57 protein-coding genes (1 of these 57 running past the window's edge) are annotated in these 54,317 nt (G+C 66.2%); 23 read left to right on the top strand and 34 right to left on the bottom strand.

What is annotated here, in order from left to right:
• The 6 genes from ACU5AP_RS08735 to ACU5AP_RS08710 all read left to right on the top strand — a co-directional run.
• Nucleotides 1-288 carry the 3' portion of an RNA polymerase sigma factor gene (locus ACU5AP_RS08735; protein WP_313520834.1) on the top strand. It extends 201 nt beyond the left edge of the window, so the window shows 288 of its 489 coding nt (coding positions 202-489); its start codon lies beyond the left edge, outside the window; it ends in the stop codon at nucleotides 286-288.
• A complete protein-coding gene (locus tag ACU5AP_RS08730) occupies nucleotides 269-1,279 on the top strand; it encodes a FecR family protein (RefSeq protein ID WP_446681087.1) in 1,011 nt (336 codons plus the stop codon). Before ACU5AP_RS08735 ends, ACU5AP_RS08730 begins: the two co-directional genes overlap by 20 nt.
• A 63-nt stretch (nucleotides 1,280-1,342) precedes the next feature.
• Entirely contained in the window at nucleotides 1,343-4,285 is a 2,943-nt protein-coding gene (locus ACU5AP_RS08725) for a TonB-dependent receptor (RefSeq protein ID WP_446681086.1), read from the top strand.
• A 7-nt stretch (nucleotides 4,286-4,292) separates the two neighbouring features.
• Entirely contained in the window at nucleotides 4,293-6,704 is a 2,412-nt protein-coding gene (locus tag ACU5AP_RS08720) for an alpha/beta hydrolase family protein (RefSeq protein WP_446681085.1), read from the top strand.
• Between the two features lie 398 nt (nucleotides 6,705-7,102).
• The gene (locus ACU5AP_RS08715; protein WP_313522135.1) at nucleotides 7,103-7,591 is read left to right on the top strand and encodes a helix-turn-helix domain-containing protein; all 489 of its coding nucleotides are present in this window, start codon (nucleotides 7,103-7,105) and stop codon (nucleotides 7,589-7,591) included.
• Nucleotides 7,592-7,675: 84 nt separating this feature from the next.
• Nucleotides 7,676-8,353, top strand: coding sequence for a hypothetical protein (locus ACU5AP_RS08710; RefSeq protein ID WP_313522136.1), 678 nt, complete (start codon nucleotides 7,676-7,678; stop codon nucleotides 8,351-8,353).
• A 43-nt stretch (nucleotides 8,354-8,396) separates the two neighbouring features.
• On the opposite strand, the gene ACU5AP_RS08705 is transcribed toward ACU5AP_RS08710, so the two are convergent.
• From ACU5AP_RS08705 to ACU5AP_RS08695, 3 genes are all read right to left on the bottom strand, one after another.
• A complete protein-coding gene (locus ACU5AP_RS08705; RefSeq protein WP_313522137.1) occupies nucleotides 8,397-8,861 on the bottom strand; it encodes a MucR family transcriptional regulator in 465 nt (154 codons plus the stop codon).
• Nucleotides 8,862-8,969: 108 nt separating this feature from the next.
• Nucleotides 8,970-10,043, bottom strand: coding sequence for a ParB/RepB/Spo0J family partition protein (locus ACU5AP_RS08700; RefSeq protein ID WP_446681084.1), 1,074 nt, complete (start codon nucleotides 10,041-10,043; stop codon nucleotides 8,970-8,972).
• 274 nt (nucleotides 10,044-10,317) lie between these two features.
• On the bottom strand, nucleotides 10,318-11,601 hold the full coding sequence (locus ACU5AP_RS08695) for an arsenic transporter (protein WP_446681083.1): 1,284 nt from the start codon (nucleotides 11,599-11,601) through the stop codon (nucleotides 10,318-10,320).
• 80 nt (nucleotides 11,602-11,681) lie between these two features.
• On the opposite strand from ACU5AP_RS08695, the gene ACU5AP_RS08690 reads away from it, so the two are divergent.
• The 4 genes from ACU5AP_RS08690 to arsH are packed head-to-tail and all read left to right on the top strand — an operon-like array spanning nucleotide 11,682 to nucleotide 13,645.
• On the top strand, nucleotides 11,682-12,017 hold the full coding sequence (locus tag ACU5AP_RS08690; RefSeq protein WP_446681082.1) for an ArsR/SmtB family transcription factor: 336 nt from the start codon (nucleotides 11,682-11,684) through the stop codon (nucleotides 12,015-12,017).
• Nucleotides 12,018-12,023: 6 nt separating this feature from the next.
• A complete protein-coding gene (gene arsC / locus ACU5AP_RS08685; protein ID WP_446681081.1) occupies nucleotides 12,024-12,446 on the top strand; it encodes an arsenate reductase (glutaredoxin) in 423 nt (140 codons plus the stop codon).
• Nucleotides 12,447-12,462: 16 nt separating this feature from the next.
• Complete coding sequence (locus ACU5AP_RS08680) at nucleotides 12,463-12,948, top strand: GNAT family N-acetyltransferase (RefSeq protein ID WP_446681080.1); 486 nt, start codon at nucleotides 12,463-12,465, stop codon at nucleotides 12,946-12,948.
• Complete coding sequence (gene arsH / locus ACU5AP_RS08675; protein ID WP_446681079.1) at nucleotides 12,899-13,645, top strand: arsenical resistance protein ArsH; 747 nt, start codon at nucleotides 12,899-12,901, stop codon at nucleotides 13,643-13,645. The genes ACU5AP_RS08680 and arsH overlap by 50 nt, the downstream gene beginning before the upstream one ends.
• Before the next feature lie 80 nt (nucleotides 13,646-13,725).
• On the opposite strand, the gene ACU5AP_RS08670 is transcribed toward arsH, so the two are convergent.
• The 8 genes from ACU5AP_RS08670 to ACU5AP_RS08635 form a co-directional block, all read right to left on the bottom strand.
• Complete coding sequence (locus ACU5AP_RS08670) at nucleotides 13,726-13,932, bottom strand: GDCCVxC domain-containing (seleno)protein (RefSeq protein WP_446681121.1); 207 nt, start codon at nucleotides 13,930-13,932, stop codon at nucleotides 13,726-13,728.
• Nucleotides 13,933-13,970: 38 nt separating this feature from the next.
• Nucleotides 13,971-14,747 carry an arsenic resistance protein gene (locus tag ACU5AP_RS08665; protein ID WP_446681078.1) on the bottom strand — a complete coding sequence of 259 codons (777 nt, stop codon included), beginning with the start codon at nucleotides 14,745-14,747 and terminating at the stop codon, nucleotides 13,971-13,973.
• A gap of 67 nt (nucleotides 14,748-14,814) precedes the next feature.
• A complete protein-coding gene (locus ACU5AP_RS08660; RefSeq protein WP_446681077.1) occupies nucleotides 14,815-15,006 on the bottom strand; it encodes a DUF3008 family protein in 192 nt (63 codons plus the stop codon).
• Between the two features lie 454 nt (nucleotides 15,007-15,460).
• A complete protein-coding gene (gene merA / locus ACU5AP_RS08655; RefSeq protein WP_446681076.1) occupies nucleotides 15,461-16,948 on the bottom strand; it encodes a mercury(II) reductase in 1,488 nt (495 codons plus the stop codon).
• 66 nt (nucleotides 16,949-17,014) lie between these two features.
• Entirely contained in the window at nucleotides 17,015-18,370 is a 1,356-nt protein-coding gene (locus ACU5AP_RS08650; RefSeq protein WP_446681075.1) for a dihydrolipoyl dehydrogenase family protein, read from the bottom strand.
• Between the two features lie 67 nt (nucleotides 18,371-18,437).
• Complete coding sequence (gene merF, locus ACU5AP_RS08645; protein WP_446681074.1) at nucleotides 18,438-18,695, bottom strand: mercury resistance system transport protein MerF; 258 nt, start codon at nucleotides 18,693-18,695, stop codon at nucleotides 18,438-18,440.
• Between the two features lie 106 nt (nucleotides 18,696-18,801).
• On the bottom strand, nucleotides 18,802-19,131 hold the full coding sequence (locus ACU5AP_RS08640; protein WP_446681073.1) for a heavy-metal-associated domain-containing protein: 330 nt from the start codon (nucleotides 19,129-19,131) through the stop codon (nucleotides 18,802-18,804).
• A 12-nt stretch (nucleotides 19,132-19,143) separates the two neighbouring features.
• Entirely contained in the window at nucleotides 19,144-19,539 is a 396-nt protein-coding gene (locus ACU5AP_RS08635) for a mercuric transporter MerT family protein (RefSeq protein WP_446681072.1), read from the bottom strand.
• A 77-nt stretch (nucleotides 19,540-19,616) separates the two neighbouring features.
• Here ACU5AP_RS08635 and ACU5AP_RS08630 point away from each other — a divergent pair, with 77 nt between their 5' ends.
• Nucleotides 19,617-20,024 carry a MerR family transcriptional regulator gene (locus ACU5AP_RS08630; protein WP_446681071.1) on the top strand — a complete coding sequence of 136 codons (408 nt, stop codon included), beginning with the start codon at nucleotides 19,617-19,619 and terminating at the stop codon, nucleotides 20,022-20,024.
• A gap of 699 nt (nucleotides 20,025-20,723) precedes the next feature.
• Here ACU5AP_RS08630 and ACU5AP_RS08625 read toward each other — a convergent pair.
• From ACU5AP_RS08625 to ACU5AP_RS08615, 3 genes are read right to left on the bottom strand one after another with little or no spacing between them, the layout of a single operon-like run.
• The gene (locus tag ACU5AP_RS08625) at nucleotides 20,724-21,398 is read right to left on the bottom strand and encodes an ABC transporter ATP-binding protein (RefSeq protein WP_046651774.1); all 675 of its coding nucleotides are present in this window, start codon (nucleotides 21,396-21,398) and stop codon (nucleotides 20,724-20,726) included.
• Complete coding sequence (locus ACU5AP_RS08620) at nucleotides 21,395-22,654, bottom strand: ABC transporter permease (protein ID WP_128719540.1); 1,260 nt, start codon at nucleotides 22,652-22,654, stop codon at nucleotides 21,395-21,397. The genes ACU5AP_RS08625 and ACU5AP_RS08620 overlap by 4 nt, the downstream gene beginning before the upstream one ends.
• Nucleotides 22,651-23,637 (bottom strand): efflux RND transporter periplasmic adaptor subunit, encoded by a 987-nt coding sequence (locus ACU5AP_RS08615; protein ID WP_046651880.1) that lies wholly within the window; start codon nucleotides 23,635-23,637, stop codon nucleotides 22,651-22,653. The genes ACU5AP_RS08620 and ACU5AP_RS08615 overlap by 4 nt, the downstream gene beginning before the upstream one ends.
• A 327-nt stretch (nucleotides 23,638-23,964) precedes the next feature.
• Between ACU5AP_RS08615 and ACU5AP_RS08610 the strand changes: the two genes are divergently transcribed.
• Nucleotides 23,965-24,597 carry a helix-turn-helix domain-containing protein gene (locus tag ACU5AP_RS08610; protein ID WP_446681070.1) on the top strand — a complete coding sequence of 211 codons (633 nt, stop codon included), beginning with the start codon at nucleotides 23,965-23,967 and terminating at the stop codon, nucleotides 24,595-24,597.
• Between the two features lie 91 nt (nucleotides 24,598-24,688).
• Here ACU5AP_RS08610 and ACU5AP_RS08605 read toward each other — a convergent pair whose 3' ends face one another.
• From ACU5AP_RS08605 to ACU5AP_RS08575, 7 genes are all read right to left on the bottom strand, one after another.
• Nucleotides 24,689-25,549, bottom strand: a complete 861-nt coding sequence (locus tag ACU5AP_RS08605) for a universal stress protein (RefSeq protein WP_128719538.1) — start codon at nucleotides 25,547-25,549, stop codon at nucleotides 24,689-24,691.
• 27 nt (nucleotides 25,550-25,576) lie between these two features.
• Entirely contained in the window at nucleotides 25,577-26,176 is a 600-nt protein-coding gene (locus ACU5AP_RS08600) for an NAD(P)H-dependent oxidoreductase (RefSeq protein WP_128719537.1), read from the bottom strand.
• Nucleotides 26,177-26,189: 13 nt separating this feature from the next.
• Nucleotides 26,190-26,492: a hypothetical protein gene (locus tag ACU5AP_RS08595; RefSeq protein ID WP_446681069.1), complete on the bottom strand. Its 303-nt coding sequence runs from the start codon at nucleotides 26,490-26,492 to the stop codon at nucleotides 26,190-26,192.
• 44 nt (nucleotides 26,493-26,536) lie between these two features.
• Nucleotides 26,537-27,823: an MBL fold metallo-hydrolase gene (locus ACU5AP_RS08590; RefSeq protein ID WP_446681068.1), complete on the bottom strand. Its 1,287-nt coding sequence runs from the start codon at nucleotides 27,821-27,823 to the stop codon at nucleotides 26,537-26,539.
• A 282-nt stretch (nucleotides 27,824-28,105) separates the two neighbouring features.
• Nucleotides 28,106-29,068, bottom strand: coding sequence for an ABC transporter ATP-binding protein (locus tag ACU5AP_RS08585; RefSeq protein ID WP_128719535.1), 963 nt, complete (start codon nucleotides 29,066-29,068; stop codon nucleotides 28,106-28,108).
• Nucleotides 29,069-30,109 (bottom strand): FecCD family ABC transporter permease, encoded by a 1,041-nt coding sequence (locus ACU5AP_RS08580; protein ID WP_128719534.1) that lies wholly within the window; start codon nucleotides 30,107-30,109, stop codon nucleotides 29,069-29,071.
• Nucleotides 30,106-31,293: an ABC transporter substrate-binding protein gene (locus ACU5AP_RS08575; protein ID WP_128719533.1), complete on the bottom strand. Its 1,188-nt coding sequence runs from the start codon at nucleotides 31,291-31,293 to the stop codon at nucleotides 30,106-30,108. Before ACU5AP_RS08575 ends, ACU5AP_RS08580 begins: the two co-directional genes overlap by 4 nt.
• Before the next feature lie 121 nt (nucleotides 31,294-31,414).
• Here ACU5AP_RS08575 and ACU5AP_RS08570 point away from each other — a divergent pair, with 121 nt between their 5' ends.
• The 4 genes from ACU5AP_RS08570 (at nucleotide 31,415) to ACU5AP_RS08555 (ending at nucleotide 35,217) form a co-directional block, all read left to right on the top strand.
• Complete coding sequence (locus ACU5AP_RS08570) at nucleotides 31,415-33,490, top strand: TonB-dependent siderophore receptor (RefSeq protein WP_164917994.1); 2,076 nt, start codon at nucleotides 31,415-31,417, stop codon at nucleotides 33,488-33,490.
• A 4-nt stretch (nucleotides 33,491-33,494) separates the two neighbouring features.
• Nucleotides 33,495-34,412, top strand: coding sequence for a DUF5829 family protein (locus tag ACU5AP_RS08565; protein ID WP_446681067.1), 918 nt, complete (start codon nucleotides 33,495-33,497; stop codon nucleotides 34,410-34,412).
• A 70-nt stretch (nucleotides 34,413-34,482) separates the two neighbouring features.
• Nucleotides 34,483-34,704, top strand: a complete 222-nt coding sequence (locus ACU5AP_RS08560; protein ID WP_128116280.1) for a helix-turn-helix domain-containing protein — start codon at nucleotides 34,483-34,485, stop codon at nucleotides 34,702-34,704.
• Nucleotides 34,705-34,713: 9 nt separating this feature from the next.
• Nucleotides 34,714-35,217 (top strand): Clp protease N-terminal domain-containing protein, encoded by a 504-nt coding sequence (locus tag ACU5AP_RS08555; protein ID WP_128719530.1) that lies wholly within the window; start codon nucleotides 34,714-34,716, stop codon nucleotides 35,215-35,217.
• Nucleotides 35,218-35,259: 42 nt separating this feature from the next.
• Here the strand turns inward: ACU5AP_RS08555 and ACU5AP_RS08550 are convergent, their stop codons facing one another.
• Nucleotides 35,260-36,057, bottom strand: coding sequence for a helix-turn-helix domain-containing protein (locus ACU5AP_RS08550; protein WP_446681066.1), 798 nt, complete (start codon nucleotides 36,055-36,057; stop codon nucleotides 35,260-35,262).
• Between the two features lie 257 nt (nucleotides 36,058-36,314).
• On the opposite strand from ACU5AP_RS08550, the gene ACU5AP_RS08545 reads away from it, so the two are divergent.
• Nucleotides 36,315-37,142 (top strand): hypothetical protein, encoded by an 828-nt coding sequence (locus ACU5AP_RS08545; RefSeq protein WP_433942636.1) that lies wholly within the window; start codon nucleotides 36,315-36,317, stop codon nucleotides 37,140-37,142.
• A 93-nt stretch (nucleotides 37,143-37,235) separates the two neighbouring features.
• On the top strand, nucleotides 37,236-37,421 hold the full coding sequence (locus ACU5AP_RS08540; protein ID WP_046651792.1) for a hypothetical protein: 186 nt from the start codon (nucleotides 37,236-37,238) through the stop codon (nucleotides 37,419-37,421).
• Between the two features lie 16 nt (nucleotides 37,422-37,437).
• Here the strand turns inward: ACU5AP_RS08540 and ACU5AP_RS08535 are convergent, their stop codons facing one another.
• From ACU5AP_RS08535 to ACU5AP_RS08525, 3 genes are all read right to left on the bottom strand, one after another.
• Complete coding sequence (locus ACU5AP_RS08535; RefSeq protein WP_128719527.1) at nucleotides 37,438-38,637, bottom strand: aspartate aminotransferase family protein; 1,200 nt, start codon at nucleotides 38,635-38,637, stop codon at nucleotides 37,438-37,440.
• Nucleotides 38,638-38,798: 161 nt separating this feature from the next.
• The gene (locus ACU5AP_RS08530; RefSeq protein ID WP_046651794.1) at nucleotides 38,799-39,548 is read right to left on the bottom strand and encodes an SDR family NAD(P)-dependent oxidoreductase; all 750 of its coding nucleotides are present in this window, start codon (nucleotides 39,546-39,548) and stop codon (nucleotides 38,799-38,801) included.
• A gap of 38 nt (nucleotides 39,549-39,586) precedes the next feature.
• Nucleotides 39,587-40,345 (bottom strand): 3-oxoacyl-ACP reductase, encoded by a 759-nt coding sequence (locus ACU5AP_RS08525; protein WP_128719526.1) that lies wholly within the window; start codon nucleotides 40,343-40,345, stop codon nucleotides 39,587-39,589.
• Between the two features lie 137 nt (nucleotides 40,346-40,482).
• Here ACU5AP_RS08525 and ACU5AP_RS08520 point away from each other — a divergent pair, with 137 nt between their 5' ends.
• Nucleotides 40,483-41,406: an alpha/beta hydrolase gene (locus tag ACU5AP_RS08520; RefSeq protein ID WP_128719525.1), complete on the top strand. Its 924-nt coding sequence runs from the start codon at nucleotides 40,483-40,485 to the stop codon at nucleotides 41,404-41,406.
• 3 nt (nucleotides 41,407-41,409) lie between these two features.
• Here the strand turns inward: ACU5AP_RS08520 and ACU5AP_RS08515 are convergent, their stop codons facing one another.
• From ACU5AP_RS08515 to ACU5AP_RS08505, 3 genes are all read right to left on the bottom strand, one after another.
• Entirely contained in the window at nucleotides 41,410-42,144 is a 735-nt protein-coding gene (locus ACU5AP_RS08515; RefSeq protein ID WP_128719524.1) for a prephenate dehydrogenase/arogenate dehydrogenase family protein, read from the bottom strand.
• Nucleotides 42,141-43,478: a dihydroorotase gene (locus tag ACU5AP_RS08510; RefSeq protein WP_003163843.1), complete on the bottom strand. Its 1,338-nt coding sequence runs from the start codon at nucleotides 43,476-43,478 to the stop codon at nucleotides 42,141-42,143. The genes ACU5AP_RS08515 and ACU5AP_RS08510 overlap by 4 nt, the downstream gene beginning before the upstream one ends.
• A gap of 67 nt (nucleotides 43,479-43,545) precedes the next feature.
• Nucleotides 43,546-44,502 carry a glycosyltransferase family 9 protein gene (locus ACU5AP_RS08505; RefSeq protein WP_446681065.1) on the bottom strand — a complete coding sequence of 319 codons (957 nt, stop codon included), beginning with the start codon at nucleotides 44,500-44,502 and terminating at the stop codon, nucleotides 43,546-43,548.
• Nucleotides 44,503-45,028: 526 nt separating this feature from the next.
• On the opposite strand from ACU5AP_RS08505, the gene ACU5AP_RS08500 reads away from it, so the two are divergent.
• Both ACU5AP_RS08500 and ACU5AP_RS08495 read left to right on the top strand, forming a co-directional pair.
• On the top strand, nucleotides 45,029-46,405 hold the full coding sequence (locus ACU5AP_RS08500) for a flavin-containing monooxygenase (RefSeq protein ID WP_313521186.1): 1,377 nt from the start codon (nucleotides 45,029-45,031) through the stop codon (nucleotides 46,403-46,405).
• A 108-nt stretch (nucleotides 46,406-46,513) separates the two neighbouring features.
• Nucleotides 46,514-47,059, top strand: a complete 546-nt coding sequence (locus tag ACU5AP_RS08495) for a hypothetical protein (RefSeq protein WP_003163846.1) — start codon at nucleotides 46,514-46,516, stop codon at nucleotides 47,057-47,059.
• Here ACU5AP_RS08495 and ACU5AP_RS08490 read toward each other — a convergent pair.
• From ACU5AP_RS08490 to ACU5AP_RS08480, 3 genes are read right to left on the bottom strand one after another with little or no spacing between them, the layout of a single operon-like run.
• On the bottom strand, nucleotides 47,044-47,628 hold the full coding sequence (locus tag ACU5AP_RS08490) for a nucleotidyltransferase family protein (RefSeq protein WP_046651803.1): 585 nt from the start codon (nucleotides 47,626-47,628) through the stop codon (nucleotides 47,044-47,046). The two genes, ACU5AP_RS08495 and ACU5AP_RS08490, sit on opposite strands and share 16 nt — an antisense overlap.
• Nucleotides 47,629-47,669: 41 nt before the next feature.
• The gene (thiD, locus tag ACU5AP_RS08485) at nucleotides 47,670-48,461 is read right to left on the bottom strand and encodes a bifunctional hydroxymethylpyrimidine kinase/phosphomethylpyrimidine kinase (protein WP_128719522.1); all 792 of its coding nucleotides are present in this window, start codon (nucleotides 48,459-48,461) and stop codon (nucleotides 47,670-47,672) included.
• The gene (locus ACU5AP_RS08480) at nucleotides 48,458-48,802 is read right to left on the bottom strand and encodes a DMT family transporter (RefSeq protein ID WP_087140888.1); all 345 of its coding nucleotides are present in this window, start codon (nucleotides 48,800-48,802) and stop codon (nucleotides 48,458-48,460) included. The genes thiD and ACU5AP_RS08480 overlap by 4 nt, the downstream gene beginning before the upstream one ends.
• 267 nt (nucleotides 48,803-49,069) lie before the next feature.
• On the opposite strand from ACU5AP_RS08480, the gene ACU5AP_RS08475 reads away from it, so the two are divergent.
• Nucleotides 49,070-49,537, top strand: a complete 468-nt coding sequence (locus ACU5AP_RS08475; protein WP_446681064.1) for an SRPBCC domain-containing protein — start codon at nucleotides 49,070-49,072, stop codon at nucleotides 49,535-49,537.
• 3 nt (nucleotides 49,538-49,540) lie between these two features.
• Here the strand turns inward: ACU5AP_RS08475 and folP are convergent, their stop codons facing one another.
• Nucleotides 49,541-50,365, bottom strand: a complete 825-nt coding sequence (gene folP / locus ACU5AP_RS08470; protein WP_128719520.1) for a dihydropteroate synthase — start codon at nucleotides 50,363-50,365, stop codon at nucleotides 49,541-49,543.
• A gap of 451 nt (nucleotides 50,366-50,816) precedes the next feature.
• Between folP and rnk the strand changes: the two genes are divergently transcribed.
• Complete coding sequence (rnk, locus tag ACU5AP_RS08465) at nucleotides 50,817-51,227, top strand: nucleoside diphosphate kinase regulator (protein WP_128719519.1); 411 nt, start codon at nucleotides 50,817-50,819, stop codon at nucleotides 51,225-51,227.
• 78 nt (nucleotides 51,228-51,305) lie between these two features.
• Here the strand turns inward: rnk and ftsH are convergent, their stop codons facing one another.
• Both ftsH and ACU5AP_RS08455 read right to left on the bottom strand, forming a co-directional pair.
• Complete coding sequence (gene ftsH / locus ACU5AP_RS08460) at nucleotides 51,306-53,258, bottom strand: ATP-dependent zinc metalloprotease FtsH (protein ID WP_003163855.1); 1,953 nt, start codon at nucleotides 53,256-53,258, stop codon at nucleotides 51,306-51,308.
• Nucleotides 53,259-53,300: 42 nt separating this feature from the next.
• On the bottom strand, nucleotides 53,301-54,317 hold a 1,017-nt coding region (locus ACU5AP_RS08455; RefSeq protein WP_446681063.1), incomplete at its 5' end, for an ATP-binding protein.

Below are 54,317 nucleotides of genomic sequence, written 5' to 3'. Positions count from 1 at the left end.
CGGATCGCCACCAACCTCGTGGCTGAGGAAGGCCGCCGCTCGCAAAGACAACGCCTGCACGCCGAGACGACTCTCGCCTTCAACGATACCGCCTCCCAGACCGAAGCCGTCCTCCTGAAGCAATTGGTCCTCAAGCTTCCGCAACCCGAGCGAGATATTTTCATGCTCAGTCGCTTCGGAAGTTTGACAAACGAGCAGATCGCTTCACGACTAGAGGTGTCGGTGAAGACCGTGGAGCGCCGCATTTCGCGGGCTCTGAAACAGGTCGATGCTCAACTCCGACGCTAGTCCAGGGGCTTCGATGCCGGCTGAGGTACAGACACGAACGGTCGCCGACGACGAGGCGGCCGATTGGATTGCGCGGCTGGGCACGCGCACCATTTCGCTGGACACAATCCAGGCGTTCGCCAAGTGGCGCGAAGACCCGGCAAACGCCGAAGCTTATCGACGTGCGGAACAGCTTTGGTCCCGTACAGGCGAAATGGCGGACGATCCTGACATCCAGGCCGCGCTCGTGCAGGCGCAGCGTCGACGTCCTAGACGCTTCGGCGCCAAACAGATCGGCGCAGTCGGCCTGACTGCGGCTCTGGCCGCCTCGCTCGCGGCAGGCGTCTTCTTCTGGCAGGGCCGCGACACCTACGTAACAGGCATCGGCGAGCAGCGGGTCCTGCAACTGGCCGACGGGTCGCGTGTCCGCCTGGACACCGCGTCAAAGATGCGGGTCCGCTTCACCGCGGGGGAACGTCGCATCGAGCTTGCCGAAGGCCAGGCCCTCTTCGAAGTCGCGCACAACCCGGCCCGCCCGTTCGTGGTTTCGACGACAGACGCGTCCGTGACGGCGGTGGGGACTGTCTTCGAAGTGCGTCGCGTCGGATTGGAGACCCGGGTCGTTCTTGTATCGGGCGCCGTCGATGTGGCGCAGGCTGCCGCGCCGGGAACTCCTCAAAGGCTGCAGCCCAACCAGCAGTCAGCCATCAGAGCAGGCAAAGCCAAGGTCTCAACCGTGAACGCCGAAACGGCGACGAGTTGGACCACCGGAGAACTGACCTTCGTGGACACGCCTCTGGCCGAGGCCGTCGCCGAGGTGAACCGCTACCTGGCCGCCCCCATTGTTCTTGAAGCGCCCGCCGCGGCAAACACGCCGATCAACGGAGTCTTCCGCAGCGGAGACCGGACGGCCTTTGTTTCGGCCACGGCGCACCTGTTCAATCTGAAAGCGATCAGAGAGGCTGACGGGCAGGTTCGTTTGGTCAGCTCAAGGAATGATGAGCAAGGGTGAGGGTCTGACCCCACCTCAACCGTCTCTCCCCCGACGCGCCATTGCGTCGTGGGGGAGAACACAATGACCGCCTACCGTTTCAGCCTATTCGCCGGTGTCGCCGCCCTGGCCATATCGGGCGCCGCGCACGCCCAGCCTCAGACGCCGGCCCAGATCAACTTCTCCATTCCCGCCGGTTCTCTGGCAGCGGCGCTCAACGCCTACGCCAGTCAGGCCGGCCGCCAGCTGATGTTCACCTCGGACCAGGTCGCAGGCCGTCGGACGCCGGGCCTCAGCGGGCGAATGACCGCCGACGCCGCGCTCAGCCAACTTCTCGTCGGCTCCGGTCTCGTCGCTGTTCAGTCGTCCAACGGCGCCTGGGTTCTTCAGCGCGGGTCCAGGGATGAACTCGCGGAGGCCGTGGCCGTAGACGACGTCGTCGTCACCGGCACTCTGCTGCGCGGTCCTGGCGACACCCCCTCCCCGGTCACGGTGATCCGGCGGGACGATCTTGACCGGACCGGCCGCGCCACTGTCGCGGACGCCCTCTCCGCCCTGCCCCAGAACTATGCCGGCAGCGGCACCCCGACGACGGCCCTGGTCGGTTCGGATCCGATGCAGAGCAATTCGGGCTTGGCTACCGGCGTGAACCTGCGCGGTCTCGGGCCGGACTCCACACTGGTGCTGGTCAACGGCCGCCGTATGGCCGGCGCCGGCGGCCGGGGTGACTTTGCGGACGTCTCGGCTGTTCCAACCGCCGCCGTCGAACGCGTGGACGTGCTGCTCGACGGCGCCTCCGCCCTTTATGGCGCCGACGCCGTCGGCGGCGTGGTCAATATCATCCTGCGGCGGGACTTCGACGGCCAGGAAAGCCGCCTGCGTATCGGCGCTTCGAAAGGCGGCGGAGAGTCCGTCATCGCCGCCCACACCATCGGCCGGACATGGTCCACCGGCCAGGCGCTTCTGTCCTACGAGTTCGAGCGTCAGAACGCGCTGAGCACCATGGATCGCCCCTATACCTCGACCGGCGACCTCAGACCCTTCGGCGGCACGGACCACCGGACCTACTACGGAGTCCCCGGCAATATCGTCCGCTTTGACAACGCCAGCAGCAGCTATGTGGTCACGCACGCCATCCGCCCCGGCGCGGACGGCGTAGCCAGATCACCGGCTGATTTCGCTGCCGGCCAGCAGAACTCCGACAATACCCGTGCGGGGGCTGCTCTCATTCCGGAGTTTGATCGCCACGCGGCCTATCTCTTCGCCCGACAGCAGGTCGGCGCACATCTTGAGTTCACAGGTGATCTCCGCCTTAGCCAGCGCGAGTTCGAGACTGAGAGCACCACCCCGACCACCATCGCGACGGTCACGACGGCCAATCCCCACTTCGTGTCTCCGACCGGCGCGACGTCGCACAGCATCGCCTATTCCTTTGGTGAAGACCTGGGGACCTTGCGACGCTCCGGCCGGGCTAGAAGTCTCGGCGCCACCCTCGGCGCGCGGGTCTTCCTCCCCGCCGACTGGGAGGCCGAAGCCTTTCTGACCTATGGCTCCGAGCGGACCGTCGACGGGAGTCGCGGCATGATTCAGTCCACCTTCCTGCAGGAGGCTCTAGGAAACACCGCAGACAATCCGGCGACCGCCTTCTCCGCGCCGCGCGACGGCTATCTCAACCTCTTTGGCTCCGGCGCGGCCAACTCACGTGCGGTCCTGGATTTCATCTCCAGCGGCTCGAACCGCTACACTGACGAAAGCGAGGTCGCCTCCGCCAACCTCATCGCCCAGGGCACCGCGTTCAAGCTGCCCGCGGGCGACTTGAAGGTCGCGGTCGGCGCCCAGTTCCGAACGGAGGCGTTGAAGAACAGCGGCGTCACCTTCACCTCCGGCCTCACCCCGCTCTCCACTCGATCACCCGACAAGGACCGCAAAGTCGCCGCCGCCTTCATCGAGGTTCGCGCGCCGCTCGTCGGTCCAAACAACGCCATCCCCGGCGTGCAAAAACTCGAACTCTCCCTCGCAGGCCGCCTGGAGGACTATGACGACATAGGCTCCACCGCCAATCCCAAGATCGGTCTGATGTGGACCCCGGTCGATGACCTCAAGGTCCGCGCCAACTGGGGGACGTCCTTTCGCGCACCAGCGATGACCGAACTGGCGCAACGCCGCTACATTTCCGCGACCTTCGTCGCCGACACGGTCGGTCAGCAGGTCGCCCTGTTCGAAGGCGGCGGAAATCCGGACCTCAAACCCGAAACGGCGGACACCTTCACTTTCGGCTTCGACTATCGGCCCAAGGACAGCCCCTTCCGGATCGGCGCCACCTGGTTCGACATCGTCTTCTCCGATCAGATCGGAAGCCCCGCACGCGACAATCTCACTCAAGTCCTGCTGGATCCCAATCTCGCGCCCTTTGTGCGCAGAATCGACCGCAACTCGGCCGCCGATCGGGCGGCCGTGGATGCCCTGATCAATAGTCCGGACTTCCTTCTGCCGGGGGTTCTCCCTGCGGACGCCTTTGGCGTCATCGTCGACGCGCGCTGGCTGAACACTTCGTCGGTGGAGGTGCGCGGCCTCGACGGCTACGCCGCCTACGATCTGGACCTGGCCGGCGGCGAACTCACCCTGGAAGCGACGGCCTCCTACATGACCGACTACAAGCGTCGGATCACTTCCACCGCGCCGACCGTCGATGTCGTCGATACCTACGGCTTCCCCGTCGACCTGCGCGGCACTGTCTCCGGGCGATGGATGCGGGACGATGTTTCACTCCGGGTGGCGGTGAACCATGTCGGCGGCTATCGCGACCTCCTGGAGTCCCGGATCGGCTCATGGACGACGACGGACATGCAGGTCGGATGGACGCCCTCTGGTTCATGGGGCGAAGGGCTCAGCCTGACAGCCTCGGTGCGGAACGTCTTCGATGCGGACCCGCCCTTCTATGACGCCATAACCGGCATAGGCTTCGACGCCGGGCAGGCCGATCCCCTGGGCCGGACCTTCGCGCTGCAACTGACCAAGCGCTGGTAGGTCCGTCATGCTTCGCACAGTGCTCGCCGCCGCGAGCGCGGTCCTGATCTGCGGATCGGGACCGGCTCTCGCCGCACCCTTCACCCTTGAAGACATGCTTCGTATCGAACAGTTCGGGCAGGTCTCGCTGTCGCCCCTGGAGACGACGGTCGCTTTCGAGCGTATCGGTCCAACACTCGGCGCCGGCCCTTATGAATATGACGCCCTGGACCTGGTGCTGCGCTCCCAAATTCTGATCGCGCCATCCGACGGTCACACCGCACCACGCCCGCTCTTGCCTGAGGTCGAGGGCAAGGGCCATGTCATCGGCGCCTGGTCGCCCGACGACCGCAGACTGCTGATCTACCGTCTCCGGGACCGGACCTTCACGGCCGGAATCGCCGACACGGTCACCGGCGAGGTCCATTGGCTTTCCGGCACTCCCGAAAGCGCCATGTGGGGGCGGGCGGCCCAATGGCGCGACGGCGACGACCTTGTCATGATCCAGCGCGCCGACAGCGATCTCCCTCCGATGCTACGGCAGGGCTTTCACGTCCAGGATCGAATGAACCAGCTATGGCGGTCGACCCGCGAGGGGCTGGAGCCCGGCCGCACCCTGATCGGCGGCGGCGCATTTCTGGGCCTGAACCCCAAACCGGCGGACTCCCGCTTGGTGCTGGTGTCCGCAAATAACGGACACCAACGGACCCTGGCGTCAGGCCGTTTCCACGATCTGGAAATCGCGCCTGGCGGAGGCTTTGCCGCCGCCGTGAGGTTCTCAGGGGACCGTCCGTTCGATCCAGATATCCCCTTCCTTCAGGGGGACTTCTCGGAGAGGCGTGAACTCACCCTCGCCGATCTTGAAAGCGGCGAGACCTGGGAGCCCCTGCCGGGACAGGACATATCACCCCTGCTCCTGGCCTGGTCGCCCTCCGGCGATCGCCTTCTGGTCTGGGCGAGGCAGGACGGCGAGGCTTGGTCGGACGGCAGATTGATGCAGATCGATCCGAAACGGAAAACCGCCACCCCGACGAGGCTCGGCGGCTTCAAACCCGCGCGGATCGAGACGGGATTACGTACCGAGGTCGTCAGCGCCGACTGGCTTGGCGAAACTCCGATCCTCTACGCTCAGAACGGCGAACGGCGAGACTGGGTCGCCTTTTCCGATGCTGGCCCGCAGGTGCTCACCGCCGATCTGACCTCGCCTTCCGTTTCCCTTGTCGCGGTTTCCGCGCGCCGCCTTGTGGTGCAATCCGGCGCCGAGGCCTGGTCCGTCGATCAAAGTGGTCACGCAGAACGCTTGGGAAGGGCGGTCCGCACCCGGCCGAGCGTCACATCGGCCCTGGTCAGCCAGGGGCAGCGTTTCTCCTTCAATAGCCCGCCACGACGGGACTGGACGCTGACCGGCGATGGCGAAGAGATGTGGCGGGTCGATATGGCCACGGGCGCCATGCTCGGCGTCAAGATGAAGAGGTCTTCCCGGATACTGGCCGCGGCAGAACGGCGCGTCGTCAGCGCGACCCGGGATGAACGCAACGGCTTGGCGCTAGCCCTGGATGGCGAACCGCCGATGATCCAATTAAATAATCGGCTCTCCGAGATCGCCTTCGCGCCTGCGGAGGCGGTGACCCACCAGGCTTCGGACGGCAGCCCCCTCGTGAGTTGGCTTTATCGTCCGCTCAAGACGGGAGAGCACAAGCCCGCCCTGATCGTCATTCCCTATCCTGGCGAGCCCGCATACCGGCCAACCTCGCCGGAAGACGGCTTGACCTCCAATGTTCAACTGATGACGGCGGCCGGCTATGCTGTACTGATCCCAAGTCTTCCCAGACCAGACAGACGAGGCGAACCCGCCATCGGCATGGCGGACGACATCCTCGCCGCTGTTGACGCCGCAGCGTCTCTGGAAGTTTTCGATCCAGACCGGATCGTTCTTTGGGGGCACAGCTTCGGCGCCTTTGCGGCCGTTGCCGCCGCGACCCAGTCGGACCGCTTCTCCGCCGTCATCGCAGCGAACGGCCCCTATAATCTGCTCAGCGCCTGGGGCCAGTTTTCCCTAAAGCCGTCCCTTTCGCCGGAGGACGGACTCCCGGTTCGATCTCGAGCGGGCTGGGTCGAGACGGGCCAAGGCGGGCTCGGGTCTCCGCCCTTCGCGGATGCCGACCGCTATGTGCGCAACAGTCCCGCGCTAGCCGCCGGCCGCATCTCAGCGCCCGTCCTGCTATTCACGGCCGACCGGGACTATGTGCCGCCAGGTCAGGCCGAGGAACTGTTCTCAGCCCTCTACCGACAGCAGAAGGATGTCGTCCTCGTCACCTACAGGGGCGAAGGACACGTCCTTTCCAGTCCGGCCAATATTCGCGACTACTATGAGACTGCGTGGACATGGTTGGACGAGGTTCTGAAGCGGGAGGCTCCACCCGCAGGCTCGTCGAAATGACGGGACCATTGAGAGTTCTGTCTACGACCTGACCGAGGCCGCCCGGACTCTTGCCCCCTTCGCTTGAGCCTGGGCGGTTAGCGGCCAACCTCATCAACCACCCGCTTTTCTCCCCTTCCGCATAACCAGCTGCCGAACCTGAACGCGACAGCAGCCCGAGCCCCGTGACGCCTATGACGACGAGGTAGGTATTTCTGGCACCCTACTGGTCTGGTCTTGCTGTTCCCTACCTGGGTCGCCAGCCTGCCGCTTAAGTAGCGTGACGTTAAGCATCGCATTTGGCGTAATGATCGTAAGCATACCTAGTCAGGTAGGTCATGACGGCACCCCACCCGGCCAACCCGAGAACCTTGTTCGTCAGGCTGCGCATCCATAGGTTGGTCGGGAAGGAGTTCCCCATGACCACGCCCCCGTCACCCACCGTCGTGCCGTTCCCCTCTCTCACCCCTGCCAAGCCCGTCGCTTCACAGGACAAGATTTGGGGCAAGGCTGTCATTGCCAATGGCTACGCTGGCATTCCGTCGATCCTTATCCAGGCGCAATCACGCCTCGGCCTGACCCCAATGCAGTTCAACATCCTGGTCCAACTGCTGGACTACTACCGCGACCCGAGCCGGGCGCCCTTTCCCTCTAGGGCGGAGCTGGGTCGACGCATCGGCGTGAAGCCCAAGACGATCCAAACCAACATGCGTCAGCTGGAACAGGCTGGTCTCGTTCGTCGAGAGATGCGCAAAACTGCGGCCGGCGACTGGGGCTCGAACCTCTATCACCTGGACGGACTGATCGATCGAGTCCGCAAGCTGGAGCCGGAGTTTAGCCAGGCGCGTAAAGAACGGGAAACAGCCCGGCTCCGCGTCACCACCCCGGTGGGGCGTCGGCAGCCGTAGAAACTTGAGGCTGAAATTGATTTACCCCGGGGGCATGCTTTGCAGCAGAGGCGATCCCAGGGTGTACGCGAGTAGAGATAATCCATGACCCAACCCGTTGCAAGGGCGACCGTAGATGCGGTGGAGGCGGCGCTCTCCCTCGAACGCTTCGCCCGTTATGTCACGTGGGCGGAGGGTGACCGCGAACACGCGGTAGCCCTCTACACCCTGAACACCCGGGTTTCCGAAGCTCTCTATGTGCCCCTTCAGGCCCTGGAGGTGGCGCTGCGCAACCGCATCCACACCGTCATGGTCCAGACCCACGGCCCGGGCTGGTTCCAGCCCGAAGCGGGTCATGTCACCGACCGCCAGGCTGAACAGGTGCGCACGGCAATCGCGGAACTGACCGATGGAGGCAAGCCGATCGAAGATGGCCGAGTTGTCGCCGCCCTGACCTTCAGCTTCTGGACCTCCATGTTCGGGCGTGAGCAGGACGATCTATGGAAGCGGAGCCTCCACCGGATCGCGACACGCGATGGGCGTTTTCTGGCGCGCAAGGACTTCACCACCCGGCTGACGCAGGTTCGGCTGCTCAGGAACCGGATCGCCCACCACGAACCCATACTCTACTGGAACCTGCCGAAGCTGCATCGGGCCATGCTCGAGATAACGCGTTGGCTGTCACCTGCGATGGACGACTGGCGCGACACGATCGACCGCTTCCCCGACGTGCATCCATCGGAACGCCTCATCCTGCCCCGCCCGGGAAAGGATGAGGCATGACCGACAAGACATTACCCTGCGTGCAGTCGCGGCCGCGATTTAATTAGCCGGCCTTCGGCTTACGGCCCGACTTGCCCTTGGGAGCCGGCTTGGCCGCCTGACGTCCACCGGCGCCGAGCCCCATCGCCTTGGCGAGGTCGGAACGCGCCTTGGCGTAGTCAGGATGAACCATCGGGAAATCGGCGGGAAGGCCAAATGCCTCGCGATAGGATTGCGGCGTGTGGCCGTGAATCGAGAGGTGGCGCTTCATCGATTTGAACGGCTTCTGCGTGATCAGGCTGATGATGCCGCCAGGCGTGATGAGCTTGCGGGCTTGCGCAGCCGTCAGCCGTTGAACTGGTTCGACCTCTTCCACGGGCTCCGAACCCGTCGAACCCAGGGCGGCATGGATTGAGGTGATCAGGGCGGGAAGCGATGCGGCGTCGATCTTGTTGTTGGTCACAAAGGCCGCGACGATGTCAGCGGTCATGTCGAGAAGATCCCGGTCGGGCGTCATGGCGTCGTCCAAGTTAGCGCTCCACATAAAAGGTCACGCTTTGGATATCCTGTTACGCCGCCGTCTGACAGGCCCACAGGCCAATACTTGAGGCCTGGAACCAGGGCGTTCAATCTGCTCTCAGCGCAGCCAGGCCTTGGTCCAGCTCTCGACCAGAGCCAGCATCATCAGTTCCAGGTAAATGAGCCGGTCGTATTCCTCCGACAGGGCCGTCATCTCTGCGGCCTCGGCCTCTGACCGTTCAATGGCGACCGGATAGACCCGCCCGAAGTCGGCCACGTCCGCGAACTCCGCGCAGGCCTCGGCCCATTTCCAGCCCTCGCGCTGGCGCGCGTCCTCGGCCAGCACCGTCAGCTTCTCGCTGACCAGCCGGTCCAGCAGGGCCGGGTCTTCCAGCCAGCCCCCGCCATCCTCGGTGAAGAGGTCCCGCAGCACGGCCCCGCCCTCGGCCTCATAGGTTACCAGCCCCACAAAACCGACGCGCCGGTCGTCGGCGCGGACCTTGGCCTCGGTCATGGCGCGCCGAATGGCGAAGACGGAGGTGTAGGGCCCCATCTGTTGCAGCACCTGACGTTGCCGATCCTGATCCTCGCTGACGCAGAAAGCGGTCAGGAGGTCCAGGTCGATAGTCCCCTCGCGATAGGCGGACATCAGCTCCGCCGCCGCTGCGCCCAGCCGCAGACGTTGCCGCACCACATGAGCCGACACCCCGAAACGCGCCCCAATCTCCTCCGGGCCGTAGCCCTTCTCGTCCGCCAGCTTGCGGAAGGCCTCGAACTGGTCGGCGGGATGCATGGCCTCGCGGGTGATGTTCTCGTCGAGACTGATCTCATGGGCGTCGTTCAGAGTGTCCACCACCACCTTGACCGGATGGGTCCGCTTGATCGCCTTGCGCTTCACCAGCATCCGCAGCGCCTGCCGCCGCCCCTCCCCGATGGTCACGAGGTAGTTCCCCGTCGCTGCGCCCTCCCGGTCCCGCTCGATCTCCACCACGGGCGCCTGAAGCACGCCCTTGGCCCTGATCGAGGCCGCCAGCGCCTCGATAGCCGCCGCCGAATGCCTGACCTTCCGGGCGTTCCTCGGGGACGCCTTAAGCCGGTTCAGCGGGACCACGATCTCCGCGCCATGCGCGGGCTCGGGAACCGCCCCAATCTGGGGCTCGGTCGCGGCGATCTGAACATCATGAGCAGTCATGTCTGCCTCCTTTGGGCAAGGGTTGCAGGCACGCGAAAGGCGCGCCTGCAACCCTGCCCGTCGGCGAGACCGGGGTAGCAAGGGCCAGGGCGGATCGACCGGAGGGGGATCACCCGGCCTGCACAAGCCTGACGTCCTTGCCCGAAATGCTGGAAATGACCGGCGCGGAAGGCCGGGGAGACCGGTCGATCCGGCGGCGAAGCCGCTCCACCCTGGCCCGCGCGAGGGCGGAGCCCTTAGCCCTTTTCCTGTCCGCCGGTCTCGACAGGCGTCGTCACAGGCTCAGCCTCAGGGCGAGCGCCGCAAGGGTCACGGTCAGAACGGGGATGGTCAGTACGACCCCGACCTTGAAGTAATAGCCCCAGCTGATGCGGACGCCCTTTTTGGCCAGGACGTGCAGCCACAGGAGAGTGGCCAGCGAGCCGATCGGCGTCATCTTCGGCCCCAGGTCGCTGCCGATGACGTTGGCGTAGATCATGGCCTCCTTGACGACCCCGGTCGCAGAAGAGGCTTCGATAGACAGGGCGCCGACAAGCACGGTGGGCATGTTGTTGGCGATGGCTGACAGGAGGGCGATCAGGAAGCCCGTGCCGAAGGACGCCGTCCAGAGGCCGCCGTCAGCAAAACGGTCGAGCAGGCCTGCGAGGTGATCCGTCAGGCCCGCGTTGCTAAGGCCGTAAACCACCAGATACATGCCGAGCGAGAAGATCACGACCTGCCAGGGAGCTTCGCGCAGCACCTTGGTCGTGCTGATCGCCTTTCCGCGTGCCGCGACCGCCAGGAGAAGGACGGCGCCGATCGCTGCGACGGCGGAGACGGGCACACCCATGGGCTCCAGCGCGAAGAAGCCGACTAACAGAAGGGCCAGGACGATCCAGCCGGCGAAGAAGGTCGCCGGGTCCTTGATGGCTGTCGAAGGCGACGCCAACCGATCGACCTCATAGGCTGACGGTATGTCGCGTCCGAAGAAGAGCAGCAGGACGACAAGGGTGGCGGCGATGGCGGCCAGATCCACCGGGATCATGACAGCCGCGTAGTCGGCAAAGCCGATGTCGAAGAAGTCGGCGGAGACGATGTTGACCAGGTTGGACACGATCAGGGGCAGGCTGGCGGTGTCGGCGATAAAGCCCGCCGCCATGACGAAGGCCAGGGTCGCCTTCGGCCCGTATCCCAGAGCCAACAGCATGGCGATGACGATCGGCGTCAGGATCAGGGCCGCGCCGTCGTTGGCGAACAGGGCCGATACAGCCGCGCCCAGAAGGACGAACAGGACAAACAGCCGCCGCCCATGACCGCCGCCCCAGCGGCCGACATGCAGCGCCGCCCATTCGAAAAAGCCCGCCTCGTCGAGAAGCAGGCTGATGATGATGATGGCGACGAAGGTGGCCGTCGCGTTCCAGACGATGTTCCAGACGACCGGAATATCGCCCAGCGACACCACGCCCAGCAGCAGGGCTACGGCCGCCCCGCCCAAGGCGCTCCATCCGATCTGCAGCCCCTTTGGCTGCCAGATCACCAAGGTGATGGTAACGACGAAAATCAACAGGGCGAGGCTCACAGGGCGGCTCCACAGGTCGGACAGGCGTCCGCTTCACCGACATAGCTTGCATCAATCTATAATTCCACTATCTTGGAATAATGGAATCTGAAAACGCCATTCTCGCCTTGGCCGCCCTTGCCCAGCCCACACGTCTGGACGCCTTTCGGCTTCTCGTCCGGCACGAGCCGGACGGGATGGCCGCCGGCGACATCGCCGATACCCTGGCCGTGCCGGCCAATACCATGTCTGCACACCTCGGCGTCCTGTCTCGCGCCGGCCTGATCACGTCGAAGAGAATGAGCCGCTCGATCATCTATCGGGCCGACCTCGACCGGATCAGCACCCTCGTTGTCTTCCTTCTGAAGGACTGCTGCGAAGGCCGCGCTGACCTCTGCCAACCCCTTCTGGCTCAACTGGCCCCCTGCTGCGACTGAGACCCAATGGACGTCATCATCTATCACAACCCTGCCTGCGGGACCTCGCGCAACACCCTGGCTCTGATCCGCCACCTCGGCATCGAACCTCATGTCGTCGAGTATCTGAAGACGCCGCCAAGCCGAGTGAAGATCCTGAACCTGGTCGAGCGCATGGGCGTGCCTTTGCGTAGCCTTCTTCGAGAGAAGGGCACGCCCTTCGCCGAACTGGGCCTCGGCGCGCCCGACCTGACCGATGACCAGCTTCTGGACGCCATCGAGGCGCATCCGGTTCTGCTGAACCGACCGATCGTCGTGTCCCCGCTTGGGGTGAAGCTGTGCCGACCGTCCGAAACCGTTCTCGACCTTCTGCCGTCCGACAACCTCAAGCCCTTCATCAAGGAGGACGGCGAGGTCGTCATCGACGCAGACGGTCGAAGGGTTCGCTAAAGGAGCGCGCCTGCTGATGACCTTCAACGCAGCGGAGTTGTCCGAGCCCACCGCCGACCTGGTCGCTGGATTAGAAGCCGCCGGCCTGCCGACGGACGACCTCCATGAACCCGGCCGCCGCTTCTACCGCTTCGAAGACGACGGCGGGCTGATCGGCTACGGCGGGCTGGAGCAGACCGGCGCAGACACTCTGATCCGTTCCATCGCCGTCGTCGGCGACGGTCGCGGTGAAGGCCACGGCTCAGCGATCCTGTCCTGGCTGGAAACCCGAGCCGCTGCTCAGCAGGCGAGCGCTCTCTACCTGCTCACGACCTCCGCGACAGCCTTCTTTCAGAGGCACGGCTACGCCGTCCTCCCCGTTCGGCCGCCCCGCCCGCCATCGCCGCCTCGCGCCAATTCAGCACCCTGTGCCCGGCGTCTGCGGCGTTCATGTTCAAGGAGTTGCGTACCCAATGACCCGCCTTCGCGTCCTGCCCGATCCCGACCATCTGCCCGCGCTTGACCCGGCCTACCTGCCCAACCGACCGGCGCTGGGCCTCGGCCCGAACGATCATCCTCCGCGTATCCTGCTGCTCTATGGCTCGCTGCGGGATCGGTCCTTTTCCCGCCTGTGCGTCGAGGAGGCCGCGCGCCTTTTGCGCTTCATGGGCTGCGAGACCCGCATCTTCGATCCCTCCGACCTGCCGCTGACCGACCAGGTCGACTACGATGACCATCCCGCCGTCCACGAGTTGCGTGAACACGCCCTGTGGTCGGAAGGCATGGTCTGGAGCAGCCCGGAGCGCCACGGCCAGATTTCCGGGATCATGAAGCTGCAGATCGACCACCTGCCGCTGAACATGGGCGGGATGCGCCCGACCCAAGGGCGCACCCTGGCGGTCATGCAGGTCTCCGGCGGTTCCCAGAGCTTCAACGCCGTCAACACGCTGCGCCTTCTCGGTCGCTGGATGCGGATGATCACCATCCCGAACCAGTCCAGCGTCGCCAAGGCCTTCATGGAGTTCGACGACGACGGCCGCATGAAGCCGTCCAGCTACTACGACCGCATCGTGGACGTGATGGAGGAGCTGGTGCGCTTCACCGTCCTGACCCGCGCCCATGCCGACCAACTGGTGGACCGCTACTCCGAACGGAAGGCCTCAGCCACGCCTATCGATGCGGCCAACGACTTGTCCGCCATTGCGATCAGGTCGGCCTGAGCCTGTTTGAAGACCAGCGAAGAAATAGCGCATCCGCGTGAGTTTGGCGACGCGAATGCTCCAAAAATCCCGCTAGAACGCTAGCCGCAGCAGCACTTGCCATCCTCCTGGATCGGCGGACAGGGCACATCGGCATAGGAACAGAAGACGCAGCAGTCGCCCGGCAGGGGCTTCAGTTTCACGCCGCAGCCGAGACAGTCGTAGAACCAGATGCAGGCGTCCGTGGGCATTGTCTCGGTCGCGACATGGCCGCAATGCGGACAGGTCAGCGTGGACTGGAGCAGGATAGAATCATTTGACGGTCGCCATTCGGGTTCGGAGCAAGCTAGGCCGGTCGCCTTGCGCCGAACCGGGGGATGATCTGGACATAGACAAGCTCCGCAATGAGTTCGACCAAGGTCTGGGCGACGATTATGGCCGGGAGAATGGGCACCGCTCCCGGAACGGCCAGGGCCAGCGGCAAGACCACTAGGGAATTCCGGGTCGCCGCACTGAAAGCGACGGCGCGACCGGCCTCGGGCGTCAAGCGCGCGAGACGCGACACGCTCCATCCGGCGATCGGCGCCAGCACCGCGAAGGCGACGTAGATCGGCAAGACACCCAGCGCCTTGTCCAAGGCCTGCCCCAATTGCGGGACCACGGCCGCGACCACGATGAACAGCACCAGGGCTGTCGCCCGCACCGGAGCCAGCCCAAGCCAGGACGACAACCGCCCTCCTGTCGATGGGCGCGCGGCCCAGGTCTGGACCGCCACCGCCAGCGCGAAGGGAATGGCTATCAGCCAGACGAAGGCATGGATGAACGGGCCGGGTTGCACATAGGCCGCCGCTTCGGCGCCCAGGAACAGGCGCAGATAGATCGGCAACAGGACCATCTGCGCGATCAGCAGGACCGGCGTCGAGGCCAGCAGCAGCCGGGCGTCCGCCCGCCCCAGGTGGGCGAAGGTCACGACATAGTCGATACAGGGGCACAGCAGCACCATCAGGACGCCCAGACGGATCAGAGGGTCGGTCGGCAGGAACTGGACCAGCCCTAGCACCAGCACGGGCACGGCGATGAAGTTGACCGCCAGCAAGGCCCCCATGAACCGGAGTTCGCGCACCCGCAGGGTCCCCTGAAGTGAAGCAGCGACCGACTGCTCGCATGAGAGGGCTGAACGAGGTCGAATTTCAGTGAGGCTTGGCCACGTGTTCCGGCTTACCCTCCCGCTTTGTCGAAGCCATTTTCGAGAGTTCGCTCTCACTCATTGATGACGCCATCGATTTGGATGCGCCCTTGAGTTTCGCCTTGGGCATGTCGCCTCGCTTGGCGGCCAATGCCGCGCCGGCGGCCTTCTGTTGCACTGCGGATTTTGCGGGCATCAAGAACACTCCATTTAGGAACAGCCATTCGATGTATGGCCCTATGGACTTCCTACTCAGGTCGGTTGGATTTCCAGGTCACGAAGGCTGGCTCGGGTCAGACCCATGTCCTTCAACCCAACAAGCGAAACCAGAGTTCCCAATCATCGCCAGCGATGGACGGGCCTTGCGCGCACGCGCCCATTAGGTGCGCCGCCGTGGACGAAGCCGAGATCTACTTCGCTAGCTTCGACTTGGCTGGCTGAAGTCCGAACCGCGCCCGGGAGCGGTCATCGTCTCTTTGTTGGACACACGAAATTACCAACCCACTCGAGGCTGTCGGAACGCCCGTTTCATGGCGAGTGCTGAAGGCTAGAATTCGAATCATCGCGGAAACCAACGAGCTCCGCTGCTCAGCGTTGCTCGATCGTCACCCAATGCCGTGGACATGGAGGGCGGCAGCCCGCTGCTCGCTTCACCCCGCACAGCAGGAGAGCTTCGATACATCCATGTCAAAGGTCTGGGCCGCGAGTTTCAGGCCTTCGACCGTGGTCAGATAGGGGAAGATCGTCGCGCCCAGCTCGGCGACCGTCATGCCGTGTTTGATCGCCAGCACCATCGTTTGAATCGCATCCGCGCCTTCGGGGGCCATGATCTGCCCGCCCACAAGGCGGTCCGTCGCCTTGTCCACGACCAGTTTGATGAGCCCGCGTGTATCGCGCGCCGCCAGCGCCCGGGGCACCTGATCGAGCGGTAGCAGGGACACCTTGATATCCAGCCCCCGGGCTCTTGCCGCCGTTTCGGTAAGACCGACACTTGCGACCTGCGGGTCCGTGAACACCACCGCCGGCATGGTGCTGTTGTCATAGCGATGGTCATTGCCGCCGACAGCATTGCGCGCCGCCAGCTTCGCGCCGTAGGCCGCCATATAGACAAACTGGTCACGCCCGGTGACGTCCCCCGCCGCGTAGACGCCATTGACGGTGGTCTGGAGATAGTCGTCGATGACAATTCCGCCGTTGCGCGAAAGCTCGATGCCCCGTGCCTCCAACCCCATGCCGTCACTGTTCGGCTGGCGGCCCGTCGCGATCAGCACCTGCTCGGCCGCCATGACCTCGATCGTCGCGTCTGGGTCGGGTCCCGCGCCCCCGCCGGCCGGACGGTCGCAGGTAAGTTCGACCCCATGGTCAGCTTGCACAATCTGCTGGTAGCCAACCCCGGCACATACCCGGATGCCCTCCGCCTCCAGATAGGTCTGAAGGGCGGCGCTGAATTCCGGGTCCATTTCGGGCAGCAGTCGGCTGCGGCAACAGATCGTGACCGCCACGCCAAGGCGGGCGAACATCTGTCCCAGCTCAACCCCGATGACCCCCCCGCCGATCACCAGCAGCGACTTGGGCAAGCGTTCAAGCGCCAGTGCCGAAGTGCTGGTGAGATAGGGTACGCAATCCAACCCCCGAATGGGCGGAACGGCGGCGCGCGCACCCATTGCCAGAATGATCTTGCCCACCGGTATCGGCGCATCATCGATGAGCAATTTTCGGTCGACAAAACGCGCCCTGCCTTCGACATAGGTCACGCTCGGATAGGCTGGCAGCAGGTCGACATATTTCTTCTGCCGCAGCCCAGCGACCAGCTCATCTTTCGATGCGGCGAGAGCACTCCAGTCTTCCAGCTTGAGGGCGCCCTCCAGGCCGGGAAACCGACGGGAGGTCTGACCGGCATGAACCGCTTCAGCGGCGCGGATCAGCGTTTTGGACGGAACGCAGCCGACATTGACGCAGGTGCCGCCGATCATCCCGTGGCCAACAAGCGCCACCCGGGCACCCATATCGGCTGCCGTGATTGCGGCGGAGAAACCCGCCGATCCCGCGCCGATGACGGCGATATCGAAATCTCCAAGACCGGATTTTTCTGCGAAACTCGAACAGTAGTCGCGTTCCGTCACTGGCTTGTTCATCATGCAGTCCGTTCTGTGCGGTCATTAGCCCGCGGTTTCATGGGATCATTTGGCCCGGGGTCAGCAGCGTCAGACCATCGATCCGATGTCCGAGGCGAAGCTGGGGTAGGCAAAGATCATGGCCTTGATCTGGTTGGCGGTGAGCCCCGCGCCCATGGCCATGGCGAACAGGTTGATCTGCTCCTCGGCACCCGGTCCGATCAGATGCACCCCAAGGATCAGACCGGTTTCCTGTTCAACGAGCACCTTGAAGCCGCTCCTGACCGCACCGACCCGCATCGATGAAAACCAGCCGGAGGTATTCTCGAAACGGGTGTCGAACTTCAGGCCCTTTTCCGTCGCCGCGGCCTCGGACAGCCCCACGGTCGCGACCTGCGGCAAGGTGAAGACCACACTGGGCACCGGCGGATAGGACACGAACCGTGCGTCTTTTCCGGCCAGCAGGTTCTTGCCCGCGATACGCCCTTCATAGGCCGAGACCGGGGTCAGGTTCAGCCCACTGTCGGCACAATCCCCGGCGGCGAAGATGGTGGGGTTGGTGGTACGCATGGCGTCGTTGACCTTGATCCCGCGCGGTCCAGCTTCGACCCCGGCGACGGGGAGGTTCAGATGGTCGATATTGGGCACGCGACCGGTCGCATGGACCACCAGATCGCAGGTCAAGGTCCTGACGCCAGAGGGCGATTCATAGGAAACGGCGAGTTCGGGGCCGTGCTTCTCGACCTTGAGGACTTTCGCCCCGGTTTGTATATCAATGCCCAGTTCGACCGAGGCCTCCACCAGCATCGCCACCAGATCGGCGTCGAAGGGGCCGAGCGGCCGCCCCGCCATTTCTAGGACTGTGACGGTGCCAGCGCCGGCGCGTCGGGCGACATGGGCGAACTCCATCGCGATGAACCCGCCGCCGACAAAGGCAATCCTGTCCGGCCTCTCGGACAACTCCAAAAAATCCGTGCTTGTGGTCAGCAGGTCCTCGCCGGGTATGTCCAGCGTCATCGGACGTGCGCCGGTGGCGATGTGGAAATGCTTCGCGCGCAGGGTCTTGCCGTTCAGGGTGATCGTGTCGCGCCCGGTGAACCGCGCTTCCCCGTGCAGCGCCGCGATCCCGGCCTTGCGGAAGCCCGCCTCAATGCGCGACGGCATGGCGTCGGTGAAGGTGCGCTTGAACGCCATCATCTCAGGCCAGTTGACCGAGGGCCGAGCCTCCAGGCCCTTGCCTGTCATGTTGTGGGCCCAGTCCACACCTTCGGTGACGGCGATCAGCATCTTCTTGGGATCGCAACCTCGCAGCGCGCAGGTGCCGCCATAGGGCAGGCTGTCGATGCTGGCGACCTTCCATCCCGCCGCCGCCGTCATCCGGGCCACGCCGTTGCCGCCCGTCCCGGCCCCGATCACGATCAGGTCGTAGTCATATACGTCGGTCATCCAAGTCTTCTCCAATACGGGCAGCCTCTGATGATCGGGGCACCCGGCGGGCCCGGTGGACCGTCCATCAGGCGGTCTTCATCCGCCGCCGCCGCCGCCGCCAGACGGCATAGACCGTCAGCCCGACGAACACGGCCAGCGCGGGCAGCAGCAGCACAACATCGAGCCAGCCCGCCAAGGCGGCAAGCCCGACGATGCCGAGCAGCACCACCAGCACCGGGGTAAAGCAGCGCAGTGCCAGAATGACGGTGCCGATCACCCCCATCCGCAACAACAGGCTGTCGGCCCTGCCGGTCTTGTCAGTCATGTCAGTCATGTCAGCCATGATGAAGCTTTCTTCCATTGATCCGGACGCCGCGCAGCCTTCCCCGAGCCCGAGGTCCGGATGGGTGGCGATGCCGCGTCGTTGGCGGTCTTCCTGCCTGTGGGGCCTAGTTTTGTACGACGCGGGCGGGATACCCGGCATTGGTCGAGGCGGCCGCGATCTGCGCGGCCGTGGCGCGCGCCGGGTCATAGGTAGCGCGGGCCGTCTTTGCGGCGAAGTCCACCTGCACCGCGCTGACGCCCGGCACACCTTCCATCGCCCTTCGCACCGTGATCGGGCAGGTGGCGCAGGTCATGTGCTCAATGGCGAAGGTCGTCTGCTGCTGGGCGACGGCGGTCGCCGCCGGACGGTTCTGTGCCGGTCCATCAAACGCGACGGCTGCGCCGACGCCGGCCACGGCCACAACGGCCAAGCCGACCAGAAATGTCTTCTTCATGGATCTTTCCTCTCAGTAAAAATAGGGAGCCCACCAGTTGAGGGTGAGCGCGATGATGACGACGAACAGGCCCAGCCAGAGGGCCAGTTTCGTAGTCCGCGCCGACTGTGGGCGGGCGCAGTAGGTCCCGTCCTCGCAGGGCGGTTTCGGCTTGAAATAGACATGCCAGAATCCGTAACCGAGCAGCGCCAGGGTGACCGCGGCGACATAGGTTTTGTAGGGCTCCAGCGCCGTCAGGTTGGCGATCCACGCCCCTGAAATGCCAAGCATGACCAGAACCAGCGGCACGACGCAGCAGGCTGACGCCAGCACCGCGCCAACCAGCGCGCCGCCCGCGATCCATCGGCCCTGCTTAGCGCCTGCGTCCGGCGTAGATGCCGGTGGCTCCGACTCCGGTGCTGAATACATCGGACAGTTCTCTCCATTTCATTCTGACTGATTTCAGCGTAATCCCTGTAGTTGCTACAGACGCAAGGGGTTTTTTGATGGCGCTTCAGACAGGCTTGTTGCGGGCCCAATTGGCGAAGCTGACCGGGTGCAACCTCGAAACCATCCGCTATTACGAGAAGGTCGGATTGCTGCCCCCGCCGCCTCGTTCGGCCAATGGTTACCGGGTCTATTCGCCGGAGCTGACGCAGCGGTTGCAGTTCATCCTGCGCGCGCGGGATATTGGTTTCTCGATGGAAGAGACTCGCTCGCTGCTGGCGCTGACAGACACCGGGACCCAGACCTGTGCCGAGGTCAAACACAAGACCGAAGTGCATCTGGAGGATGTGCGCGCCAAGATTGCCGATCTTCGGCGGATGGAACGGATCCTCGCGAACGCTTCCGCCAAATGCTCGGGAGGGGAAGTGCCGGAGTGCCCGGTTCTGGGAGCGCTTACGTCAGACTGAGGGCGCAGAGCGGACTTGGTAAAGTCTGAGAAGGTCAGACCCGGTCGTTCGATTGAGCGAGTTTTCGCGCCTTGGCGAGCTCCAGCGTAGGCGCGCCCGGAACGATTCGACACGTATCGCCAAACGCTCAATCTCGCCGCCAGCAACGACACCCGCTTGGCAGGGTGAGCATCAAACAATCTGATCGTTGGATGCGCAGGGCCCCAAGGCTCGCGTCGCCAGGTTGTTTTCTCGGCCCTCCGCTAGTGACAGCGTACGAGGCGCGGCCAGTGAGAACAACCGATGTCGTTGGCGATCCAGAACGCGGCCAAAAGCGGGAACGAAAAGGAAAGAAAAGCAGAACCCGCGTGTGCAAATTTTGCACACGACGAACCACAACCTACTGATTACACACTACAATCATCACCATCCATCATCGGGGCCACGGACAACCTACGATCTTGATTTGTCAGCATTTTCATTAAGATCAAAATGTTGGAAGGCGACGTGTGCACTCGAACTTGCGACGTGTTGCGACGTTTGCCCGAGTCTCGACACCTCACGCACCCAGAGCGTGCACGAAATGGCGACCTACTCGAAACTCCCGTCAGGAACGTGGCGGGCCCAGGTGAGACGGAAGGGGCGCTATATAAGCCAGACCTTCCTCAAACGCGATGAGGGGCGGGCTGAGGGGCTCGCAGACCTCAAGCCGCAGGGGCGTCAGGCCTGAATCCGCCCGTCAAGCATATGGAGACGCCTATGGGCCGCGCTGGCGACGGAGGGATCGTGCGTGACGCAGATGATGGCGCGATCATTGGCCGTGGCCAGCCGTTGAAACTCGTTCACGACGATCTGGGTGTTGGCGCTGTCGAGATTGCCGGTCGGTTCATCGCAAAGCAGCAGGGGCGGATCATTGGCCAGGGCCCGCGCGATCGCCACCCGCTGGCGCTCTCCGCCGGACAGGCGGTCTGGGCGCCGTCCCCCCGCCCGATCCAGCCCCACCAGGGAAAGAAGCTCGTCGGCGCGTCTACGCACCGCCATCGGCGACAGCCGCCCCAGCCGACGCATGGGCAGGGCCACGTTTTCGGCCGCGGTGAATTCCGGAATCAGAAAGTGAAACTGGAACACGAGGCCGATCTGCTCCAGGCGAAGCAGACTCCTTTCCCGCTCGCTCAGACCGGCGGTTTCGCGGCCCTGGATCAGAACCTCCCCCCGGCTCGGCCGGTCGATCAAACCCAGAAGATAGAGCAGCGAGGACTTGCCGCATCCGGAAGGGCCGACGATGGCCAGGAACTCGCCCGGCTGAACCGACATCGTCACCGCATCGACAAGCGTCACGGGGTCGGGGTCCGGCAGACGCCGGGTCACGCCCTTCGTCTCCAGCACACAGGTCATGCCGCGCCTCTCAGGATGACCGCAGGATCGACCATGGCGGCCCGACGCGCCGGCAGCCAGGCCGCCAGGAGGGAGCTCAGAAGGCAAACGCTTCCGGCGAGAACATACTGCAGAAGACTTCGGTCCAACGGCAGGGTCAGAGGCTGACCGCCGAGCCTCAAGGGGATGCGGCCCAGACCTTCGAGCAGACCCGTGCCTAGGACGAAGCCGGCCGCCACGCCGATGACCGCCACCGCCAGGCCCTCGATGAGAAAGACGATCTGAAGGTCTGCGGCCGTGAAGCCGATGGCCCTCAGGATCGCGATATCCTTGCGTTTGTCGGCCACGCTGTTCGAGACGCCCGTATAGACCCCGAACACCGCGACAATGAGTATGGCGGCGCTGACGGCGTACATGATGATGTTGCGCACCGTGATGAGATCGAGAACCTCCCTCGACCTTTCCTGCCAGGACTCCCAGCGATAGTCCCATCTCTGTTCGAACAGGCCGGCCTGACGTTCCGCCAGAGCGGGATCGGCAAGCCTGACATGGATCTGATTGACGATATTGGGTCTGGCGAAAAGCACCTGGGCCGTTCGCAGGAGGCAGTAGGCCGCCGTGTCGCCGGCATAGAGGCCTGCCCGCGCATCGGGATTGACCAGGGCCAGGATCCTCATGCGCTGGAGCCGGCCTCCGGGCGCGGTCACCACCAGGGTGTCGCCGATCCCTGCTCCGATGCGGGCCGCCAGGGGACGCGAGATGATGATGCCGTCCGGCCGTTGCTGCAGCTCCTCCAGCCGGGCGCCGACAAGGGTTTCGGTCAGACGGCTGACCTGGACCTCCGTCGCGGGATCCACGCCGGTCAGCACCACGCCGGCGGTTCGCCCGGCAAAGGTCAGGGATACGGCGCCGCCCAGAGCGGGCGCAGCCGCCGCGCCGGGAAGCGAGCGCACGTCCTCGAGCATGGCCGCCCAGTTCCGCAGGCCGCGCACCTCGTCTCTGGGGGTGGCGTGACGAACGGCGACCGCGCCGTCGGGGAAGGCCGTCGCGGCCGGTTGCCGGGCCGGACGCCTGCGCTCGTCCGTCACGATGATATGAGGCGCGGAATCGACCAGCGTCTTGATGAAGTCCTTCTGGGATCCGCTCATCATGCCCGACACGGCCAGGAAAAAGCCCACGCCGATGGCGACGCCGCCGACCGCCACGACCGTCTGGCGCAGCCGGATGCGCAGATGGGCCGCCGCGATGGCGACCAGAACCGAGAGCGCCGACCTCATGGCGCCTCGCTCGCCTTGACGGCTCGTCCCGCCCGCAGTCCGGGCGGCGGATTGAGAATGACGTTCTCGCCAGGCCGGACGCCCGAAATCACCTCGACCGAATCGGCGGCGCGCGCTCCGGTTCGGAGTTTACGCGGTTCAGCCTGTCGCCCGATCACCACCCAGGCCCGCCCCGCATCCACCGCAGCCTCGGGAATCAAGGTGGCTTGAGGCCTCAGCCCGGTGACGATGTTGACGTCGACCGTCATGCCCGGCCTCAGGAGTGTCTCGCGCGGCAGGGCTATGCGCACCCGAAAGACGCGGGCCTCCGGATCGCCCGCCGGCGTCACCGTCTCCACCCGCCCGCGCACGACCTGACCCGGCAGGCCGTCGGCGCTGACGAAGGCGAGCGCGCCGGTCCGCAGGCCCTCAATGTCTCTTTCGTCGACTTCAGCGGTGACCCGCAAGGTGTCGGGCGAGGCGATGGTGAAGAGAATGGTCGAGGGCGTCGCCAGATTGCCGGGCTCCGCATCGCGACGGATGACGACCCCGGCGAACGGCGCCGTGACGCGGTAGAACCGCAAGGCCGCCGCGCCGCCGCGGGCCGCCGCCTCGGCCGCGCGCAGCTGTGATCGCGCGTCCTGCGCCGCCGCCTGGGGGCCGAAGCCGTGCTGGGCGAGACGTTCCGCTCTCAAGGCGCCGGCGCGGCTGAGGGAGGCCTGAGCCTCCAGCTGAGCGGCGGCGGCGGCCTGCGGCCCGTCCTCCAGCCTCGCCAACAGCTGGCCCTGGCGCACCCGCTCGCCTTCGGTCACGGCCACCGCGACGATGGGCGCGGAAACCACTGCGGCGATATTGGCCTGGCGGGCGTAGTCGACAACGCCCGATGCATAGACGGCATCCATGGCCACGCCTGTGCGCGCGGGCGCGACAACGACGCGCAAAGGACGCACGTTCCAGACGTAGACGCCTGTTCCGACGAGCAGCACGCACAGAACCGTCGCCAAGACGGCCGCCAGACGGCGCGGTCTGCGAACGCCCGGGCCTTGCAGCTCCTCATCTGTCCGGCGCTCGTCCATCTCTCACCCGCAGGGCTGAAATCGCTCGCGCCCGAGACGGCTCTCTTGTTCGGGACGCCCGCTACGGGGCCGCGCCCCCGCACGGCCTCCACTCAAGCATCCCTTCCGCTCGCGCAGCATGATCAAGGTCAATTTCCGGTCGCCGGTTCCAGCTGGCCGACAGTCCCTTGGGTCTACTCATGGCTCGCTGAAACGTGTTCACATCACAAGGTGATATTAAATATAATCGCGCTCCCTGCACTCCCGAGTTTCGACATGACGGCTCGGCTCGACAACGCGTGCGAAACGATCTCCGCCTCCTTCTTTCCGATCAGGGGGCGTCCACAGACGTTGGGCGTCGTCCACCCTTACGCCGGCGGAGATCAGATCTATGCAGAAGGGGATCCGGCCCATTCCTTCTATACGGTGATCTTCGGCGCTGTGCGGACCGTCAGACACTCCCCTGACGGCCGACGGCAGATCGGCGACTTCTACTACGCCGGCGACCTTTTCGGTTTCGAGGCCAACGAAGAACGTCTCTTCACGGCCGAGGCCATGCGCTCCACTCGAGTCAGGGCGATCCGGCTGGAAGCCGCTACGACCAGGGCGATCATCGCGACCGCCCGCCAAGAATTGAGCCGGGCGCATGAGCACCTGGCCATGCTGGGCCGTCGCTCCGCCGAAGAGAAGGTCGCTAGCTTCCTGCTAGAGCTAGCCCGAGAGGGCCCTATAGATCGGGTGGCCCTGCCCATGAGCCGTCAGGACATGGCGGACTATCTGGGTCTGGCGTTGGAAACCGTCTCCCGCGTTCTCAGCCGCTTCCATGAGGAGGACGTCATAGGCTTCGTCTCCTGTCGTGAATTCCGGATTTTGAAACACTCCCGTCTGCTGCGTCTCGCCTCGGCCTGAGACGACAGAGCTTCCGGCGTTTCTAGAACGCATCCCGCCCTTTCGTCCGGGGCCGGCGACGCCGAAAGGCGTCAGGACACCTCAGGCGCGCTCAATGCATCAGAAGAAGGCTGGGCCCGTCTTTCTCCTGCAGGAAGGTTCTGGTCGCCCCGCCGAAAATGGTCTCCTGAACCCTGGAGCGGCCCCAAGCGCCGGCCACGAACAATCCGGCCTGTCGGCTTTGCGCCGCCGCAAGCAGGGCGACGCCTTCGTCGGCTCCTTCGGCCTGGATGACGTCGCCCGCCTTCACGCCGTGAAGCTTGAGATAGGTCTTCAGCCGACCGGGGTCGGGGTCGCAACCTTGGACGTCCAGCCCCGAGACGCACTGAGCGATATGCACCGCGCTCGTCTTCGCCAGCAGCGGCAAGGCCGCGCGGACCGCTCGGCCCGCCTGGGGGCTGCCGTCCCAGGCGATGACGGCCGCGCCTGTGAGACCGTCGGGATCGCCTCGTCCGACCAGCACCGGCGCGCCGTAACCCAACAGCAACTCCCCGAGGTGTCGACGCATGGGACTGGCGCCGGCGTTGTCATGGGCGACAACCACCAGATCGGCCAATGCCGTCTGACGGCAAAGACTCAGCACTGGGCCAGGGCTTCGGCCGAGAACCGCCACACGCGACACGCCCTCCCCCGTCCCAAAAGCCGCGCCCGCCTCGTCGGCGGCCGCCCGCGCGTCCCTCTCGATATGACGCAGCACCTCGCTTTCAGCCGCGAGAAGTTCATCGATCGATGTCTGGGAAAGCGAGACGCCCAACGCCGCGCCCAGCCCAATCATGTCGGCGGCGGCGTTGGCGTAGGTCGGCAGAATTTCAGCCCTGGCCTCATGCTGCACGGCAAGCCGGGCCGCGAACGCCGCCGCGCGCTCGTCCCCGCCGGATCCTGACGCCAGCGCCATGATTAATTTGAGCCCCATCGACACCTCCCGTCGCTCTGTCGTGGATCAACGTCCGCCGTGGGCGATACGCCTGGCCGTCGCGGCCGCCGCTTGCGCGTGTCGCTCCACGGCGTCCTCCCGCATGCCGGACGTCACTCCGCCGATGTTGTGGTGACCGATGAGCTCCACCCCCGTGACGGCCGCCAGATGATCGTCGAAATGCTTGCGCATGGCGTCCCACGCACCGCTGCTTTCCACCCAATGTTGCGGCGCGCCCGAACTCGTGAAGCTGACCAGTCTTCGACCTGAAAGGAGCGGCTCATTGCCCTGGAGCCCGAACCGCGAATAGCCGAACCCCATGCCGAACACGCGCTCGATGTAGCCCTTGAGCATGGCCGGCGGCGCATTGAACCAAAGCGGATAGAACAGGGCGAAGACATCAGCGTCGCCGATGACCGCCCGTTCGGCCACCACGTCCGGACGCGCCTGAGCGCCTTCATCGCTCGGCAGTTCTTCGGCGTGCAGCAGGGGATCGAAACCCTGGCGGTAGAGATCGCGCACGATCACCTCGCCGCCTTCATCCTGCGCCGCGGCGGCGTAGGCCTCCGCCATGGCCATGGTGAAGCTGCGGGCCCTTGGGTGGCTTACGATCAGAACCTGCTTCATCGGAGCCTCCTTTTCAGCCGCCGGGGACGAGAGTCGTCGCCGGTGCGCGAGGGCCGTCAAGATGGGACGGCGCCTCCAGGGCGTCGCGCAATCGCGCCAACAGGGCTTCACGAGCCTCGTCGTCAGGCGCGCCTTGCAGGGCCTCATTGATGTCGCCGAGCAGCGCGGCGCGCCCGTTGCGCCAGTCAGGCCGGCTCGCCGCCCCAGGCCTCAACCGCCCAACGGCCCCCAGAGGCTGCGCCTCTGTCGCCGTGAGGGCGAACGCCGAATCCAGCATCGGCGTGACGATGGCTTCGGCCTCCAAGCCCGCCCGCATGAGACGGGACGCCAGGCCGGAACGCGCGTCAGGCTCGCCGTGGGTCAGGAAGACTTTCCCGTCACCGGCATGCGGCCCTTGAGCCACAGCACCAGGCCGTCGGCGTCGGCATGAGCCGAGTAGGCGTCTATTTCGCGTATGCGCGCATTGACCCGTACGTCATCCCCCTGGATGCGGACCAGTCGACGCCCTTCCAACAACACCCGCCCTAAGGTTCCCACGGCTTGAAAACCGGTGATCAGGACCGTCGTTTCACGGCGCCAGAGCAATCGCTTCAGATGCCGTCTGATGCGGCCCGCGTCGCACATGCCGCTGCCCGCCAGGATGATGTGCCAGTCGCGCAACCGCTCCAGCCCATCGCTTTCCTGAGGCCGCATCAGATAGTGAAGGCGCGTCGCGCCGCGAAGCTCCAGATAGGGGTTCTCCTCCGCCTCGGCATTCCATCCGCGCCTCAGAAAGACATCGGTCGCTTCGATCGCCAGCGGCGAGTCGAGGAAGATCTCGGTCGTCAGCTCCGGCTCGTCGCGCATCACCGCCAGAAGATCCAGGATCAGTTCCTGGGCCCGGCCGACGGCGAAACTCGGCATCAGCAACGGCCCCCCGGCCGCCTTGGCGTCGTGCATCTCCTTGGCCAGCAGAGCCCGACGCGCTTCGGGCGTGACGGCCTGGCGAACGCGGTCGCCATAGGTGGATTCCAGGATCACATGATCGACCCCGACTGGGCCGTCAGGCGTGGGCAGCAAGGGCTGATGGCCGGATCCCAGATCGCCCGAGAACAATAGCCGCACCGGCCCTTTGTCCTCATGGAGCACAACCTCAATGGAGGCGGCGCCCAGCAGGTGCCCGGCAGGCCACCACCGAGCCTGGATTCCCGGCAGCGGGTCGATCATTTCACCGAACTTGACGGTCTGAAACAGTCGCAACGTCGGCGCGACGTCCGCCGTCGTATAGATGGGCTCTACGGCGCGGACGCCCCGCCTCTGGTTGCGGCGGTTCAGATGGGCGACGTCGCCTTCCTGGATCTCGGCCGCGTCCGCCAGCATGACCTCGCAAAGATCGCGCGTGGCCCGTGTAGCGTAGATAGGCCCCCGATAGCCTGCCCTGACCAGCTTGGGCAGCAGGCCGGAGTGATCGATATGCGCATGGGTCAGCAGGACGGCGTCGATCGAATCCGCCTCGAACGGCAAGGGCTCGTAGTTCAGCGCCTTGAGCGACTTGGAGCCCTGGAACATCCCGCAATCCACCAGGAAGCGCGCGCCGCCGCTCTCCACCAGCATGCACGACCCCGTGACGCATTCCGCCGCGCCGTGAAAGGCGAGGTTGACGCTCATGACGCTCGCTCCCTGTCTTCATCAGTCGTCGGGACGCCGCCGCCAGAATATGAAGCGGTAAACCTAGTGTGGCGTCTCGACCCTTCAGAGTCCACATCACCGCCAAGACGCTCGTTTCACTGACCGATGTCTAGGAAGAAAAACTGAATTCCGCATCACCCTTCCACCGAAACGGATAGCGGGTTTTGACTACCGTCAATTCTTGCACGGTGCGCCGTCAATCAAACGGACTAACGACGTCTACGGCCTATGCAGGCGTTTACGATAGGCAGGCTGCGAGGGTCAGCGTTGCGTCAACGCGCGCGCCAGGGATCCGATCGTGGGGTGGAACAGCCCGTTCCACTCATAGCCCTCGTGCAGGCGCTTGATGACGAAGTCCGCCTGCGCCGCGCTTTCGGCCAGGCGATAGCCTAGCCGTTCAAGCGCCCTGCCCAGCCAGAGTCCCGCAGGGCCAGCCGCGTCGATAAAGGCCACGCCTCGCGGCGAGGCGCGGGTTTCAAAGCGCCCGCTCGATAGGGAAAAGACCAGGTTCGACTGGTCGAAGGCCTCGCCGATGGCGCCGGACAGGGCCACGTCCTCAGGCGCGCCGTCGATGAAGCGGCCCTCGCCGGGCAGCAGCCAGATGCGGTCGGCGGCGTTGAGCGACAGCTCCAGATCATGGCTGGAAAGAATGATCGAGACGCCCGTCTCATGCGCGACCTTTCGCAGGGTCGACGTGATCGTCACCCGGCTCGGCAGATCCAGAAAGGCGGTGATCTCGTCCAGCAACATCACCTGCGGTTGTTGGGCCAGGGCGCGCGCGATCATGACCCGCTGCCGTTCGCCGTCGGACAGGCCGTCGACGAACCGATCACGCAGGTGTTCGCCCTCGACCTGCGCCAAGGCCTCGGCGGCGATCGCCCGGTCATCGGCGGACAGGGCGCCGGTCCAGCCGGTGTACGGCTGCCGCCCCATCTCGACCAGCTCCCACACGCGCAGCGCGCCGACCTGCGGTCGATCGGTCAGCACGACCGCGACCTTGCGCGCCCGTTCGGCGGCCGGCCATTCCCCCACGGGCCGACCGTCGAGCCGCGCCTCGCCCGCCACCGGCCGGATGAAGCCGGCGAAGGTCCGCAGCAGCGTGGACTTGCCCTGGCCGTTTCGTCCCAGCAGGCAGATGAACTCGCCCCGCTCCACCGTGACCTGTGAGAGGGTGGACAGAACCCGGCGGCCGTATCCGATCTGAAGATTGTCGATCGCGAACATTCAGCTCTCGCCTCCCCTCAGGCTGCGGGCGCGCAACAGCAGCAGGATCACCAAAGGCGCGCCGATCAGGGCGAGAATGGCGTTCAGATGCAGAAAATGCTGCTCCCACGGCAGATGAACGACCAGGTCGGCGCTCAGGGTCAAAGCGGCCCCGATCAAGGCCGTCGCCGGAATCAGGACGCCGATCCTGGCGCTCCCCGCCAGGCCGCGCGCCAGATGCGGCACGATCAGACCGACGAACGCCACCGGGCCGCAGAAGGCCGTCACCGGGGCGGCGAGAAGAATGGTCGCGCCCAGTACGAGACGCCTGAATCGGGGCACGTTCACGCCCAGGCTTTCCGCATAGACGTCGCCCAGCAGAAGCGCCGTCAACGGCTTGGCCAGAATGACGCAGCCGACCAGGCCCAACCCCAGCAGCGGCGCCAAGGCGACGAAGTCGCTCCACGTCACATTGGCGAAGGTGGCGTCGTTCCAGGCCGCGAAGATTCGGCCCTGGCTGCGGTTGGTGAAATGCAGCAGCACGCTGATCAGGCCCTGGGCGAGAAACCCCAGCATCAGCCCCAGAACCAGCAAGGTCACGGCGCCGACACGACGCGCCATCGCGCTCATGGCGAGCGCCACGGCGAGCATGCCCAATGCGGAACCAGCCACCACGCCCAGGCCCGCGAACCCCGTCAGGATCATCAGGAATCCCGGCCCGACGACGGCTCCGGCGACGATGACCAGGGCGGCGCCCAGTTGGCCGCCCGCCATGAGGCCCAGCGACCAGGCGTCAGCCAGTGGATTTTGGAACAGGGTCTGCATCATCAGGCCGGCCAGCCCCAGGGCGGCGCCGCCGAGGATCGCCGCCAGGACGCGCGGCAGACGCAGATCGACGACGATACGGCTTTCCATCGACCCGGACCCGATGGACCCCAGCCCCGTCAACACCTCGCCGGGACTCAGCATGACCTGACCGACCATCAGGCTGGCGACGGCGACCGCCGCAAGAACGCCGGCGGCCGCCAGACTCACGGCGACCGGACGAAAGGCGGCGCTCATTTATAAGCCCCCTGGGCGACGGGTTTCAGGAAGCGGAAAGGCTCGCTGACCAGATCGGGATGAAGCGCCTTGACGAAGTCGGCCAGCACCCAGTCCGGCCGCACGAAGGCTGTCTGATACCAGTCATAGGCGTTGGCGGCGGGATTGCTGCGACCCGTATTGGCGAACAGGCGGCCGGTGCGGAACGCCGGAGACGCGCGCTCCACGCCCGCACCGCGCGGCGGGGCGGCGTGCAGATCGCCCACGATCCACACCTGGGCCTGATCGACGACCGGCAGCATCTGCTCGGTCGCCAAGGTTTCGGACGACCATTTGCGCGCATCCTCCGGTCGCAGCAGCAGATTCCGACCGCCGGCGTCCGCAAGATAGGCCTGTTCGGCGCCCCGCACGGTGACCACCCATCGATCGCCGCCCGCCGGATAGGCCCACACCATCGGCACAGGCGGCCGTTGCGACGCCGCGCCCTTCAACGCCGTCACCCGCGCCTCGATCTGTTCGAAGAGGCGATCCGCCTCCGCCTCACGTCCGATCAGAAGACCGTGCAGCCGAATCCATTCGGCCCGCCCGAGATAAGTCGGCTCGTCCTCGGCGAAGGTCGGCGCCACGGTCAATCCGAGGCGACGCGCCCGGTCCAGAACCGGCGTATGGGCCAGGTCCGACAGCCGCATCAGGAAGACATCGGGCCGAACCGCCAGCAGGACATCCAGATTGGGCGGCGCGTGCCAATTGTAGCCGATCTGTCCGATCCGCCCCTCCATGACGCCGCGCCGGACGTCATCGTCATAGGATACGCGCCCGCCGACCGCCGCCAATCGCTCCTTGCCCCCCAGCTGCCCCAGGAAGGCCTCATCCGAACTCGCATTGGCGGCGATCCGCGTGACGGGCGTGCGGATCACCGTGGCGTCCTGCAATGGCCCGGTGAGGATCGGGGCCGGTCCGTCCTTCGGCGCCAGCACCAGCACGGCCGCCTGTTCCTGCGCCTGTCCTCCGCTCTGGTCCGCAACCGGCGCGCGCAGCCGGGCCACGACGAACCCTTCATGGCGTTCGAGCCGCAGATAACGGGCGTGGCGCAGTGGGATGGGAACGCCGCCGCCTTCATCGACAGAGGCCGTCTGACGCGCGTCGTCGCCACACCCGGCCAGCGCCGAGGCGGCGCTCGCCAACAAGAAGGACCGTCTCTGCATCGCTTCCCCTCTGCGGCCGCCTGCAACGCCCGGCGCCCGCCGTGACTGCAGATCGCATTTATGGGGTGACTATATGCAACGTTATATCATAACAACCCCAAATCATTTCATCGGGGATCTCATGAAAACGCTGCTCACAACCGTCGGCCTCGCCGCGCTTCTCGCCAGTCCGGCGATCGCCCAGGACGCCCCCATCGTCACAGGGGTCGACGATGTGACCGAGGTGGAAGCCATCACCGTCTTCGGCCGCGCGCTGGGCCGCATTCCCGGCGAGACGGCGACCAAGTCGGGCGCCCCGACGCTGGAAACGCCGTACACGGTCAACATCGTGTCGCGAGAACTGCTGGATCTGCGCAATGTGTCGAACATCGGCGAAGCGGCCGAGACGATCAGCGGCGTTCAGCGCACCATCGGCTTCTCGGGCAATCAGCGCTTCCGCATTCGCGGCTTCCAGAACATCTCCACCCTGCGCGACGGTTTCCGCCAATCGGTGAGCCAGCCGGAAATCGACCTGCAGGGCGTGGAAAGCATCGAGGTTCTGAAGGGCCCCGCCTCGGCCCTCTACGGCCGGTTCGAGCCCGGCGGCGTGATCAATTTCGTGTCCAAACGCCCCTATTCCGAGGTTGGAGGCGAAGCCTTCGTCGTCGCGGGATCGAACGACTACTGGCGCGGCGGACTGGACCTGAACACGCCGCTGACCGCTGACGGCGCGGTCCTGGCCCGGCTCAACATCGGCTATGAGAACGCCGGGAGCTTCCGCGAACTCGTCGACAACGAACAACTCTATATCTCGCCCGTGGTCGAATGGCGCCCCGACGCCGACACCAGCCTGCTGGCGCGGCTGGAATATCTGCAACGCGACGCCGCCTTTGACCGCGGCTTCGGCAACAACGCCGCCTTTCTGAAACAGCCTGTGCGCCGCAACTACGGCGAGGACTTCATGCGGGTCGAGAAGGAGCAATGGGTCGCCGGTCTGGAGTTCAACCGCCGCCTCAACCCGGATTGGCGCCTGCGCCTGGGCGGCTTCATCTCCGCCGTCGACGTGCCCGAGGAACAATTCTTCAACTACGGCTTCCCGGCCCTGTCCGGCACGACGGTCAACCGCAACTTCGTCAGCTATGACGAAACCCAGGACGACCTGACCCTTCAGACGGAACTGTACGGCCGGGTCGTGACCGGGCCCCTGACCCATAGGCTGCTGATCGGGATCGACCACAGCCGCGACCAGCTCTCCTATCTCGACGGCCAGATCACCTTCGGCCGACCGATCGACCTGTTGAACCCGATCCGCACCGGACGCCCGACGACCTATCTGCCCGTGGGCGACAGTCACTACGACTACACCTCCACAGGCCTCTATGTTCAGGACGAAATCGCATGGAGCCGGTGGCGGCTGCTGCTGGGCGGTCGGCTCGAAGAGGTCGAGACCTACGCCTTCGCCGCAGACTTCATCGAGCCCGGCGTGCGCCGCACGGACCGCCCCTTCTCGCCCCGCGCGGGACTGACCTATCTGGCGACGCCCGACTGGTCGATCTACGCCAGCTGGGCGCGCTCATCGCGCAATGAAGGCGACGCCGGCCTTTTGGAGAGCGGCCTGACGCCTAAGCCCACGCGCGGCGAGCAATTCGAGATCGGGACCAAGGCCCTGGCGTTCGACGGCCGCGCCGAACTGACGCTGTCGGCCTTTGAAATCACCAAGACGGATGCGGTCGTGGCCGACCCGATTGACTTCAACCTGGTGATCCAGGCTGGCGAAATCCGGGTGCGAGGCCTGGAAGCCGAGGTGTCAGCCCGGCCGCTGGATCAATGGACGATCATCGCCTCCTACGCCTATAGCGACAGCGAGATATCCAGGGACACCAACGCCTTCATCGTCGGCAATCGCCTGGCGGGCGTGCCGGATCACCAGGCCGCCCTGTGGACTTCCTGGGCTTTCGGCGGCGACCTGGACGGCCTGACCATCGGCGGCGGCCTGTTCCACGCCTCAAGCCAGGCGGCGACGACCGGCAATAACCTGGACCTGCCCGGATACACGCGGCTGGACCTGAACGCGGCCTATCGGTTCGGAGCGGGCTATGAAGTGCGCCTGAACGTCGACAACGCCACTGACGAGACCATCTACATCACCGGCGGCTTCTCCCAGATCCACCCCCAGGCGCCGCGCACGGCGCGCCTGACGCTCAGCAAGCGGTGGTGAGATGATGCGGTTCGCCCTTGCCCTCTCAGTTCTGGGAACGCTGACCACGGCCGACGCAGAAGCTCTGAACGCGCCCCAGCAGCCGCCCGCCTTCGCCGTTGCGTCCAGACCCGCGCCGGCGTTGAACCATGTCTATGTCGTGCTGGACGCCGCCACGTTCGCGGCCGTCCGCGACAGCGCCCCTCTCAGCCGACTGCTCGGGCGCGCCGACGGCGGCCTGCCCGACTACGCCCCGCCGCAGCCCGGCGCCGACCGCGTCTTCTTCCGCGGGCGAGAGACCTATCTAGAGTTCTTCGCGCCTGAGAACCGCTTCGGCGAACCCGTCGGCAAGGTCGGCGTGGCTCTGGGCTATGACGCTCCCGGCGACCTCGACGCCCTGGAGCGGATTTGGCGGCGAACCTGCCCGATCGGCGCCAGGCGCACGCCCGTCCGCTATCGTCGTGTCGACCCGTCCGTGCCCTGGTACGACTCCGTACAGTGCGACGAGACGGCGGGCGGAGATCATCTCGCGGTGTGGGCCATGGCCTACCGCCCGGAATTCCATCGCTGGCAGTCGGGAACCAGCCCGACGGAGGCGCCGCAGACGTCGCGCGCGGACATTCTCGCCCCGCGAAGTGCAGAGGACCAGGGGCGTTTCGACATCAATCACCTGGCCCTTCAGGTCACGCCGCCCATGTTCCGCCTTCTGATCCGGCAGTTGGAAGACGCCGGTCTGCAGCGGCGGGAAACCGCCGACGGAACCCTGCTGACCGGGGATGGCTGGACGCTGTTGCTTCGCGCCTCCGAAGATCCGCCGCGTCTGCTGTCGCTCGACCTTGCGACCGACGGCGCGCCGCCCGACAGGCTGTCGTTGGGCTCAGGCGTCCTGATCCGAATGGACCGGCAGACGGTCGCCTTTCGTCCCACGAAAGGCGTTGACTGACATCGACATGCGTCCAGGCAGGCCGTCAACCCTTGTTGACAAGCGCACGCGCGTCAATCAAAGTTGACGCATGATCGACCTGCACGACATCGCCGTCCCTTCCGATCCCGCCGAGGCGCTGACTGCGGTCGTGGCCTTGCGGCGCCTGGCGGATCGCATCGAACGCGACGCCGTCGGCTCGGCCCTGGGCCAGGGGTGGTCATGGGCGCGGATCGCCCAGGCCCTGGGCGTCACCAAACAGGCCGCCCACAAGCGGCTGTCGGACATCGCGCCGACCCATCATTCCAGATAAGGGGACCGCATGCTTCAAGGCGTCAAGTCGAAGCTCGCCGACATAGGCGTCATCAAATTTCTCAGCGAAACGGCGGAAGCCTACGCCCTGCAGGACCAGCAGCGGGAGCCCGGCGCCGAGCACCTTCTCCTGGCGGCGCTGGACCTGCCGGACGGCGCCGCGCGTCGCGCCTTTGAACAGGCCGGCGCCTCGCCCGACGGCCTCAAGGCCGCGATCCAGAAACAGTATGACGACGGCCTGGGTTCACTGGGCTTGAAAGCGGACAGCCCGCTCAGCACGCCGATGACGGCGAACGCCGGCGTCTATCGCGCCGCCGCTTCGGGTCAGGACGTCATGCAGAAACTGGCGGCGCTCAAGAAGGGGCGAACCCCTCTTAACGGCGCGCATGTCGTCAGCGTCATCGCGGGTATGTCGGAAGGCGTGGCGGCGCGCGCGCTGCGGGTTCTGGACGTCGATCTCTCTCGGTTGAAAGCCGCGGCGGACGACGTCAGCGCGGCGAGCCGCGCCGGCTGATCTCCAGCCGAGACAGGACCGGATGACCACGCGCCGCCGCCCTCACGGCCTCGGTCGTCCTTTCAGAAGTCGGTACAACCAGAAGCCCTCGTCATTCCGGACCGAGGTTTCCAACCTGCGCGGCGACAGTCCCGTCACCAGCCGCACCTCCCGACCAAGATGCGACTGATCGGAGAAGCCCGCGTCGATCGCAGCGGCGGCGAGATCCGGCGCCGTCTCCCGCTCCCCCGCAAGGCCGTGAAGCGCCGCGGCCTCCACACGCTCATAGAGCTGCAGATCGCGTCGGCTCTGGCCCGTCCACCCCTTGATGCGGCGCTGCACCTGGCGCGCGCCCTCCCCATCCGGAGACGACGCCGCGCGCGCGCAGATCATGGACAGCCACGCCCGAATGTCGACGCCGCTCGGCTCGACCGGGCGGCCCGATGGCCAGGACGAGACGATCGACTGCACGCGCGAGAAAGGCTCAGGGCCGCGCTCGATGTTCAGCAAGCATGTGAGCGCCGCCCCCGACATCACCGCCTCAAGCGGCAGGATCACGTCCAGACAACGCTCAAGGGGAATGTCCAGCACGCGGCCGAGGGTTTCAGGATAGAAGCTGACCGTAAGCGCATGGACGGCGCCGGGCGACCAGCTCGCCACAGGCCGTCGATGCGGCCCCGCGAACACCACCCGAAGAAGCGGCCGCCCCAACCTCCCTTGCGCGACAGCCGGGCGGTCTGCGGCCAGGTGCAACTCGCCCTCGAAAATCCATGAGATGCTCGGAAACGGCGTGGCCGGATAGAAGTTGAAGCGCTGTTCGTCGGCGAGCGGCAGGCCGCGCGTATCGCGTTCGATCGCCATATAGATCCAGGCTGACGCCGGGGCGCTGGGCCGGTGCAGGCGGGCCGACATCACGCGCGACGGCCCCCGTGTCGCTTCGGTTCTATACGCAGAACACCCTCCCCAGCATGGATCGCCGGGCGTCGGCCTGAAGCCCCCGCTGACGCGGCGCGCCATCCTCCAAGCGCAGCTCCCATTCGCCTGCACTCCTGCTCAAGAGGCCTGTCATGAAGCCCAAAGACTTCCTGTTTCAACGCTTTCCGTTGGACGGCCGCGTCATGGTCGCGGACGAAGAACTCACCACGCCCTATCATGTCTATGACGGCGTCATGCTGTGCATGAACGGCACGGTCGATGGGAAGAAGGCGGCCGACCTGCTGGCCCAGGAAGGGCTGACGCCCCTGCTCGACACGCAAGGCCGGGCGCTGGCCGCCATCTGGATATGCGACTTCGTCAAGGCCAACCTCGGCGCCCATCACGAGTTGCAGATATCCCTGTTCGCGACCCCCGTCGCGAGAGCGAAACTGCCCGCCCACCCCTTTGCGTTTTTCGGCGCCCTGGCGAACCGGCCGGATCTTCACATGGTCTGCCACGGCCTGTGGAACGATACGCTGCGCGTCGTTCGCTACAATGACGAGCACCTGCGCCTGCCCGCACGCCTGACCCGAAGCGAAATCAAAAAGGAAGGCGAGCTGTGGCGCTTTCGATTTGCGGACACGGCCGGCGATCTGATCGCCGAGGGCTCCATTCTGCACCGCCATGGCTCGTCCATCGCGCCGGCCTGGCGGATTGCCGGACAAACCGGCCTCAAAGGGATGATGACGCTGATGCGCGCCCCCGCCGTCAACATCCCCGTGGTGAACCTAAGACGAGCCGGCGAGACCCATAATCACGTCTGTCAGACCTATACGACCTATGATCGGGCGCATGTGAGAGCCGCCGGCCCCAGTGATGAGGTGACGATCCGTCATCCCGTCTACGCCCCGCTCGATTTCAAACCGGCGGTCATCCAGCAGTTCGACAACGTCGGCTTTACATTTCTGCGCCCGGAACCTCTGTTTGACGACCGCCCCCCCGTTGACGCGCCAACCGGCCTATCGAAATGAAACAGACTGGACCTTTCTAACCACCCGGCAAGCCAGCACCCTCGCCCCTGTCGCCACAGTTCACGCGATTTCGGACAAGCAGGACGACCGGCCATGAACCAAGACTCGCGCATCCATAACCCAGGGCCGCGCAGGCGCTCTTTCGAAGGGGCCGATACGCCGGAAGGCGGCGCCTCGCGCAAGACCGCCCTGATCCAGATACTGGCCCTTCCGATCGCCGTAGTGACGGCGGCGGTGCTCATTGCGACCATCGCCGTCATCACGATCGGATGGAGCTGACTTCGCTTCGCGGCGCTCAAGCCGCCCTGCTTGAGCGCCCGCCTCGCGTCAAAGCCCCGCAGGCGGCTTCGAGGCGGGCGCCGGCGTCGGCGATCTCCTTGGCCGTCACCGTCAGCGGCGGCGCGAAACGCACGACGTTATCGCGCGCCGCCAGGGCGATCAGCCCCTGCTCGCGCAACGCCGCCACGAAATCGCGCGCCTCGACGCCTCGGGCGCAGAAGCCCTGCAGCAAACCCTCGCCGCGCAGTTCTCCGACCAGCCTGCCGTAGACACGCTGCACTCGCTTCAGCTGGCGTCGCAACAGCACCGCCTTGTTCAACACCCGCGCCAGGAAGGCGTCGTCCTGTACGATGTCCAGCACGGCGTTGCCGACCGCCATGGCCAGGGGGTTGCCGCCGAACGTGGTGCCGTGGGTGCCCAGGGTCATCCCTTCCGCCGCATGGCGCGTCGCCAGACAGGCGCCCATGGGAAAGCCGCCGCCGATGCCCTTGGCCACCGTGACGATGTCGGGAACGATCCCGCTCCATTCATGGGCGAAGAACCGGCCGGTGCGGCCCACGCCCGACTGTACTTCGTCGAGGATCAGCAGCATGCCGCGCTCGTCGCACATGCGCCGCAGCCGCTCCAGGGTCTCGGTCGTGACGACGCGCAGTCCGCCTTCGCCCTGGATGGGCTCGATCATCAGGGCGGCGGTCTGATCCGTGACGACCGCCTCCAGCGCGTCCCAGTCGTCCAACTGGACCTGATCGAACCCTTCGACCTTGGGGCCGAAACCTTCGATGTAGGGCGGGTGGCCGGTGGCGGCGATCATGGCCAGGGTGCGCCCGTGAAAGGCCCCCTCGAAGGTGACGATGCGATACCGCTCCGGCCGACCCGCCACGGCGTGGCGACGGCGCGCCATCTTGACCGCCGCCTCATTGGCCTCGCCGCCCGAGTTGGCGAAATAGACCACTTCGGCGAAGGTGCTGTCGACGAGCCGCTGCGCCAGCCGTTCGCCCTCGGGGATGCGCACCGTGTTGGAGGTGTGCCAGATCTTGCCCGCCTGCTTCTTCAGCGCCCGCACCAGGTGCGGGTGGCAATGGCCCAAGGCGTTCACCGCGATCCCCGAGGCGAAGTCCAGATAGGCCTTGCCGTCCTGGTCATAGAGCCAGGCGCCCTTTCCATATTCGAACGCCAGATCCAGACGGGCTGCGACGGGTAGGATGGGGCTGGTCATGAGGCTCTTCGTGAATAGGCCGGACACGGCGAAAACCTGTCGACAGGACAGGCACGCAGTCACGCTAATCCGACGCCGGATGGTTCATCAGGGTCGGTTTCAGGAATTCACCTAGACCGGATGACCGTCCGATCAGCAGAGGCCTGACGGCCTGACCAACCTCAGTCGCGCGCCACCTGGAAGCCGGCGAACGACTGGCTGACCGGCATCAGCTCCAGCGCATTGATGTTCAGATGCGCCGGCAGGGTCGCGACCCAGAACAGGGTCTCGGCGATGTCTTCGCCGGTCATCGGCGCCGCCCCGCCATAGAGGGCGTCGGACGCCGCCTGGTCGCCGCCGGTGCGGACCAGGGTGAACTCCGTCTCGGCCATGCCCGGCTCGATGGAGGTGACGCGCACCCCCGTCCCGTGCAGGTCCGAGCGCAGCCCCAGCGAGAACTGGCGCACGAAGGCCTTGGTCCCGCCATAGGCGTTGCCGCCCTTGTACGGATAGGTCGCCGCCACCGAACTGATGTTCAGGATCGCTCCCTTGCGCGCGATCAGGCGCGGCAGCAGGCGATGCGTCAGCGTCACCAGGCCGGTGATGTTGGTGTCGATCATCTGGCGCCACTGGGCCAGATCGGCCTCTTGCGCGGTCGCCGTGCCCAGCGCCAGCCCGGCGTTGTTGATCAGCACGTCGATGTCGCGGAAGCCCTCGGGCAGGGCGTCCAGCGCCGCGTCGATGGCGGCTTCGTCCCGCATGTCGAACGGCGCGGCGTGGACCCGGTCGGCGCCCAGTTCGGCGACCAGTTCGTCCAGACGCTCCTGACGGCGGCCGGTGGCGATCACCTTCCAGCCCGCGCCGGCGAAGCGACGCGCCGCCGCCCGGCCTATGCCCGAGGTGGCTCCGGTGATCAGAATGACGCCGCTCATGATGTCCGTCCTGGCTGAGGCTTTAATGTCGGCCCGACTTAATCCCGCACCAGCCCGCCGTCGACCACCAGATTCTGCCCCGTCACCGCCCGGCTCCACGGCGATGCGAAGAAGAGGGCGGCATCGGCGAACTCTTCCGGCGTGGTGACGGACCGCAGCGGCGTCATGCCGGCGATCAGGTCGAACACCGCTTCGGGCGTCGCGGCGCTGGCGTCGGTCGTGCGAAGAAGCCCGCCCGAGATCATGTTGACCGTGATCCCTGACGGCCCCAGATCGCCCGCCGCCGTCCGCGTCAGGCTGAGCAGAGCGGCCTTGGCGGCGGTGTAGTCGTGATAGGGCACCACCGGATTCTGGAACAGGTTGGTGCCGATGTTGACCACCCGGCCGAAGCCTTGCGCGCCCATGCCCGGCGCCGTCGCCTGAATGACGTTCAGGGCGCCCCGGATCACGGTCGCGAACTGACGCTCCATGTCTTCCCACGGAATATCGGCCATCTGGGCGCGGGCGTCGCCGTTGAAGCTGTAGTCCAGCGCATTGTTGACCACGGTGCTGACCGGGCCGTCGAAATGGCCCTGAACCTTGGCGACCATAGCCTCCACCGCCGCGCGGTCCGTCACATCAGCCTGAACGGCGAAGGCGCGCTCGCCCAGTTCCGCCGCCAGCGCTTCGGCCCGCTCGCCGCTGCTGCGCCAGTTGATCGCCACTCGCGCGCCCTGCCCCGCAAAGGCTCGCGCCGCCGCCGCGCCCACGCCGCGCGCCCCGCCGGTGATGAGAACGATCTGATCGCGGATTTCCATGAGAACAACTCGCAAATTCTGAACCAACCTCAGCCATAGGCCGCACCTGCCGCCAAGGCCAGCGGCGCCTAAAAGAACAAGGGTTGCCCTTGCGCCTCCCTTGGCCGACTAACTCAGAGGACGCTCAGGAGACATCTATGCTGACCTTCGCCGCCGCCCTGCTGCTCTCGCCGGTTTCGACGCCGGTCGAACTGCCGTCCAGCCCCGCGCCGCTGCACGGAACCCTGCTGACGCCCGAGAGCCAGATCCACGCGGCCGCCGTCATCCTGCCCGGCTCCGGTCCGACGGATCGCAACGGCGACAGCCCGCAAGTCGGCATCCGCGCCGCGACCTATCGCCTGCTGGCCGAAGGTCTGGCCGAGCGCGGCGTCGCTACCGCCCGCATCGACAAGCGCGGCATCGGCGAAAGCGCAGCCGCTGGTCCTTCCGAAGCCGACCTGCGCTTTTCCGCCTATGCGGACGACGCCCGCGCCTGGGCGGCCGAGGCGGCGGCGAAGGCGGGCCGCCCGTGCGCCTGGCTGATCGGCCACAGCGAAGGCGCGCTGGTCGCCCTGGCCGCCGTGGCGGAGGGCGACGACAAGGTGTGCGGCCTGGTGCTGCTGTCCGGCGCCGGACGTCCGGCGGGAACAGTGCTGCGCGAGCAACTGTCCAGCCTGCCCGAGCCGCTGAAGGCCGAGGCCTATGCCGTCGTCGGCGAACTGGAGGGAGGCCGCACGGTCGCCGATCCGCCTGCATCGCTGGCCGCCCTGTTCCGACCGTCGGTCCAACCCTACCTCATCTCCTGGCTGGCGTTGGATCCGGCGAAGATGGCCGCCGCCTATGACGGCCCGATCTTCATCGGCCAGGGGACCACCGACATTCAAATCAGCCTGACCGACGCCGAAGCGATCAAGGCGGCCCAGCCCCGCGCCGAACTCGTCGTCTGGGACGGCGTCAACCACGTCCTGAAGACCGCGCCCGCCGAACGTGCGGCCAATATCGCGACCTATATGGACCCAGCCCTGCCCTTGGCGCCCGGCGTGGTCGAAGCGACAGCGGATTTCATCCTGAAACCGCGCTAGGCCCTAATCGTCCAGTTCCGCCCGCGCCTGTTCGGCCAGGTCGAAGAAGCGGCGGCGGACTTCGGCGGCGAAGGGGTTGTCGTGTTCGATGGCGCGGAACACCGCTGCGCTGTCGTGGCGGACCATGTCGACGCCCTGAATGACGCGCTCGAAGCTGGTCGTCGTCATGCGCGTCGGCAGCGGCTCCATCGCCAGCAGCACCTTGGCGATCAGATGAGTCAGGCCCTGCACCGTCGCCGCCTCGCGGTCGTGATCTTCGGGCGAGACGACGAAGACCTTCAGCCCCAGCGCCTTCCTGCAGAAGGCGGCCACGCGCCACGCCGCCTTGTCGCCGCGCACCGGACAGACGGCGATCCTCAACCCCGCAATGCCGTCCTTGCCGCTCTGGGGGCCGAACAGGGGGTGGGTTCCGACGATGCCGACGCTGTCAGGCAGGCCGTCCAGCATGACCTTGGCCGGCTTCACCTTCACCGAGCCGACGTCGAGAACCAACGCCCCCGGCGTCAGATGCGGCGCGATCGCCGCGACCGTTTCCGCCAACACGCCGACCGGCACGGCCAGCACCACCACCGGACAGGCGGCGGCCTCTTCCAGCGTGGTCAGCCGCGCCAGCCCCTCGTCGTCGCTGGCCGCCGGATCATGGGCGAGGATGTCGAACCACGACGCCAGATGCTTGGCCGTCAGCCGCCCAAAGGCGCCGAAGCCGATCAGGCCGAGTTGGGGCTTTGGGCCGCTCACCCCGCCAGCGTCTCCTGGAACCGCACCGGCTGGCCGTGGGCCTGACCGATCAGTTCGCCGTCCTTCATCACTACGCGGCCGCGCACGATGGTGGCGACCGGCCAGCCCGTCGCCTCGAAGCCATCGAAGGGGGTCCAGCCGCAGCGCGTGGCCTGCTGGTCGTGCGTAATAGTCTTCTTCGCCTTCAGATCGACGATAGTCAGGTCGGCGTCATAGCTGACGGCCATCCGTCCCTTGTTCGCCGTGCCGAACACCCGCTGCGCCCCGCCCGAGGTCAGGTCGATGAAGCGTTCCAGCGACAGCCGACCGTTGGCCACATGGGTCAGCATCAGCGGCACCAGCGTCTGCACCCCCGGCATGCCCGACGGCGAAGCCGGATAGGGCTTGGACTTTTCTTCCTTGGTGTGCGGCGCGTGGTCCGAGCCCAGCACATCGGCCACGCCCTGCTGCATGCCCCACAACCACAGGGCGTCGACATGCTCCTGCGACCGGATCGGCGGGTTCATCTGGGCGTAGGCGCCGAGGCGTTCATAGGCCTCGGGCGCCGCCAGGGTCAGGTGCTGGGGCGTGATCTCGACGGTGGCGACGTCCTTGTGGAAACGCAGGAACTCCATCTCGTCCTTCGTCGTGACGTGCAGGACGTGGATGCGCGCGCCGGTCTCCTTGGCCAGGCCCACCAGCCGGCGGGTGGACATGATGGCGCTTTCGGCGTCGCGGACCTCGGGGTGGCTGGTCCAGTCGCCGGTGCGGGCCAGGTTGCGACGCTCGACCAGGCGGTATTCGTCTTCCGAGTGGAAGGTGGCGCGGCGGCGCACGTTCGACAGCACCTTGCGCACGCCCTCGTCGTCGGCGATCAGCAGATCGCCGGTCGAGGCGCCCATGAAGACCTTGACCCCGCAGCAGCCCGGCAGGCGCTCCAGATCGGCCAGATGCTCGGCGTTCTCATGCGTGCCGCCGACGTAGAAGGCGTGGTCGGTCCACATCCGATCCTTCGCCCGCGCCAGCTTGTCGGCCATGGTGTCGGGGTCGGTCGTGTTGGGGTTGGTGTTCGGCATCTCGAACACGGCGACGACGCCGCCCAGAGCCGCCGCGCGGCTGCCGGTCTCCAGGTCTTCCTTCCACTCCAGCCCCGGCTCGCGGAAGTGGACCTGGGTGTCGATGACGCCCGGCAGGACGGTCAGGCCCGTCGCGTCGAACACCTCTCCGGCCGAAGCCTGCGACAGGTCGCCGATGAAGGCGATGCGGCCGTCGATGACGCCGACGTCGGCCTTGCCGCGTCCGGCGTGGTTGGCCACCTCGCCGCCCCGAACGATCAGGTCATAGGTCTGGGTCATCGCGCGCATCTCCTGAAGTTCCGGCGCTTATGCGCGCCGAAGGCTTGGAGACGCAAGCCGAGGGCGATCAGGCCGTCCGTTCGGCCAGCAGCTTCTTCGCCGCCTTCAGCACCCGCTCATAGGGCAGGTCCATCATGTGCTGGATGTGCTGGTTCAGACGCGGGTCCAGTTCGCGGAACTCATCGAGCGTGCGCGGGCCGCGTACGGCGACGCCGGTCCACGGACGCTTCAGCGTCTCGTCCGAAGGGCCGAACACCGCCACCGCCGGAACGCCCGCCGCTACGGCCAGTTGGGTCCACAGGGAGTCGCCGCCCAGATAGAGATCCGCGTGCGACAGGGCCGCCGCCGTCTGCAGCCGCGTCAGCCGCCCCTGCAGTTCGATCACCCGGTCCCGCTTGACCGCCGAGCGGACGGTCTGGGCCGCGTCGCGGTCCGCCTCCTCGCCCACGATCATCAGCCGTCCGCCCGCCAGCGGCCCGCCCTCGCCCAGAAGGGAGATGGCGACCTTGGCGTAGCGATCGGCGGGCCAGCGTTTGCCGATCCAGTCTGCGCCCGGCCCGACGGCCAGGATCGGACCTTCGCCCGGCGGGATCAGGGAGTCGGCCGCTTCCTGCGCATCGCGTGCGATGAACAGTTTCGGCGGCGGAATCTCGTCCAGTTGCAGGGTCCGCGCCGCCTGCTCCACCAGATGCACGCCCGGCAGGGTCTTGCCCCGAACCGCCCGACGCTGGCGCCGCAGCTTGCCCGACAGGGTCGAGCCGCGCATGTCGACCACCAGCCCCCAGTTGGTCTCGCGCACTTGGTTCCACAGGGCGATCCAGTCCCAGCGCCCGTCGCGGTCAAGGGTGATCAGCCGCTGCAGACGCGGCAGGTCGGCGAACAGCGGCGCGCTGGCCGGCGAGCCGACGACGGTGAAGGTCGCCTGAGGGATGGCCTCGACCAACTGGGCCAACACGCCCGACGACAGGACCGCCTCCTCGGCGTCCGCCTCGGCGATGTAGAGGATCGGAAAACGACCATGCATGGGCTGAGTCTAGCCGGATTCTCTTCGGAATTCAGCGAGAATGCAGGACGGCGGGCCGCCGCTGCACGCCAACCGCCCCGTCGTCCTCGAGTCGGACGAAGCGCACGGCGCGAGCGGCGCGCTCGCACCCCGCCAAACGCCCTGACCGCGGGAAGAAACGACTTTTCGGACGCGCCTTGAAATTGTGCTTACTGGGGCGAAATTTGCGATCGCGTCAACATTGTTTCATAATCGAAGGATTGAAATGACAATATGAGAACGACTTGGCGAATATTTCTTCATACTCGTTGAAAATACATTTGTTCTGATGCTGCCGATAAATCGAAGAATTAGAGAAATAATCGCCCAGTCCGATAAGTATGAACTCTAAAATATTAAGACGATTTTATATTTTCGCGCGCCGATTCCATGACCTCATTCCCTATATTGGGAGTGCTGGCGGCTCGGCCCTTCGTTCGCCCCGTGTGATTTGCGGCCGCAGCGCCGCCCTGCGCCGGGGCCTCTGACCCAACAGCCCAGAGTGAATATGCCCAAGCAAAAACGTATCGCCATCATCGGCGCCGGCCCCTCGGGACTGGCCCTGCTCCGCGCCTTTCAGTCGGCCCGCGACAAGGGCGCGGACATCCCTCAGATCGTCTGTTACGAGAAGCAGAAGGACTGGGGCGGCATGTGGAACTACAGCTGGCGCACCGGCATCGATGAGAACGGCGAGCCCGTTCACGCCAGCATGTACCGCTACCTGTGGTCGAACGGCCCCAAGGAATGCCTTGAGTTCGCCGACTACACCTTCGACGAGCACTTCAAGAAGACGATCTCTTCCTATCCGCCGCGCGAAGTCCTGTGGGACTATATCCAGGGCCGGGTGAACAAGGCGAACATCCGCCCGTACATCCGGTTCAACACCGCGGTGAAGGACGTGGTCTTCGACAAGGCGTCGGGCCGGTTCACCGTGACGGCCAAGGACTATTCGGCCGGCCGCCGCACCACCGAGACGTTCGACCATGTGATCGTCGCCACCGGCCACTTCTCGACGCCGAACGCGCCGTCCTATCCGGGTTTCGACCTGTTCCCCGGCCGCATCCTGCACGCCCACGACTTCCGCGACGCGGCCGAGTTCAAGGGCAAGGACGTGCTGCTGATCGGCTCCAGCTATTCGGCCGAGGACATCGGCTCGCAGTGCTACAAATACGGCGCGAAATCAGTCACGACCAGTTATCGCAGCCGGCCTATGGGCTATGACTGGCCCAAGGGCTGGGAGGAAAAGCCCTGCCTGACGCGCGTGGACGGCAAGACCGCCCACTTCAACGACGGCACGCGCCGCGACGTCGACGCCATCATCCTGTGCACCGGCTACAAGCACCACTTCCCCTTCCTGCCGGACGAACTGCGCCTGAAGACCAGCAACCGTCTGTGGCCGCTGAACCTGTATGAAGGCGTGGCCTTCACGCCCAATCCCAAGCTGTTCTACCTGGGGATGCAGGATCTCTGGTACAGCTTCAACATGTTCGACGCCCAGGCTTGGTTGACGCGCGACATCATCATGGACCGCATCCAGCTGCCGTCGCGCGCGGACATGGAGGCCGCCAACGACCACTGGCGCGAGAAGGAGGTCGAAATCCGCACGGATGCCGAGGCCTTTGAATACCAGGGCGAATACATCAAGCGCCTGATCGCCCAGACCGACTATCCGGATCTCGACATCGACAACATCAACCGGATCTTCCTGCAGTGGAAGAAGGACAAGAAGGCCGACATCATGGGCTATCGCGACAAATGCTATCGCTCGGTCCTGACCGGCACGCTGGCGGCGCGTCACCATGTGCCCTGGATGAAGGCGTTCGACGACTCGCTGGAAGCCTATCTGCGCCTGCCCTCGACCCGCAGCCAGGCCGCGCGCGCCTGATGCATGGCCCCGCCCTGCGGTCCGGCGGGTCGCAGGGCGGGGCGCCCCGTGCGCCAGAGCTCCGTCAAAGCCCGCGCATTTGCGCCCGACCTGCGCTAGAGGGCGGCCATGTCCCTGCCCCTTCTTCCTGAGCGCACCTGCGGCGGCTGCGTCGAATGCTGCCGCGTGATCCCGCTGGACCTGCCCGAACTGGCCAAGCCGACGGGCGAACTGTGCGCCTATTGCGTCGATGGCGCGGGCTGTTCCGTGCATGAGATCCGGCCGCAGACCTGTCGGGTCTGGTTCTGCCTGTGGCGGGCGGTCGAACTATCCGACGACTGGCGTCCCGACCGCAGCGGCGTGATCGTGCGGCCTGACGGGGTCGAGGACGGGATCATCACCCTCTATGTCCTGCGCCGTTCGGACTTTCTGCTCGGGATGGACTTCTTCATCACCGTGGCGGGCTGGATCGCTGAAGGGATCGAGGTCGCCCTGAGCGCGCCTGGCCCGGTCGGAACCTATCCGGCGCGCGCCGTCGTCACCGACTGGCTACGGCCCGCCGTCGAGGAGGGCGACCCCGACGCCTTCGCCGCGCGCGTCCTCGCCTCGCTGGACCGGCTGGCCGCCCACGACTTCCAGCCGGACGGGATCACCGCGCGCTACGCCGTCGGCTGAGCCCCGTCGACGACCGTGATCTCGGGCCAGCGGCCGCGAGCGTTGGCGATCACTCGTTCCCAACCTTTGGCCAGGCCGCGCGTCGGATTGGGGCGGATGGTCATAGCGAACACGTCCTCCAGTCCGAAGGGCGCGACCACGCTGATCGCGTCGTCCGCCTCCAGCCGCACGCCCACGGCGAAGGCCGGAGCCACGAAGCGAGCCGGGGCGTCGTCGGTGCAGGTCAAGGGGTCATAGGGCTCGCCGAACTTGTCTTCGAACCACAGATGGACCCGCGCCTGGTTCCGCACCTCGACCTGATCGCGCAGGGGCGGCTCAAAGGCGGCGGCGACGCGCTTGATGACGACGTCCTCGGCGTCCCATGAGGTGTCGGCGTCGAAATAGCCGATGTCGTAGTCCTTGATCCCATAGCCGACCGGGCGGCCTGTCTGGGCGTTCCACACCGCCTGATAGACGGCGCCGGAGAACAGCCGCCAGTCGGGCAGATTCAGTTCCCGCATCACGGTCAATACGTGCATCAGGCCCGCGTCGGCGCGGACGATCTCGGTCAGGCGAGCTTCCAGGGTCATGCCGTCCTGTGAGGGCGATTCCGGCGCCGCGCCAAGCGGCCTCAGCCCCGCACCGGCCAGGCGTGATCCAGCGGACCGTGCCCCTGACCCAGGCCGGGCGCGCGGCGGATGGCTTCGGCGACATAGGCCCAGGCTTCCGCCACCGCGACCGGCAGGGGCAGCCCCTTGGCGATCCCCGCCGCGCAGGCGCTGGCCAGGGTGCAGCCGGTGCCGTGCGTGTGGCGCGTCTCTATCCGTTCGCTCTCCAGCACCGTCTCGCCGTCGGCTGTCAGCAACAGGTCGACCACCGTCGCGCCCGGCACATGGCCGCCTTTCATCAGAACCGCCCGCGCGCCCATGTTCAACAGCGCCTCGCCCGCGCGGCGCTGGCCGTCCAGATCGGCGACCTCCAGCCCGGTCAGGGCCTCGGCCTCCGGCGCATTGGGGGTCAGCAGGGCCGCCCGCGGAACCATCAGGCGGCGGACGGCCTCCACCGCCGCATCCGCCAGCAAGGGCGAACCGCCCTTGGCGATCATGACGGGATCGACCACGGCCGGAACGCCCCCCGCATAGTCGATCAAACCGGCGACCCTCTCCACCACCTCGACCGAGCCCAGCATTCCGGTCTTCAGCGCGTCGGCGCCGATGTCGTCCAGCACCGCCTTGGCCTGGGTCTCGATCACCTCCAGCGGCACAGGGTGGACGCCGTGAACGCCCAGGGTGTTCTGGATGGTGATAGCGGTGATCGCCGTGGCGGCGAACCCGCCCAGCATGGTCACGGCCTTGATGTCCGCCTGGATGCCTGCGCCGCCGCCGGAATCCGAACCCGCCAGGATCAGCACCCGGCCTTTCATGCCGTCACGCCCGAGAACAGCTTCAGCCCGACGATGCCCGCGACGATCAGCAGGATGCAGACCGCCCGCACCGCCGTCGCCGGCTCGCCATAGACGGCCACCCCGACCACCGCCGCGCCCACGGCGCCGATGCCCGTCCATACGGCATAGGCCGTGCCGACCGGCAGGCGCTGCGTCGCGGCCCACAGCCCGACCATGCTGGCGGCCAAGGCTACGGCCACGCCCAGCGAGATCAGCGGCCGCTGCACGCCGACGTATTTGACGCCGGACGCCCAGCCCACTTCGAACAGCCCCGCCACCACGAGAACCAGCCAGGGATTAAGAGACAGAAGCCAAGACATGACGGCTGAATGGCGGATGGCGCCCATTCAGACAAGAGGCCGTCTGCCCTTGCAACGCAAGCGCCAGCCGATCCCAGCACTCCGCGCCCACAGGACAGCCCATCAGCACAACAACGCGCGCAAACAACGATCACCATAAACATTTACACATGTTAATGTTCGTCGATATTGAGTTATCACTCAGGTTGAATTCTTTTATTCACGTCACAGAAACCAATATTCGACTACAAGCGTTGCCGCCTCGATTCCCAGAAAGAATGGGTCTGCATGTCGACGCCCACAGTTCATACTGGAATACTCATCCGACGCCCCATCGATGAGGTTTATCAAGCCTTTACCGAACCAGGGGTGACGCCGTGGTTCTGGTTCACCCATGGCGATCGCCGCCTGTCCCAGGGAGCGACCGTGACATGGACCTGGGGGATGTACGGCGTCTCGACGCGTATCCTGGTCAAGGATGTTCAGGTTAACCGGCGAATTCTTATCGACTGGAACCTGGATGATCAGCCGACCGAGGTCGAATGGCGCTTCGAAGCGCGCGGCAAGACGACCTGGGTCGAAATCTTCAACCGGAGCTTTCCCGCCACGGACGAAGGGGTGAAGGCCGCGCTGGACGCCATGGAAGGCTTCACCCTGGTCCTAGCCGGCGCCAAGCTGTGGCTGGAGCGGGCGATCGAGCCGACATTCATCGTCGATCGCTTCCCCGATCAGGTGCTGCCTGACTGGAAGGGCTGAGGCTCAACCGGCCGCCGTCACCGCCGCCTGAAGCTTCAGAGCCTGGACCGTTTCGCGCACGTCGTGGACCCGCACCATGCGGGCGCCGCGCCGCCCGCCCTCCAGCGCCAGAGCCAGAGAGCCGCCCAGACGATCACCCGCCTCTATCGCCGCGGCGTCCACGCCCTGAATGAGACGCTTGCGACTGGCGGCGTAAAGGACCGGAAAGCCCAGATCGACCAGGGCGCCCAGTCGCGCCGTCAGCGTCAGATTGTGGGCCGTCGTCTTGGCGAAGCCGATGCCGGGGTCCAGCCAGATCTTCTCGCGCGCGATACCCGCCGCCACGGCCGCCTCGGCCCGCGCCGCCAGAAAGGCGACGACCTCGGCTGTGACGTCGTCATAGCGCGGGTCGTCCTGCATCGTCTTGGGCGCGCCCTTCATATGCATCAGCACCACCTCGCAGCCCAGTTCGGCGGCGGTCGCCAGGCTGTCGGGCGCATGGTTCAGGGCCGTGACGTCGTTCCACATCGTCGCCCCGGCGACGACGGCGGCGCGGGCGACGGCGGGCTTCATGGTGTCGATGCTGATCCGGCCGTCCCAGCGCGCGCGAATCTCGGCGATCAGGGGCGCGACGCGGGCGGTCTCTTCGGCCTCATCGACCGGATCCGAACCGGGGCGCGTGCTTTCTCCGCCCACGTCCAACACGTCGGCGCCCTGTTCGATCAACTTCAGGGCGTGAACCAGCGCCGCCTCGGCCGTGGCGTGCCGCCCGCCGTCGGAAAAGCTGTCCGGCGTGACGTTGACGATGCCCATGACGAGCGGCGGCTTCACGAGGGATTGATGGGTCATGCGACATCGACTCCAGAGGCCGCAGTTTGACTTTCACCGCGCCTGGGTCCAGCCTCTAAAGGCAATGGAACGCTTCGTCAGCCAGGCTCGACGCCTCACCCACGCGGGACGCCGCGTCGAAGGCCTTTAACCCGTAGCGGTCCGCCGTGCGCCCTGCGCCGGGCGCCCGTTACGGGACCAAGTTGCTTTAAGTCTCCTGTTTCCCCCATTCATTTTGCAGGACCGCGCCGGCCTGGAGCCGCTCGCGTAGATTTGCGCCATGACACGCCGCCCAGACACTACGGACGACAGCCGTCCCGGCGAACCGCCGCGCGGCGCCGACATCATTCCTTTTCGGAGACCGACCGCGCCCGGGGCGCCGTCCGACCCCGAACATGCCGATCCAGAACAGCCCGACGACGACGGCCCCTCGGCCGCCTGACGTCGCCCGAATTTCCAGAGAGTTTTCCTCATGACCACCCCCCGCAAGGGCGCCCTGCCCGCCATCACGCTTCGCAGCGACGACTTCGACGCCCTGGACCGCCTGGTCGGCGACCTGCCCGGCTCAGGCCCCGCCGGCCTGCTGCAACAGGAACTGGACCGCGCCAAGGTGTGCGAGCCCAAGGCCATGCCCAAGAACGTCGTCACCCTGAACCGCTGGCTTCAGTACGTCGACGACCACAGCCCCGAGGTGCGTCGCGTCCAGCTGGTGCTGCCCAAGGACGCCGATATCGACGCCGGGCGCGTCTCCATCCTGTCCTATGTCGGGGCGGGGCTGATCGGCCTGAAGGAAGGCCAGTCGATCAACTGGCCCGACACCTCCGGCGCCGCGCGCAAGCTGACCCTGGTCAAGGTCGAGGACGCCGAAGCAGCCGCAGGCTGAACCGCTTTCGATCAGAGCAAAAAATAGGGGCGCGTCCGACGGACGCGCCCCTTTTCATATCGGCTTGCCGGACAGGCTCTACGCGCTCGTCGCGGGCTGGACGGCGGGCTCGGCCTGCGGCGCCGCCTCGTCTTCCGGCGTGGCCGGGACCGACAGCGACGGACCGACGACCGTGTCGTTCTCGTCGTCGCGCTTGGGCGGCTGGTCGTTCTCCAGCAGATCCTTGATCTCGTCGCCCGACAGGGTCTCGTACTCCAGCAGGGCCTGCGACAGCTTCTCGTGGTCGCCCGCCTTCTCGGTCAGGATGCGGCGCGCCTCTTCCCAGCCTTCGGTGACGATGCGGCGGACCTCTTCGTCGATGATGCGGGCCGTCTCTTCCGAGACGTTCTGGCTGCGCGACACCGAGTGGCCCAGGAAGACCTCTTCCTGGTTTTCGCCATAGGCCACCGTGCCCAGCTTCTCGGAGAAGCCCCAGCGCGTGACCATGGCGCGGGCCAGCTTGGTCGCCTGCTCGATGTCCGAGCTGGCGCCCGAGGTGATGCTCTCCGGTCCGAAGATCAGCTCCTCGGCGACGCGGCCGCCCGCCATGATAGCGATGCGGTCGATCATCTGCTGGAACTTCATGGAGTAGCGGTCGCCTTCCGGCAGCTGCATCACCATGCCCAGGGCGCGGCCGCGCGGGACGATGGTCGCCTTATGCACCGGGTCGGCCATCTTGACGTTGATGGCGACGATGGCGTGACCGGCTTCGTGATAGGCGGTCAGGCGGCGCTCTTCCTCGTTCATGGCCATGGACTTCCGTTCGGAGCCCATCATGACCTTGTCCTTGGCGTCCTCGAAGTCGCGGTGCGTGACCATGCGACGGTCCTTGCGGGCCGCCATCAGGGCCGCTTCATTGACCAGGTTGGCCAGGTCCGCGCCCGAGAAGCCCGGGGTGCCGCGCGCCAGCGTCTTGACGTTGACGTCGGCGGCCAGCGGCACGTCCTTCATGTGAACGCGCAGGATGCGCTCGCGGCCCGAGACGTCGGGGTTGGGCACCACGACCTGACGGTCGAAGCGGCCGGGACGCAGCAGGGCCGGGTCCAGCACGTCGGGACGGTTGGTCGCGGCGATCAGGATGATGTTCTCGGACGCCTCGAAGCCGTCCATCTCGACCAGCAGCTGGTTCAGCGTCTGCTCGCGCTCGTCGTTGCCGCCGCCCAGGCCGGCGCCGCGGTGACGGCCCACGGCGTCGATTTCATCGATGAAGATGATGCACGGCGCGTTCTTCTTGGCCTGTTCGAACATGTCGCGCACGCGGCTGGCGCCGACGCCGACGAACATCTCCACGAAGTCCGAACCCGAGATCGAGAAAAAGGGCACGCCCGCCTCGCCCGCGACCGCGCGCGCCAGCAGGGTCTTGCCGGTGCCCGGAGGGCCGACCAGCAGGGCGCCCTTGGGGATCTTGCCGCCCAGACGCTGGAACTTGGCCGGGTCCTTCAGGAAGTCGACGACCTCTTGAAGTTCGTCCTTGGCCTCATCCACGCCGGCGACGTCGTCGAAGGTCTTGCGGCCCTTGTGCTCGGTCAGCAGCTTGGCCTTGGACTTGCCGAAGCCCATGGCGCCCTTCGCCCCGCCCTGCATCCGGTTCATGATGAACAGCCAGAAGCCGATGATCAGCGCCACCGGCAGCAACAGGCCCAGCAGACCCGACCACCACGGCTGACGCGTGCTCTTGGTTTCGACCTCGACGCCGGACTTGCGGATCTGCTCGACCAGCTCGGCGTTCGGCACCGGCGTCACGGCGGTGAATTTGCTGTCGTTCTTGAAGACGCCGGTGATCGTCTCGCCGCGCGCGACGATCGACTTGATCTCCTGACGCTCAACGGCGGTCATCAGCTGGGAATAGGTGATGGGTTCGGGGCGACCGGCGGCCGCGGCGCCCTTGGCGCCCGGCATGGCGGGGGCGCCGCCGTTCTGGCTGATCGCAGCATAGACCGTCACCAGTCCCAGAAGGATCACGCCCCAGATGGCGAAATTGCGCAGGTTCATTCGGTCCTCGGTTCCTCGACGCGGCCGCGCTCGGTCCGTCGATCAGCAGTCTTTCTCTGAAAATAGGTCAGACGGCGGCGTTTCGCCATGAAGGGATTGAAAGAGTCCGTCTTCCTGCGTCGTTTCGCCCCCGAACGCCGCAAGGGCGAGCGCCAGACGTCGCGACGCAAGCGCCCTTACACACGCCCGGCGCCAGGCCAGAACCGGCCGTCCTTCGGGATCGATCAGCACCGGCGCAGCGGCGCGCGCGGCGGGCGGCAGGGGCGCCAGAACGGCGCGCTCAACGTCGGAAAGTTGCGCCAGCCGCCCGGCGGCCGCCTCGACGCGCAGGCCCGACTGATCCGTCACGATCTCGAAACGCCCGTCCCAGACGGCGGATCGCCCCGGCAGCAGGGCCAGCGGGCCAGGCGGGCAGCGTTTCCACTCGCCCGGTTCACGCATCGCCTGAACATGCGCGCCGGACGCCTCGACGCGAGCGCCGCACAGGACCGCGGTGAAGTCCTCACCGTCCGCCAGCCGCGCCCGAAGGGCCGCCAGGCGATCCCCGCGCGGCGGCGTCGCGCCTCCGCCTGCGCACAGCAGCACGGCCGCCAGCATCGACGCAGGCAGGTCGCGCGATAGAGGCAGAACCCCGGCCCAAGTCTGGTCGCCCGGCTCATGGGCCGCCCTCGCACAAGCAACAGTCGCCGATGACGCAGCAGGGCCCTCTACCTGCGCCAGCGCCGCCCGCGCCCTGCCCCGCCCGTAGCGCAGGTCCGCGTTGGCGGGGTCTTCCAGCCATGTCAGGCCGCGCGCGCGCAGATGATCCCTCAGCGTCTCGCGCCCCTCGCCCAACACAGGCCGCAATAGCAACAGTCCTCGCCCTTCCGGCCAGGCGGGCGACGGCGACGCCTCGCGCAGGCGGCCCAGCGTCGCGCCTTGGGCCCGCATCCAGTCGCCTTCGGCGACGTCATCGGCGGTGTGGCCGGTCAGGATGACGCGCGCGCCGGCTTCCCGCGCGGCCTCGGCCAGCAGGGCGTGACGCGCCGCCCGCGCCCGCGCCGGGACGCCGGGACCGCC

Source organism: Brevundimonas sp. RM1 (assembly GCF_052907225.1).
The sequence above is the reverse complement of the archived record's forward strand: the minus strand, read 5'-3'. Positions and strand labels throughout refer to the sequence as shown.

Excerpts from the sequence above, each read along its gene's own strand:
- merF (WP_446681074.1), bottom strand. The coding sequence starts at position 18,695 with ATGGCTGACATGACTGACATGACTGACAAGACCGGCAGGGCCGACAGC.
- ACU5AP_RS08560 (WP_128116280.1), top strand. The coding sequence starts at position 34,483 with ATGATCGACCTGCACGACATCGCCGTCCCTTCCGATCCCGCCGAGGCG.
- ACU5AP_RS08640 (WP_446681073.1), bottom strand. The coding sequence starts at position 19,131 with ATGAAGAAGACATTTCTGGTCGGCTTGGCCGTTGTGGCCGTGGCCGGC.
- ACU5AP_RS08495 (WP_003163846.1), top strand. The coding sequence starts at position 46,514 with ATGTCCCTGCCCCTTCTTCCTGAGCGCACCTGCGGCGGCTGCGTCGAA.
- ACU5AP_RS08550 (WP_446681066.1), bottom strand. The coding sequence starts at position 36,057 with ATGGCGATCGAACGCGATACGCGCGGCCTGCCGCTCGCCGACGAACAG.
- ACU5AP_RS08530 (WP_046651794.1), bottom strand. The coding sequence starts at position 39,548 with ATGAGCGGCGTCATTCTGATCACCGGAGCCACCTCGGGCATAGGCCGG.
- ACU5AP_RS08720 (WP_446681085.1), top strand. The coding sequence starts at position 4,293 with ATGCTTCGCACAGTGCTCGCCGCCGCGAGCGCGGTCCTGATCTGCGGA.
- ACU5AP_RS08555 (WP_128719530.1), top strand. The coding sequence starts at position 34,714 with ATGCTTCAAGGCGTCAAGTCGAAGCTCGCCGACATAGGCGTCATCAAA.
- ACU5AP_RS08475 (WP_446681064.1), top strand. The coding sequence starts at position 49,070 with ATGTCGACGCCCACAGTTCATACTGGAATACTCATCCGACGCCCCATC.
- merA (WP_446681076.1), bottom strand. The coding sequence starts at position 16,948 with ATGATGAACAAGCCAGTGACGGAACGCGACTACTGTTCGAGTTTCGCA.
- ACU5AP_RS08590 (WP_446681068.1), bottom strand. The coding sequence starts at position 27,823 with ATGAGCGTCAACCTCGCCTTTCACGGCGCGGCGGAATGCGTCACGGGG.
- ACU5AP_RS08630 (WP_446681071.1), top strand. The coding sequence starts at position 19,617 with ATGGCGCTTCAGACAGGCTTGTTGCGGGCCCAATTGGCGAAGCTGACC.
- ACU5AP_RS08570 (WP_164917994.1), top strand. The coding sequence starts at position 31,415 with ATGAAAACGCTGCTCACAACCGTCGGCCTCGCCGCGCTTCTCGCCAGT.
- ACU5AP_RS08620 (WP_128719540.1), bottom strand. The coding sequence starts at position 22,654 with ATGAGGTCGGCGCTCTCGGTTCTGGTCGCCATCGCGGCGGCCCATCTG.
- ACU5AP_RS08540 (WP_046651792.1), top strand. The coding sequence starts at position 37,236 with ATGAACCAAGACTCGCGCATCCATAACCCAGGGCCGCGCAGGCGCTCT.
- folP (WP_128719520.1), bottom strand. The coding sequence starts at position 50,365 with ATGACCCATCAATCCCTCGTGAAGCCGCCGCTCGTCATGGGCATCGTC.
- ACU5AP_RS08725 (WP_446681086.1), top strand. The coding sequence starts at position 1,343 with ATGACCGCCTACCGTTTCAGCCTATTCGCCGGTGTCGCCGCCCTGGCC.
- ACU5AP_RS08545 (WP_433942636.1), top strand. The coding sequence starts at position 36,315 with ATGGTCGCGGACGAAGAACTCACCACGCCCTATCATGTCTATGACGGC.
- ftsH (WP_003163855.1), bottom strand. The coding sequence starts at position 53,258 with ATGAACCTGCGCAATTTCGCCATCTGGGGCGTGATCCTTCTGGGACTG.
- ACU5AP_RS08595 (WP_446681069.1), bottom strand. The coding sequence starts at position 26,492 with ATGCGGGCGGGCTTGGAGGCCGAAGCCATCGTCACGCCGATGCTGGAT.
- ACU5AP_RS08610 (WP_446681070.1), top strand. The coding sequence starts at position 23,965 with ATGACGGCTCGGCTCGACAACGCGTGCGAAACGATCTCCGCCTCCTTC.
- ACU5AP_RS08565 (WP_446681067.1), top strand. The coding sequence starts at position 33,495 with ATGCGGTTCGCCCTTGCCCTCTCAGTTCTGGGAACGCTGACCACGGCC.
- ACU5AP_RS08680 (WP_446681080.1), top strand. The coding sequence starts at position 12,463 with ATGACCTTCAACGCAGCGGAGTTGTCCGAGCCCACCGCCGACCTGGTC.
- ACU5AP_RS08730 (WP_446681087.1), top strand. The coding sequence starts at position 269 with ATGCTCAACTCCGACGCTAGTCCAGGGGCTTCGATGCCGGCTGAGGTA.
- ACU5AP_RS08505 (WP_446681065.1), bottom strand. The coding sequence starts at position 44,502 with ATGCATGGTCGTTTTCCGATCCTCTACATCGCCGAGGCGGACGCCGAG.
- ACU5AP_RS08480 (WP_087140888.1), bottom strand. The coding sequence starts at position 48,802 with ATGTCTTGGCTTCTGTCTCTTAATCCCTGGCTGGTTCTCGTGGTGGCG.
- ACU5AP_RS08575 (WP_128719533.1), bottom strand. The coding sequence starts at position 31,293 with ATGCAGAGACGGTCCTTCTTGTTGGCGAGCGCCGCCTCGGCGCTGGCC.
- ACU5AP_RS08500 (WP_313521186.1), top strand. The coding sequence starts at position 45,029 with ATGCCCAAGCAAAAACGTATCGCCATCATCGGCGCCGGCCCCTCGGGA.
- ACU5AP_RS08660 (WP_446681077.1), bottom strand. The coding sequence starts at position 15,006 with ATGCCCGCAAAATCCGCAGTGCAACAGAAGGCCGCCGGCGCGGCATTG.
- ACU5AP_RS08600 (WP_128719537.1), bottom strand. The coding sequence starts at position 26,176 with ATGAAGCAGGTTCTGATCGTAAGCCACCCAAGGGCCCGCAGCTTCACC.
- ACU5AP_RS08585 (WP_128719535.1), bottom strand. The coding sequence starts at position 29,068 with ATGTTCGCGATCGACAATCTTCAGATCGGATACGGCCGCCGGGTTCTG.
- ACU5AP_RS08650 (WP_446681075.1), bottom strand. The coding sequence starts at position 18,370 with ATGACCGACGTATATGACTACGACCTGATCGTGATCGGGGCCGGGACG.
- ACU5AP_RS08625 (WP_046651774.1), bottom strand. The coding sequence starts at position 21,398 with ATGACCTGTGTGCTGGAGACGAAGGGCGTGACCCGGCGTCTGCCGGAC.
- arsH (WP_446681079.1), top strand. The coding sequence starts at position 12,899 with ATGACCCGCCTTCGCGTCCTGCCCGATCCCGACCATCTGCCCGCGCTT.
- ACU5AP_RS08580 (WP_128719534.1), bottom strand. The coding sequence starts at position 30,109 with ATGAGCGCCGCCTTTCGTCCGGTCGCCGTGAGTCTGGCGGCCGCCGGC.
- rnk (WP_128719519.1), top strand. The coding sequence starts at position 50,817 with ATGACCACCCCCCGCAAGGGCGCCCTGCCCGCCATCACGCTTCGCAGC.
- ACU5AP_RS08535 (WP_128719527.1), bottom strand. The coding sequence starts at position 38,637 with ATGACCAGCCCCATCCTACCCGTCGCAGCCCGTCTGGATCTGGCGTTC.
- ACU5AP_RS08490 (WP_046651803.1), bottom strand. The coding sequence starts at position 47,628 with ATGACCCTGGAAGCTCGCCTGACCGAGATCGTCCGCGCCGACGCGGGC.
- ACU5AP_RS08605 (WP_128719538.1), bottom strand. The coding sequence starts at position 25,549 with ATGGGGCTCAAATTAATCATGGCGCTGGCGTCAGGATCCGGCGGGGAC.
- thiD (WP_128719522.1), bottom strand. The coding sequence starts at position 48,461 with ATGAAAGGCCGGGTGCTGATCCTGGCGGGTTCGGATTCCGGCGGCGGC.
- ACU5AP_RS08715 (WP_313522135.1), top strand. The coding sequence starts at position 7,103 with ATGACCACGCCCCCGTCACCCACCGTCGTGCCGTTCCCCTCTCTCACC.
- arsC (WP_446681081.1), top strand. The coding sequence starts at position 12,024 with ATGGACGTCATCATCTATCACAACCCTGCCTGCGGGACCTCGCGCAAC.
- ACU5AP_RS08635 (WP_446681072.1), bottom strand. The coding sequence starts at position 19,539 with ATGTATTCAGCACCGGAGTCGGAGCCACCGGCATCTACGCCGGACGCA.
- ACU5AP_RS08690 (WP_446681082.1), top strand. The coding sequence starts at position 11,682 with ATGGAATCTGAAAACGCCATTCTCGCCTTGGCCGCCCTTGCCCAGCCC.
- ACU5AP_RS08510 (WP_003163843.1), bottom strand. The coding sequence starts at position 43,478 with ATGACCCAGACCTATGACCTGATCGTTCGGGGCGGCGAGGTGGCCAAC.
- ACU5AP_RS08710 (WP_313522136.1), top strand. The coding sequence starts at position 7,676 with ATGACCCAACCCGTTGCAAGGGCGACCGTAGATGCGGTGGAGGCGGCG.
- ACU5AP_RS08700 (WP_446681084.1), bottom strand. The coding sequence starts at position 10,043 with ATGACTGCTCATGATGTTCAGATCGCCGCGACCGAGCCCCAGATTGGG.
- ACU5AP_RS08520 (WP_128719525.1), top strand. The coding sequence starts at position 40,483 with ATGCTGACCTTCGCCGCCGCCCTGCTGCTCTCGCCGGTTTCGACGCCG.
- ACU5AP_RS08525 (WP_128719526.1), bottom strand. The coding sequence starts at position 40,345 with ATGGAAATCCGCGATCAGATCGTTCTCATCACCGGCGGGGCGCGCGGC.